The organism is Bradyrhizobium sp. AUGA SZCCT0105, from assembly GCF_018129565.1.
GTDB lineage: Bacteria > Pseudomonadota > Alphaproteobacteria > Rhizobiales > Xanthobacteraceae > Bradyrhizobium.
The window spans coordinates 1,937,060-1,988,462 of the sequence record NZ_JAFCMK010000001.1; the positions used below are offsets into that span (position 1 = coordinate 1,937,060).

The window sequence follows — 51,403 nt, forward strand, 5'->3', positions numbered from 1 at the left end:
GCGCCCGCGCTCGCCGGTTCGGGCAATGTCGTGTTGAGTGATCCGTTCAACATCACGATCAACAAGCCGACGACATCAGGCGTCAGCGTCGTGCGGACCGGGACGGGCGATCTCGAAATTCTGGCCGGCGGCAATTACGATCAACAGACACCGTTTGGCGTTTACACGGCCGGCACCGCCATCTTGGGGACCGGTACCGCAGCGAACGAGCCTTACAATGTCGGCCGAGGCACGTTGTCCGACGGCACGGTGCTTGGTTCAGCAAACGCAGCCTATCAGGCGACGCTCGGCGCGGAGCGGATGTATTACCCCGAACATGGCGGCGATTTCCTGCTTGTCGCGCAAGGCGACGTCAAGGGAACACTGTCGAAGCGCACGACCGAGATCGGGTCCTGGCTGTGGCGTCAGGGTGGCTCGGAGATCGGCCAGCGAACCGCCTGGGGCGTCAATTTCGGTAGCTATACGTTTGATCCGGCGCTCAACAACGGCACGCTGGCCTTGAATCTCTCCGCTTTCTCCGGGCTCGGCACGCTCGGTGGCGGCAATGTCACGGTGCAAGCCGGGGGCACGATGGGTGACGCAGGCCGGGGCGTCGTCATCGCCGTTGGCGGCAGCGGCCGTGTGATGGCCGACGGCAGCCTTGTGCAGACCGGTGGCGGCACGCTGTCGGTGAAGGCCGGCGAGATCGGCACCGGCGGCAATCAGTTCGTCGATCTGCGTGGACGGATGGATATCGCCACGGGAGACTTCGGCAGCCTCACCGCGTCAAACGTTCGGGTCGATGGCGGGTCGGATCCACGGCCGATCAACCCGCTGATACCCTATTCCATGACCACGCTGAGTGGTGGCGATTTCGCGCCGGGCGACAGTGCGATCGATATCCGCGCGCGTGGCGACCTGGCGGTGGGAACCATTCTCGATCCGGGGCGCGTCGGCACCACCGGTCTCACCGCCGCCGGCAATGGCGATGAGGGAGCGAGCTGGTTCACGCTGTGGACCGGGGGGACCACCGCACTCAACATGATGGCCGCCGGTGGTTCGCTCTCGCCGGGTAGCGGCTCGGCCATCTCGCGCTTCCTGCCCTCGATCGTGCGGGCGGTCGCCGCGAACGGAAACATCTACGGCCTTGGCGGGGGAATGCTGCTGCCGTCACCGAACGGTGCGTTCGAGGTTCTCGCGCAAGGATCGATCTTCGGCAACACACTCGAGACCGGTCTCCTGACGACGCCGACGTCGGCTCTGGCAACGCCGTTCAGGCCCGGCTGGGCGAGCTTGACGAATGGACTGAGTATCACTGCGTCCAACTACTGGGGCGACTACAATGCGCTAAGCGATCAAATCAACGGCGCGCAAACCGTTTATTCTTACGACACCGGCGGACAGCCCTTCGTCTTCGATGCGAACACGGTGAAGGACAGGGCCGTGCCGGCCCAAAGCGATCCGTCGCGCATCTATGCAGTGAACGGCGATATCACGAGCGTCACCTATGGCCGGATTCTGACAACAAGCCGGTTCGTCGCTGGCGCGAGCGTCTATAGCGTGACTTATCAGGCAGCAAGGCCGCTGCAGATGCTTGCGGGTGGTGACATCGTCGATACGATGGGCCTGATCCTGCACAGCGATCAGAACGATGTGTCGACGATCGCGGCCGGCGGCAGCATCATCTATGCAGGCTGGCGGGGACTCCAGTCCGCGGCGAAGGGAGGCTGGGCGATTGCCGGCCCGGGCACGCTCGAAATCACGGCCGCTGGGAATATCTACCAGGGGTCAACGGCGACGGTCGAAAGCATCGGAGCGCTTGCCGCCGGCGACAACCGGCCCGGCGCTGGTGTCGTCATGCAGGCCGGCGTCGGTGCGGGCGAGATCGGCATCGGACAGGTGGACTGGTCCGGCTTTGCCAAGCTCTATCTTGATCCACACAATCTTGCGGGCGCGGGGCCGATCGCCGACCAGCCCGGCAAGGTGGCCAAGACCTATGGAGACGAGCTCTACGATTGGCTGAAGCAACGCACCGGTTACAGTGGGGCCAAGGCCGATGCGCTCGGCTACTTCCTCACGCTGCCGGATGCGCAGCAGCGCGTCTTCCTGCGCCAGGTTTACTACGCCGAGCTGACCGCGGGTGGGCGCGAGTACAACGAAGTCGGCGGCCCGCGCGCCGGCTCCTATTTGCGCGGGCGGGAGGCGATCGCCGCGCTGTTCCCGAATGATGCCGCCTATCGTGGCGACATCACGATGTTCACCGCGACGACCGGTACGCCGGGCAAGCCGAATTACGCCATTCAAAGCGGCTTTGTTCACACCGATTTCGGTGGCGACATCCAGTTCCTGACACCGGGCGGTGGCGTCACGATCGGCACCGAAGGCCTGCTGCCGGGCGCCGATGCGGGCCTCATCACGCAAGGCGCGGGCAACATCCAGATCTATTCGCAGAACAGCGTGCTGATGGGCCTGTCGCGCATCATGACCACGTTCGGCGGCAATATCGTCATCTGGTCGGCGGAGGGCGACATCAATGCCGGCCGCGGCGCCAAGACCACGGTGATCTATACGCCGCCCAAACGCACCTACGACAACTACGGCAACATCACGATATCGCCTGTGACGCCGTCCAGCGGCGCCGGTATCGCAACATTGCAACCGATCCCGGAGGTGACGCGTGGAACCGTCGATCTGATCGCGCCGCTCGGCACCGTCGATGCGGGCGAGGCTGGAATCCGCGCGTCGAGCTTCGTCAACATCGCGGCATTGCATATCGTCAACGCCGCCAACATTCAGGCGCAGGGTGGTGTGATCGGTGTGCCGCAGGTGCAGGCGCCCAACATGGGCGCCTTGAGCGAAGCCTCGAACACGGCGGGCGCCGCTGCCAAGCAGGCGGCCGTGCCGCCGCCGCAGACAAACGAGCAGCCTTCCGTCATCATCGTCGAAGTGCTCGGCTATGGCGGTGGCGACGGTGGCGAAGAGCAAAAGCGGCGCAGCAACGACAAGCAAAGCCAATACGATCCGAACAGCGCCTTCCAATTGATCGGCGATGGCCAATTGACCGCGGAGCAGTTGAAGAAGCTGACGCCGGATGAGCGCCGTCAGGTCGCGAACTAGAGCGTTTTCGAGCGAAGTGGGTACCGGTTCGCGTGAAGAAAACGCGTCAAGACAAGAATCCAGCCTGCGCGGCGGCCGCTGCGACTTGGCTTGAGCGATGCTGGTCTAGCCCGCCGCGCGGGGCAGGGAGCCGTTTGCCGTGATCTCGGCCGAGAGCTCCTCGATCGTCTTGCGCTGCTCCATGGCGGCGCGCCGGATCAGCGCAAAGGCGGCCGGCTCGGCGAGTGCGTGCGTGTGCATGACCTGGAGGACGGCGGCGAGCACGACGCGGCGGGATCGAAGACGCTGTTCGAGTTTGAGCACCTGCTGCTTCAACTCGTTGGTGCGCTCGCTTCGCTCGAAGGCGAGGACCAGTGCGGCATAGATGCCGGCCGAGCGCAGCGGCTTGACCAGGAACGAGGCCGGATCGAGGTCGAGCACCAGCTTCAGGCGGCTCGGCGTCTCGGTGCCGAGCAGGGCGATGACCGGGCTCCGTCCAAGCACCGTGCGCTGTGCCGGCGAGGTGAGCGGCAGGAATTCGTCGTCGATCAGCGTCACGTCCGGCCGGCAGTCGATTTTGGCGCCGCCATCCCATGTGACGATGTCGATCCCGAGACGCTCGAACTGGCGCCTGACGATGGTGGCGTCACGCTCGTCCTTGATGGCGACGAGCGCCTTGCGCCCGCGCAGCGAAAATGACGACGGCTTGCTCATTTCACAACCCGCAAATGCGGCGCATTCGGCAACGTTCCATCCCTTGCGGGGCCGGCGGCGATGTCGAGCTGCGTCAGATAGGGATCCGGTTTAACCGGAGCTTCAGCTTCCCAGAAGATGTCAAACTGTCCGTCGGCGTTGGAGACGGCGAGCCGCGGCGTCAAGACGCAGTGGTTGTTGCTGCCGTCGATCCAGACCGGGCCTTGCGGCGAATTGTAGCGGTGGCCGGCCGCGGCGCGCCGCACCTCACCGATATCGGACGTGCCGGCGCGTTGTAGCGCGCGGGCCAGCAGATAGACCGCGACATAGGCGGATTGCCCGTCCACCGACGGGCTGCTGTGCTCGCCGTGACGTGCCTTCCAGCGCGCGACGAAGGCCTGGTTCTCGGGCAGGCGAATGCTTTCGAAATAGGCCGACGATGTGATGCAGCCGGCCGATGCGGGACCTGCGATCTTGAGCTCGGGCTCACACAGGCTGCAGCTCAGCATCGGGATGTCGAGACCCGCCGCGGTGGTCGCGGCATGAAACGCACGGATGAAATCATAACTCGAACTGCCGACCAGCGTGTTGAAGACAACCGGCGGCCGGCGCCGCACGATCTCGTCGACGATATGCGTGACCGCGCTCTCACCGAGTTCGAGCAGGCGTTCCGCGAGAATCCGTCCCCGCGCCGCCGTCACCAGCTCGCGGGTGACGCGATTGGTTTCCCAGGTCCAGACATAGTTGGAGCCGACGCAGAAGATCTCGCGCGACAGATTGTCGAGCACGTAGCGCACCAGCGGCAGCACGTTGTGATTGGGCGAGGCGCCGACATAGATGACGTTGTCGGAGCATTCGAACCCCTCGTAGCGTGCCGGATACCAGAGCAGGCGGTCGGTGCGCTCGACGATCGGGAGCACCTGTTTGCGGGAGGCCGAGGTGTAGCAGCCGATGATGTGCTCGACCCCGACATTGCGAATGAGATCGTCGCAGACCGTATGATATTCCGAAATGACGCCGCGGGGATCGCGGACATGCGCCGATATTGCGAAGTCGAACTCGTCCTGCTCGTTGATCTCGTCGACCGCCATCATGGCGCTCTTCAGGATCTCGCGCCCCATGGCCTGATAGGGCCCGTGCTGCGAGCAGATAATGCCAACGGGAATGGACGGCTTTGTCATCGACGACTTTCAGTGCAACTCATGCAGGAAACCATCTTCGCAGAGGCCAGTGCAAGTGGTCATGCCGATTTGCTGCGCAGCACCTCGCGAAATTTGTGCAGCCAGCCTCGTTGACAACGCGCTGCACATCTCCTTAGAATTTTCTCCTACAGGGCTTCCTGTCGAACCTTGCGTGCGTCGATTTGGCCGATGACGTCCCGATCGCCGCGCAGAGTGCTCCGTTCGATCCCGGACCCACGCGATAGTTCATAGCCGCGGCATTTGGGCCATTCGTCACCTTCGTTTGGAGGGGCGGGTGGCTTTTTGCTTTTGCCGCCAAACAAATTGGCGACACATCCGTGTCGCCAGGCCGGAGGCGCGTGCGCGGTGATGGGCAGTGCCTGCGCTTGCGTCGTGCCAAGTGCGGGGATGAGAAACGATGCCGACGACGGATATTCACTATCTCGGGCTCATTGAGGTCGGGCAGCAAATCCAGGCCAGGAAACTCTCGCCGGTCGAGGTGACCAAGGCGATGCTCGGGCGGATCGAGCAGCTCGACGACCAGCTCAAGAGCTACGCCCATGTGATGGACGACGCAGCGCTCGCCCAAGCCGCGGCAGCCGAAAAGGAGATCGCGTCCGGCAAGATCAAGGGGCCGCTGCACGGCGTGCCGATCGCAGTCAAGGATTTGTGCTGGGTCAAGGGCGCGCCGGCCGCGCACGGCATGACCATTCATCGCGACTTCCGTCCGAGTGAGGATGCCACTGTGGTCGCGCGGCTGAAGGATGCCGGCGCTGTCATCCTCGGCAAGCTGCAGCAGACCGAGGGTGCCTATGCCGATCATCACCCGAAGATCGATCCGCCGAAGAATCCGTGGAATGCCGATCTGTGGTCCGGCGCATCGTCGAGCGGTTCCGGCGTCGCCACCGCGGCGGGGCTTTGCTTCGGTTCGCTTGGAACCGACACGGGCGGGTCGATCCGCTTTCCCTCAGCCGCCAACGGCATCACCGGGCTGAAGCCGACCTGGGGCCGCGTCAGCCGTTACGGTGCTTTCGAGCTCGCCGCAACTCTGGATCACATCGGTCCGATGACGCGCAGCGCGGCCGATTGCGGCGCGATCCTCGCCGTGATCGCAGGCCAGGATCCGAAGGACACCACGTCCGTGCCGCTATCCGTGCCGGACTATCTCGCTGGCTTGTCCGGAGACTTGCGCGGCGTGACGATCGGGGTCGATCGGCGCTGGACCAGCGAGGGCACCGACGAGGCTGCCGGCAAGGTGCTCAGCGAAGGTCTGCGGGTTGCCGCTGATCTCGGCGCGAAGATCAAGGAGATTACGTTCCCAGATCCGAAGGCGGTCATCGAAGACTGGTTCCCGCTGTGCGGCATTGAAGTCGCCGTCGCGCACGAAGAAACCTATCCGGCGCGCAAGGAGGAATACGGTCCGGCGCTTGCCGGCCTGCTCGATCTCGGCCGGACGCAGTCCGGCATGGACTATCAGAAGATCGTGCTGCGGCGCGAGGCGTTTCGCGGCGCCGTGCGGCTGCTGTTCGAGACGGTCGATCTCATCGCGGTCCCGGCCCAGGCGTTCGCTGCGCCGACATTGGCCAAGATGGCGGCACTCGGTGAGGACCCGTCGCTGATCACGGGGCTGCTGCGCTTCACCTGTCCGTTCGACATGACCGGCAGCCCGACCGTGACGCTTCCCGGCGGCTTTGCGCCGAACGGCGGTCCGGTCGCCTTCCAGTTTGTCGGCCGTCATTTCGACGAGGCAAGTCTCGTCCGTGTGGGCGATGCCTTCCAGCGCGTCACCGACTGGCACAAGCGCCATCCCGCGATTTGAGTTGAGGAGCGTTCGCATGACCGAAGACTGGTTGAAGAGTTCCATCATGGCCAAGCGGGCCGTCGCCAAGGGCGCGACGGGCACGACCCATAGTTTGACGATCGAGCAACAGGGCCGCTTCCATTACGTCTATGGACCCTATGCCGAGCCGACCCTGTTGATCGATCCGGGCGGGGTGGTCGTCGTCGAGACCGAGGACGCCTTCGGCGGCGTGCTCACCAGCGAGACCGACAGCCCCACGGCGAAGCTGAACTTCCCCTACCTGAACCCGCAATGCGGGCCGATCGCGGTCAAGGGCGCCAGGAAGGGCGATTGCCTCGCTGTCTATATTCGCGACGTCGAGACCCGCGGCGCGCAGCCGGCCGGAACGACCTGCATCATTCCGGAGTTCGGCGGCCTGGTCGGAACGGCATCCACGGCGCTGCTCAATCCGCCGCTGCCGGAGCGCGTCAAGAAGCTGCATGTCGATCGCAACGGCGTGCGCTGGAACGACAAGATCACGCTGCCGTATGAGCCGTTCATCGGCACGATCGGCGTGTCGCCCGAGATCGAGGCGATCTCCTCGCTGCAGCCCGACTATCACGGCGGCAACATGGACCTGCCCGACGTCGCGCCTGGCTCGATCATCTATTTTCCGGTGCATACCGAAGGCGGGCTGCTCTATGTCGGCGACTGCCACGCCACGCAGGGCGACGGCGAGCTCTCGGGCGTCGCGCTCGAGCAGCGCGCCACCGTGACGCTGCAGATCGATCTGATCAAGAACTGGAGCTTCGCCTGGCCGCGGCTCGAGACGCGCGACTTCATCATGACGATCGGCAGCGCGCGGCCGCTCGAGGACGCGGCACGGATTGCCTATCGCGAGCTCGTGCGCTGGATGAGCGCGGACTACGGCTTCGACGAGATCGACGCCTACATGCTGCTCAGCCAGGCCGGCCGCATGCGGCTCGGCAACATGGTCGACCCCAAATACACGATGGGGGCGTCGATCCTGAAGAATTACCTCAAGGCGTGACTTCCACATCTTTCAACGACAAGGAACATCGCGATGAATTCGGGGCGTATAGTCGGAATGGCTTTGCTTGGTGCCGTGCTCGGGACGGCTGTCATTGGTGCTGCCCAGGCGGCCGACCCGCCATTGAAGGTCGGCTTGCTGGAGGACGTCTCCGGCGATCTGGCATTCATGGGCTTGCCGAAGCTGCATGGATCGCAGCTGGCGGTCGAGGAGATCAACAAGAGCGGCGGCATTCTCGGCCGCCAGATCGAGCTGATTCACCTTGATCCCCAAGGTGACAATGCCCGCTACCAGGAGTTCGGCCGCCGCCTGCTCAACCGCGACAAGGTCGACGTGCTGATCGGCGGCATCACCTCTGCCTCACGCGAGGCATTGCGTCCGATCGTCGATCGCACCACCACGCCGTATTTCTACACGAACCAGTATGAAGGCGGCGTCTGCGATGCCTCCATGGTCAGCATGGGTGCGGTGCCGGAGCAGCAGTTCTCGACGCTGATCCCCTGGATGGTCCAGAAGTTCGGCAAGAAGGTCTACGTCATCGCAGCAGACTATAATTTCGGCCAGATCTCCGCGGAGTGGAACCGCAAGATCATGAAGGACCTCGGCGGCGAGGTCGTGGGCGAGGAGTTCATCCCGCTCGGCGTATCGCAATTCGCGCAGACGATCCAGAACATCCAGAAGGCGAAGCCGGATTGGCTGCTGACGATCAATGTCGGTGCCGCGCAGGACTCGTTCTTCGAGCAGGCGGCCGCCGCCAACCTCAATTTGCCGATGGGGTCCTCGATCAAGGTCATGCTCGGCTTCGAGCACAAGCGGTTCAAGCCGCCGGCGCTCAACAACATGCATGCGACCGCCAACTGGTTCGAGGAGATCGACACGCCCGAAGCCAACGACTTCAAGAAGCGCTGGCACGCCAAGTTCCCCGACGAGCTCTACATCAACGACATGGGCTACAATGCCTATAACGCGCTTTACATGTACAAGGCGTTGGTCGAGAAGGCGAAGTCGACCAAGCTCGATGACATGCGCAAGGTGATTGCGACCGGTGATGCCTGCATCGACGCCCCCGAGGGCAAGGTCTGCATCGATCCGAAGAGCCAGCATACGTCGCACCGCATGCGCCTGATCTCGGTCGGGCCCAAGCACGAGGTGACCGTCGAGAAGGACTACGGGACGATCCAGCCTTACTGGCTCGGCGAGATCGGCTGCGACCTCACCAAGAAGAACGACAAGGACCAGTACACGCCGAGTCATCTTCCCAACAAATCGTGATGCAAGCGGGCACGAATCTTGCTCGTGTTTTGCATTACGGCCTTGAAGCGAACCGGCGCCGCAATGATGCGGCGCCGTGATCACGGAGAGTGGAATGTCGGCTGAACTCTTCTCGCTATTCTATCAATTCGCCGACGTCTTCGCGTTCCTGATCCTGTCGGCGGCGGGCCTTGCCATCGTGTTCGGCATGATGGGCGTGATCAACATGGCGCATGGCGAGTTCATCATGTGCGGGGCCTATGTGACGGTCGGGCTCGTGAATCTCGGCGTGCCGCTCCCGATCGCCCAGATCCTGGCCGCCCTGACCGCGGGCATCATCGGCATGATCGTCGAGTACCTCGTCGTGCGGCGCTTCTACAAGCGTCCGCTGGATTCCCTGCTTGCCACCTGGGGCCTCAGCCTGATCGTGACGCAGTCGATGCTGCTGATCGTAGGCTCCGCGGTGCGCGGCATCGGCACGCCGGAAGGAAGTTTTGCGATCGGCGGCTACACGTTCTCGACCTATCGCCTCGTGCTGTTCGGCTCTGCGGTGGCGGTGCTGGCCGGGCTCTACATCATCTTCATGAAGACGCGCTTTGGCGTGATCGCGCGCGCCACGATGCAGAATGCGGCAATGGCGAAGGCGCTCGGCGCGCGCACGGGGCGCATCTATTCCATCAGCTTCGGGATCGGCACGGCGCTCGCAGGGCTCTGCGGCGCGCTCTACGCGCCGACCATGACGCTGATCCCGACCATGGGCGCGACTTTCGTGGTCGAGAGCTTTGTCACTGTCGTGATCGGCGGTGCCAATGTCCTGCTCGGAACCGCGCCGGCCGCGGTGTTCCTGGCGATGATCAGGATGGCGCTGAATGCCAGCTATGGGCAAATCATCGGGCAGATCGGCATGCTGTTTGCTGTCATCCTGATCATACGGGTGCTGCCTGAAGGGCTATCCAGCGTGCTGGTTCGTCGTGGGCGCTAGACGGGAATTTCTGATGTTGAAGCTGCTCGACGGTCCGCAGACGCTCGGACGCGGAAAGATCTTCTGGTCCTGCTTTGTTGCCGTGCTGGCGGGCGCGTTGATCTATCCGCTGTTCGCCGACTCCTATGATGTCGGCAACTTTGCCTACTTCCTGATCTGGATATTCATGGCGCTCGGCCTCTGCCTGATGTGGGGCTACGGCGGCATGCTGTCGTTCGGCCAGACCTTCTTCTTCGGCATCGCAGGCTACGGCTATGGCGTGCTCGCCATCAACATGGGCGGAGGAACGGCCACGATTGCAGCACTCGTGCTCTCCGTTGTCATCGCGATGATGGCGGCAGGGGTCCTCGGCTATTTCATGATCTGGGGTGGGATTAGCGGGATCTTCTTCGGCATCGTGACGCTGTCGGCAACGCTGGTGCTGGCCTTCTTCCTCGGGCAGACGGCAGGACCGGAATGGCATATCGGTCCGGCCCGGCTCAACGGCTTCAACGGCATGAAGGGAATGGATCCGCTCACGGTCGGGAGCTTCGATATCGAGGGATCGGCGCTCTATTACCTCATGATCGCACTGATCGTGATCGTCTACGTCGCGCTGCGCATGCTGGTGAACTCGAGCGTCGGCAATGTGATCGTGGCGACGCGGGAAAATCCGCAGCGCGCCGAGATGCTCGGCTACGACGTCCGCAAGTATCAGCTCCTGACGTTCGTGATCGGCAGCGGCCTCGCGGGCCTCAGCGGCGGGCTGTACACGTCCTGGGGGCAGTTCATCACGCCGTCCAGCATCGGCCTGCCAGCGGCCGCGATGCCGATCGTGTGGGTGGCGTTCTCCGGACGCAATGATCTGACCGCGACCCTGGTCGGATCGTTCCTGCTGCTGTTCGGCTTCCAGACCATCACGGTCTACAGCCAGCAGGCAGCGCTGGTGCTGATGGGTGTCCTCCTGCTCGCCACCGTGATGCTGGCGCCGCAGGGCTTTGTCCTTGGCATCGGCAAGCTTGTTGTCGACTGGTGGACCAGGCGTCGGCGGCGCGACGAGGCCCCCGCGCTGGCGGATGCCGGCCGCCTGCAATCGGATGAGACCTGAACCATGGCGCTGGTCGATGTAAAAGGCGTCTCCAAGCGCTTCGGCGGATTGACCGCCGTCTCCGAGGTCGACCTGACGGTCAATGCCGGCGAAGTTCACTGTCTGATCGGGCCCAACGGGGCCGGGAAGAGCACGCTGTTCAAGCTGATCGTCGGCCTCTATCCACCGACCACCGGCAGCATCTTCTTCGACACCGTCGATATCACCGCGGAGCGACCCTACGCGCGGGTGCAGCGCGGCATGAGCATCAAGATGCAGGCGCCGAGCGTGTTCAAGGAGTTGCCGGTGCGGCAGAACATCCAGATCGCGCTGCAGGAGCGGCTTTCGGGCGCGGAATGCCGGGCTGAGGAGGAACGGCTGCTGGCGCTGCTCAATCTGGCTGATGATAGCGGCAAGCTCGCCGGTGCGCTGTCGCATGGCCAGCAGCAATGGCTGGAGATCGGGATGGCGCTGGCGTTGCAGCCGCAGCTTCTGCTGCTGGACGAGCCGACCGCCGGCATGTCGCCGGAAGAGACCTACAAGACCGGCGAACTGATCAAGTCGTTCAACGCCGAGGGCATGACGGTTCTGGTCGTCGAGCACGACATGGCGTTCGTGCGTCAGGTCGCCCAGCGCGTCACCGTTCTGCATCTTGGCAAGATCTTCGCGCGCGGCAGTCTCGAGGCCATTCTGGAGGACGAGAAGGTCGCGGAAATCTACTTGGGTAAGACCCATGCCCACTGATCGCATTCTGGACGTATCGGGACTTTGGGCGGGCTACGGCGCGACGCCGATCCTGCAGGGCGTCAGCATGCAGGTCTCGCGCGGCGAGATCGTCGGCGTGATCGGCCGCAATGGCGTCGGCAAGTCGACCCTGATGCGCTGCCTGATCGGCCTGCTGCAGACCTGGCGCGGTACCATCACCTTCATGGATCAGGATGTCACGCAGCTCGAGGCCGATGCGCGGGCGCGCGCCGGCTTCGGCTACATCCCGCAGGGCCGCGACGTGTTTCCGCAAATGAGCGTCGAGGAGAACCTGCAGGTCGGCGAGCTGATCGGCGGGCCCGACGGAAAGAAGCTGCCGGAGCTGGTCTATACGTATTTTCCGCGCTTGAAGGAGCGCCGGCGGCAGATCGCAGGCACCATGTCGGGCGGCGAGCAGCAGCAGCTCGCGATCGGCCGCGCGCTGATCGGCAATCCGTCGCTGATGATCCTCGACGAGCCGTCCGAGGGCATCCAGCCATCGATCGTGCAGCACATCTGCGAGGCGCTGCAATCGTTCCGCGCCGAGCTCGGCACCACGATCATCTTCGTCGAGCAGAATCTCGACACCATCCTGGCGATCGCCCAGCGTTGCTACATCATGGAAAAGGGCAAGATCACGCGATCGCTGGCCGGCGAGGAGGTCAACGCGGACAATGTTCGCGCGCAGCTGCTGCTTTGATCGGCTACGCCATGTGGTGAGAAAGTGCGGGTTCAACAATCGATAACAACGGAGGGAATGGATATGGATCTGGGACTCAAGGGCGCAAAGGTTCTCGTGACAGGCAGCACCAAGGGAATCGGCCGCGCGATCGCCGACACATTCGCGGCCGAGGGTGCCAATGTCGGCATCTGCGCGCGCAACCAGGCGGATGTCGACGCTGCGGTGACCGCGATCAAGGCCAAGGGCGTTGCGGCGTTCGGCGGTGCGGTCGACGTCTCGAATGGGCCGGCGCTGAAGGCCTGGGTTGCCGACATGGCGTCGAAGCTCGGCGGCATCGACGTTGTCGTCGCCAATGTCAGCGCGCTGTCGATCGGGCAGGATGAGGAGAGCTGGGAGAAGGAATTCTCCACCGACATGATGGGGACGGTGCGGCTCGTCAACGCCGCGATGCCGTATCTCGAGAAGAGCGCAGCGGCGGCGATCGTCACCATCTCCAGCGTTTCGGGGCGCGAGGTCGATTTTGCCAGCGGTCCTTACGGTACGTTCAAGGCTGCGATCATCCACTACACGCAGGGGCTGGCCTACCAGCTCGCGGCGAAGGGCATCCGCGCCAATTCGGTGTCGCCGGGCAACACCTATTTCGAGGGCGGCGTCTGGAACATGATCAAGGACGGCAATCCCGAACTGTACAAGACCGCGTTGGCGCTCAACCCGACCGGCCGGATGGGCACGCCGCAGGAGATGGCAAACGCCGCGGTGTTCCTGGCGAGCAAGGCGGCGAGCTTCATCACGGGGACCAATCTCGTCGTGGACGGCGCGTTGACGCGCGGTGTTCAGTTCTAGCCGGGGCGACAACGACATGTCAGCGGATCCATTGCATTACAAGTCGATCACCGAGATCTCCGGGCTCATTCGCCGCGGCGAGGCGAAGCCCTCGGAGATCACGGAGGCGATCCTCGGCCGGATCGCGAAACTCGACGGGCAGTTTCATGGCTATGCGCTCGTCCTTGCGGAGCGGGCCATGGCGCAGGCGAAGCAGCGCGATGCGGAGATTGCGAAGGGCATCTGGCGCGGCCCGCTGCATGGCGTTCCGATCGGGCTGAAGGACCTCTGCTACACGACGTTTGCGCCGACCGCAGGCGGCACGACGATCCATGCGAAGTTCGTGCCGTCCTTCAATGCCACGATCGTGGATCGGCTCGAACTCGCCGGTGCGGTGACGCTCGGCAAGCTCAAGATGACGGAGGGCGCCTATACCAGCCACCATCCGGCCGAACAGGCCCCGCTCAATCCGTGGAATGTGAACTACTGGGTCGGCTCGTCGTCGAGCGGGTCGGGCGTCGCGACATCGGCAGGGCTCTGCTACGGCTCGATCGGCAGCGACACCGGCGGCTCGATCAGGTTTCCATCGGCGACCTGCGGCTTGACCGGCATCAAGCCGACCTGGGGCCGCGTCAGCCGGCACGGCGTCTTCCCGCTGGCGGACTCGCTCGACCACGTCGGACCGATGTGCCGCGGCGCTGCCGACGCCGCGGCAATGCTCGGCGTCATCGCCGGCGCGGATGCCAACGATCCGACCGCCTTGCGCGCGCCGGTGCCGAACTATCTGGCCGGCGCAGGCGATGGCATCCGGGGCGTGCGGATCGGCGTCGATCGCAGATACACCCAGGAGGGGATCGATCGGCAGGTCGTCGCCGCTCTGGTGCAGGCCGAGCGCACGCTCGCCGATCTCGGCGCCGATATCCGCGAGGTGCATTTCCCGCCCTATCAGAAGCTCGTCAGCCAGTGGATTACGATGTGTTCGGTGGAAACGGCGGAGGCGCATCTGGATACGTACCCGTCGCGGAAGTCGGAATATGGACCGGACCTCGCGCAGCTGATCGAGCAGGGCAGGGGGACGAGCGGCGTCGACATTGCGGCGATCCATCACGAGCGCCTGAAGTTCGCAGGCAGCCTCGCTGCGATGTTCGAGGATATCGATCTCTTGCTGATCCCGACGATGCCGGTGCCGATCCCGACGCTGACGAAGATGAGCGAATACGGCGCCGATCCCAACGTCCTCCTGAACATCCTGCGCTTCACGGCGGTGTTCGACTTCTCGGGCAGCCCAACCATCACGCTGCCGATGGGCATGGCGTCGGACCAGATGCCGCTCAGCATGCAGCTGGTCGGCCCGCATCTGTCCGAAGACGTGCTGGTCCGCGCCGGCGCTGCGTTCCAATCGGTGACGGACTGGCATACGCGGCGGCCGCCGATCGAATGATGCTGCGTCAATGGCGGTCGCGCTTTATCAGGCCTTGCCGGCAAGCCGGGCCGCGATCGCGCGATAGCCGCGCATCCACATGTGATCGAGATCGAGGTCCATCGGCAGCGGCTGCGAGGAGACGCGCGCGATCACGGTCTCGTTGGCCGGGTCGATGTAGATCCATTGGCCATGGATGCCGACCGCGGCGAACGGGGGTTCGTTGCGATCAATCGTGTACCACTTGTTGCGGTAGTTGCCGTTCGGAAACACCTTGGTCAGGTCGCCACGCGACCAGGCCTCGGCATTGCCGTTCTGCCTGATGTCGTCGACCCACCAGCCAGGGACCACCTGCCGTCCGTTGCTGATGCCGTGGTTGCGCATCATCTCGCCGAAGCGGGCGAGATCGCGCAGTGTCGCGCAGATGCCGCCGGCGACGCGCGCCGCGCCGCGCGAGTCGACGGCGATGTAGGCATCGTGCTCGGCGCCCATCGGCTGCCACAGATAGTGCGCGAGGATCTTCGCGTAGGATATGCCGCAGGCGCGCTCATAGACCCAGCCGAGCACGTCGGTGTTGGTCGAGACGTAGTGGAAGATTTGCCCGTGCGGCGTACCGTTCGGCCGCAGGGTGCGCAGATAATCGCGTAGGTTGGTCGGCGGCACGGTCGGGTCGGGTGGCTCCCAGCCGGTCGAGCGCCGGTAGTTCATGACGTCGCCGTCGCGCGCCATATAGTCCTCGTCGAAGCGGATGCCGACGCTCATGTCGAGCAGGTGCCGCACCGTGCAGCTGCCGCCATAGACCGATCCCTCCATCTCCGGGATGTAGCGCGTCACCGGCGCGTCGGGATCGAGCTTGCCGCGATCCGCCAGGATCCCGCCGAGCGTTCCGGCGACCGACTTGCTGACCGAGAAAATCAGATGCGGAGTGTCCGGCGTCAGGCCGTGGGCATACCATTCGAAAGCGACCTGTCCGCGGTGCGACACGACGATGCCGTCGGTGTGGCTTGCGCGCAGGGCCTGGCCGACGCCGACCGTCTCACCGCGCGGGTCAGCGAAGCTGACGTCGTCGAGATAGCGCGGCGCAAAGGACAGCGGCGCCGGCGTCGAGGCGCACGCGATGTTGGCGGTGGGCAACAGCTCGCGGACATTGCGGAATGCCCACTCGCTGAAGGGATGCTGGCGCCAGTTGGCGAGCGTGACTTGTTCGTCGGCCGCCGACGGGAAGGCGGACATGATGCGACGCGAATTCATTGTTGATCCAATTATGATACCGGGGACGTGCAGAAGTTCCGTATCGGTCGCGCCGCTTGCAATCAACCAGATGGTGGAGGGGGGCATCGGGTTACTCCGGCGTAACCGTTTCCGGGATGTGCGCTTGGCCCGCAATTTGCTTGACTACGCGCCGCGTCTGTCTCAGCGTGCCGGCGATGCGACGCGCAGACGTTCGCCATCGGGAAACATCGGGAGGTAGGTCATGATCGCGCTTCTGGGCCGACCGGATCCGGCAACCACGCAGGCCATCCAGTTCGCGCGCGGGATTCTCGAAGGGTCGGCGACCGCGTTCTACGAGGTCGACGGCAATCTGACCCTCAACCGCTTCGTGCTCAGCAGCAACGTTCCGCCGAGCTTCCACGACCAGTATCTTGCCGGCATGAACCGGCTCGATCCGTTGCATCCGCGCTCCGCGAGCAACCGGCCGATCGCCCGGCTGAGCATCGCGCTCGACCAATGCGCGTCCCAGGAGGCGGCGACCTACCGCGCGTTCGCCGGCCAATGCGGCGTCGCCGACATGATCGAGTTCTTCTTCCGCCGCAACGACCGGATCGTGGCCGGAATGAGCGTGCTCTGGGCGCCGGGCTGCACGATTCCCGACGGCAGCATGCATATCGCCGAGAAGATCCATGACTACCTCGAGTTCAACCTGACCAGCCGCCTGTCCCCGAATCCCGACGAGCCGGCACGCTACGGACTGACCTCGCGCGAGATGGAAGTGGTCGAACTGCTGTGCTGCGGCCGCACCAACCGCGAGATCGGCGAGTGCCTGAGCATCGGTCTTGCGACGGTGAAGACTCACCTGATCCATATCTTCGAGAAGCTCGGCGTCGAGACCCGCTCCGCCGTCGTCGCGCTGATGTCGCGGCCGCATTGAGGGCGTGAGCTGTCGATTGCGAGCACGGCTCTTGCCCCACCGTCGTCCCGGCGAAGGCCGGGGACCCATACTCCGCAGCAGATGTTGTTGACGGGACTCGTTGTTCCAGCATTGCGCAACAATTTGCATTTGTGGTTATGGGTCCCGGCCTTCGCCGGGACGACAGCGAAAATGTTGCGCGGCCTGTGAGTCATACAACCGCATTCTCGCGACATGAATCGCCCGAGCTTTGCTCTTCGTTCCGCCCTCTCTCTTGAAGAGGGCGCAGGGAAAGCCGGGTGCCGATCGCACCCATGGGCCCCGAGCAAAAGGTAGAAAGCTCGGGGGTAGGACCACAGGTGTAACCGGAGACTCCGGCTTTCCCTGCGCGATGGGTTACGGCTTACTTCGTGCTCTCCCCGGCGAGACTGGGCTTGTTTGTCACCGTCTTCACAAGACGCGTGAGCGTTTTGTGAAAAGACACCTGCCGCTAGGGCGTCAGGACCACACGACTTCACCGTCCGCTTCGCGCGCATTCGTCGACTGCGCGATCAGCGTCCACCGCATCTCACCGCAACACCCGTGACGATGCGCAGCGCCCCTCGATCGGGTGAGACGCGCAGACCATACACTGAGTTGCCGTTCCGATAAACCGAATTATTTTGATGGCGAGGGGTTGACACGTCTTTGCTGAGTTGCCCGTCGGGCTAATTTGTCGCATCCCGAATGGGGCGGGACCGTCGCTCCGTGGGCCGAAGCGGCGATCCCTGATCGCGCGATGTGCATGGTCGGGGTGTGGGGCTGACGTCGGCCAATCCGCACGACTGAGGACATAGTAAAATCGACAGTTGCGCGCGACAATTGCCATTCTGAACTAGCTCTGAGTAACAGATCTCGCGGTGAGCGGACTCAGCAGCGCAAAAGTAGTAGCGCGCCGCAGCAATTGCGGTTCCTGGTGGATGAAATTCAGGGGAGAGGCGTAACGTCGTTGCTGGAGGCTGGCCGCTACAGTCTCCGAAGCCGCCGTGAGCCCCAGCTCACCCCCTGGGCTGGGGCTCGCCGGAGCGCACATTCGAAGCGCAGCGACGCGCACGCCGATCACAGGCGCGAGCTGATTTTCGTTGTCGCAGGCTTCGTCGCTGCCTTTGACTTTGCTCGCGTTTTCACGCCATGCCTGGAAGATGCCGCAATTCGGGTGTGTCGCTTGCCGATCAGCCTGGCGTGGCTCGATGTTGAACGATGAGCTACGTATTCCGGACCGTCGATTGGTCCGAGATGCGCTGGGTCTCCATTCAAATATGGACGTCCGACTCCGAACTGCTTTTCGTGTTCGTCGATCCATTTCCATAATCGCTTGGTCTCGATTACGCGCTCGTCCTTGCTCCCGCCGTTCATGCTGATGATGTCTGCGGCGAGCCCGTGACCATAGCCTCCTCGCGAACTGCCACCGTGATAGGACTTGTCATTCGCGGCCTTCAGCCCGCTCGCGATTGATTGTCGATAGTCATCTCGGAATCCGCTTGTGATCCCAGGTGCCAGTCCGGCCTGTTCTGCTGCATGGAGCAAATAAAACAGCTTTCCCTTGAAGGCTCGATCCATCCCTCCGATCACATAATCCATCAGAGGCATGCCGGCTTTATCTGCTGCTCTGGGGTCCTTCCATCCGAAGTCATTTTCGACCCGCTTGGGGATGCTGCGAGTGACGGTGATCTGTTTTCCCTTCCGCTTGATCGTTACGTCCGTTTTCTCGTAGACGACGATCCAGTCGGTCTTCGGCGCTCGCGTGTAAAGTACTCCAAGGAACCGGTCGATGCATGCCTCGGCAACAAAGCACTCGTCCAGGACCAAGACTGTATCGACATTGTCAGGAGCGGCCTTGAGCGGGTCGACAACGTTGGCCGTCTGAGATGCTTGCTCGGATTGCTTCTCGGTTTCCGTCGTAGGCAGAGCCTCGGGGCTCGCTCGGTCCGCACCTGGCGGCGCGCTCCGAGCATCGGCTTGAGCCGACGGTTCGGATGCTGTCACCTGTGGGCCCGACTCTTCCGTGGGCGACGCCGCGTGCACATCGCGAACGACGACACCGCATGACAGTGTGATCAGAGGCGCGGCAATGCGTAACCAACCAGCTCCGCAACCGAACTGATTTCGCCTGGTGCCATGAACCTCTTTGCGAGATGACATCCGCATTGGAAATCAAACATGAGCCAAATTGATCATGACAGCGTGCCATCGCGCTCTGAGCTTGGCAACCAGTTAACCACCGCAGAATTAGCCGGCGAACACGCAACTACGCAGATAGGCCAAAGCACTCTTCACGCACAGGTTTTGACAGGTTTTGCTGCCTTGCCGTCGGATCAATTCGCCGCGTCCGGAAAGCGTCCGGCGAGACAAACCTCGCCTGTATTCACCGATCCACCGTTAGGTGGATTGCCGCTCGCCGCGCAGCCGGCCGAGACTCCGCCAGGGACCGGTGTCGTTTTCGACAATGTTGGCGAGCGGCTGCCGCTCACAGCATTTGAGGATCCGACATGCGTGATTTTATGGCCATCGGCCGCTCGGTGGCGGTTGCGGAGCGTGGCATGGCCGCAACCTCGCACCCGCAGGCGACGCTTGCCGCGGTCGAGATGTTGAAGGCCGGTGGCAACGCGGTCGATGCAGCCGTGGCCGCGGTGGCGGTGCAGGGCGTCGTCGAGCCGCAGATGACCGGGATCGGCGGCGACTGCTTTGCGCTGTATTCGCCCAAGGCCGGCGAGCCGATCGCGCTGAACGGCTCCGGCTGCACGCCCGCCGGCACCGATACTGAAAAATATGCCGGCAGCGGCGCGCGCGACATTCCGCCGACCGCGCCTGAGGCTGTGACCGTGCCCGGCGCCGTCGACGCGTGGTGCAGGCTGGTCGCCGATCACGGCAGCAGGTCGCTGGAGGAGATCTTCCGGCCGGCGATTGCGGCGGCCGAGCAGGGCTTTTGCGTGACACCGCGCGTTGCGGAAGACTGGCGCCGCTTCCGGGCGCGGATCGAGATCGACGCCAATGCCGCGGCGCAGTTCCTTCCCGGCGGCAAGGCGCCTGAGGTCGGCGACATCCGCACGCAGCCTGCGCTTGGCCGGACCCTGCGCCGGATCGCGCAGCACGGGCGCGAGGGGTTCTACGCAGGCGAGGCCGCCGACGAGATGGTCGGCATCTTGCGCGGGCTCGGCGGCGCCCACAGCACCGAGGATTTCGCAGCGCAGACCTCGGACTACGTGCAGCCGATCTCGGCACTCTACCATGACCACGACGTGATCGAGTGTCCGCCGAACGGGCAGGGCCTGGCGGCGCTGATGATCCTGCGGACACTTGCCGGCTTCGATGTCGGCGCGCTGGCGCAGGCCGATCGGATCCATCTGCTCGCCGAAGCGACCAAGGCCGCCTACCGCGCGCGCGACGCCTTCTTCTGCGATCCCGCCGCCGGCAAGGTCGATCCGACCGCATTCCTTGCCGACGATTATATCGGGAGGATCCGCAGCAAGATCGACATGAACCGCGCGTCCGCGCCCGCGGCCTGGGATGATATCGAGCATCGCGACACCGTCTATGTCACGGTGGTCGACCGCGACCTCAACGCCGTCTCGCTGATCAACTCGCTGTTCTATCCGTTCGGCAGCGGCATCTATGCGCCGAAGTCCGGCGTCCTGCTGCACAACCGCGGCTGGAGTTTTCGCGCCCGGCCCGGACATCTCAATTCGCTCGGGCCACGCAAGCGCCCGATGCACACCATCATTCCGGGCCTGCTGCGCAAGGACGGCAAGACCGTATTGTCGTTTGGCGTAATGGGCGGGCACTACCAGGCCGCCGGCCATGCCAATCTGCTGTCGAACGTCTTCGATCTGAAGATGGACATCCAGGCGGCCGCCGAGGCACCGCGCTCGTTTGCCTTCGACGGCGCGCTGTCGCTGGAGACGACGATATCGCCAGCGATCCGCGACGACCTTCGCGCCCGCGGCCACGATGCCCGCTTCTCCGAGGAGCCGATCGGCGGCTGCCAGGCGATCCGCATCGACCATGCGCGCGGCGTTCTGCTCGGCGCCTCCGACCATCGCAAGGACGGACTGGCGCTGGGCTACTGAAGTGCGATGGGACCGCGTCGAATGATGGCCGCAACGGGACTGCGCTCCCTCGCCCCGTTCTTACGGGGAGAGGGTTGGGGTGAGGGGCTGTCTCCGCGTATCCGGCAATAGCTGCGTTTGCGGAGGCCCCCGCATCTACGATGCGTTCCGACCTCTTCCCGCAAGCGGGGCGAGGTGAAGTAGGCCGCGCCGCGCGATTTGAAATGAAGTCACCTGCTCTGGGTGCTGCGCCGGCCCGCATTGCAGCACGCGCCGGAGCATCCACCGGACGGTGGATTGTTCCAAATGCCGACATGTCGAACGTTTGGCCGATCTTGCCGGCGCCCTGCGCGGCTTCGCCGCTGTGCACCGCGAAAGGCTGATCGCTCCGGACTTTCCCAATCGAGAAGTTGCTCCGTATGAACAGGACATTCGCCGACACGGTCTTCCGCAACGGCCGGATCTACACGTCGAACCGGGTGCAGCCTTGGGCGGCGTGCGCGGCGGTCAAGGCCGGCCGGTTCATCGCCGTGGGCGAGGAGCGCGACGTCGCGTCGCTCATCGGCGAGGGGACCAAGACCGTCGATCTCGGTGGACGGATGGCGATGCCGGGGATCGTCGACATCCACAATCACATCATGATGGGCGGGCAGGCCGATCTCTACGAGCTGCGCTTCTCCAACGCCGACAGCGTTCCACGGATCGCCGAGACCTTGCACAAGGCTGCCTCAGTGGCTGCGCCCGGAGCCTGGATCGTCGGCGGGCAGTTCGGCAACAATCTCCTGAACGAGATGAACACCGCGGAGTCCTGCGCACTGCTGGATGCGGCGTGCCTCGGACATCCGGTCGTGCTGCGCGACGACACCTATCACAATCGCTGGGCGAGCTCGGCGGCGCTGCGGCTGGCCGGCGTGCAGGCCGATACCCCCGATCCGACCGACGGCGAGATCGGTCGCGACCTCAAGAGCGGGACGCTGACCGGGATCATGATCGAGGCCGCCTCCGGCCTGGTTGAGCGGGCACTCGCGGCCTCCGGTCACTACACGGCCGAGATGGACCGCGCGGCGGTGGCGCGTTCGATCTCGGTGCTGAACGCCTACGGCGTCACCGCCTTCATCGACGCCGCCAGCATGCAGCCGATCATGGCGGCGCTGAAGGGGCTCGACGACCGCGGCGAGCTGACCGCCTGGGCGGTCTGCGCGATGCCGGTGGTCGAGCCGGGCTTCATGTTCGGCAAGGCCGGCGAGGAGCTGTTTGCGCTGCGCGAGCAGCATCGCGGCGCGCATGTGAAGCCGGACTATGTGAAGGTGTTCCTTGACGGCGTGCCGGGTGCCAAGACCGCGGCGTTCCACGAGCCATATGTGGCCGACCCCGTGCGCGGCTGCTGCTTCCGCGGATCGACCATGCTGACCGTGCCCGACCTGATCCGCTGGCTCGGGCGCTGCGAGAAGCTCGGCCTTGCCGCGAAGATCCATTGCGCGGGCGATGCCGCGGTGACGCAGGCACTCGACGCGATCGATGTCGTGCGCAGCTTCAACGGCCCAACCCACCTGGTCCATCAGATCGCGCATGCGAGCTACATCGCGCCCGACGACATCAAGCGCTTCGCCGAACTCGGGGTCGCGGCGGATCTGTCGCCGATCATCTGGTATCCGACCGTCTTCCTCGAGGCGCACAAGGCCGCGATGGGCGAGGAGCGCGCGCAACGCTTCTGGCCGAACAAGGACCTGAAAGAAGCCGGCGCACTGATGGCCGGCGGCTCGGACTGGCCGGTGATCCCGATCCCCGATCCCTGGCAGGGCATCGAAGGCATGGTGACCCGGCAGAATCCCACCGGGGATTTTCCCGGCAAGTCGTTGTGGGCCGAGCAGGCGCTCGATCTCGCCACCGTGATCGACATCTACACCATCGACGCTGCGCGCGCGGCCGGCCTCGGCCAGTCGATCGGCTCGATCGAAGTGGGTAAATCGGCCGATCTGATCGTGCTCGACCAGATGATCTTCGACATCCCGTCGGACCAGCTTGCCGACACGCGGGTCGAGATGACCTTCTTCGAAGGCCGCAAGGTTTACGAGCGGGGCGCGTGATGGGCACGGCGGATCAGATCCCGGTCACGGTGCTCACCGGCTTCCTCGGCAGCGGCAAGACCACGGTGCTGAACCATCTGCTGCGCCAGCCCGAGCTCAATGGCGTCGTCGCCATCATCAACGAGTTCGGCGAGGTGGCGCTGGATCATCTGCTGGTCGAGAGCAGCGAGGATCGTCTCGCGCTGCTCGACAATGGCTGCATCTGCTGCTCGGTGCGCGAGGATCTGATCGAGACGCTGGCCGATCTCGCCGCCCGCCGCGCCACTGGGGCGATCCCGCCGTTCCACCGCGTGCTGGTCGAGACCACGGGTCTCGCCGATCCCGTGCCGGTGCTGCACACGCTGATGACGGCGCCCGATGTCCTCAGTCGTTACCGGATCGACGGTGTGGTCGCGACCGTCGATGCCGTCAACGGCGCACATACCCTCGAGGCGCATGACGAGGCCGTCAGGCAGATCGCGGTCGCCGACCGGCTGCTGGTGACCAAGACCGACCTGGCTAGCGAAGATGTACTCGCGCGGCTCGATGCGCGGCTCGCTGCGATCAATCCGGTCGCGACGCGCTCACATGTGCGGAACGGGATGGTCGATCCGGCGAAGGTGCTCGATGCCGGACTGTTCGATCCAGCGGCCCGCTCCGCCGATGTGGTGCGCTGGTTCGATCTGGCGGCGCAGGCGGCGAATGCGCCGCACGACCATGCGGATCACGATTGCGACGGCGAGGCGTGTGGTCATCACAGCCACCATGCGCATGACACTGATGTATCATCCTACAGCCTGATCATCGACGAGCCGATCCAGCGCGACGCCTTTGCGCGCTGGCTCGATTATGTCGCAGCGCTCAAGGGCGAGGACCTGCTGCGCTTCAAGGCGATCGTGCATGTTGCCGAGCAGCCCGATGCGCCGGTCGTGGTGCATGGCGTGCAGCACGTGTTCCATCCGCCGATCACGTTGCATGGCTGGCCGTCGGCGGACCGGCGCTCGCGGCTGGTCTTCATCGTGCGCAGCATCCCGCGCCAGATCATCGAGAACACCCTGTGCAAGTTCGCAGCAGTGAGCCGTGCGGCGATCCAGCGATCGGCAGCCTAGGCAAGATTCACTTCAGACAATTGTTGAGGGGAGAGGGACATGACTGAGAATTCAAAGACGACATCATCCGCCGGCCTGCTCGACCGGCGCACGCTGCTGAAGGCGGCCGGTGCCACCGGCCTCGCATCGGCGATGAACGTGCCGCTGGTCAACGTCGCACGGGCCGCCGGCAACACCATCAAGATCGGCTGGGTCGGATGCCTGTCCGGCGTCCGCGCGCAGTTCGCCGAGCCCGATCCCTGGATCCACGAGCGCATCAAGGCGCGGCTGAAGGACGGCCTGAAGATCGGCGGCAAGACCTATCAGGTCGAGCTGGTGTTCAAGGACAATCAATCCGACCCGAACCGTTCGTCGGTGATCGCGAGCGAGCTGGTGCTGCGCGAGAAATGCGACCTGATCCTGATCGAGGACGGCGACGCACAGCCTCCGGTGCAGGAGCTCGCCGACGCCCGCGGCATTCCCACGATCTCGACCCAGGTGCCGTGGCAGGGCTGGATGTTCCCGCGCAAGTCGACGCCGGACAAGGGCTTCCCCTACAGCTACCATTTCTTCTGGGGCGCCGACGACGTCGCCAGGAACTTCCTCGGCATGTGGCAGTCGGTCGAGACCAACAAGAAGGTCGGCACACTTTATATCGACAACCCGCCGGGCCAGGCGTTCTCCGATCCGAAGCTCGGGCTGCCGGCCGGCATCTCGGGCGCCGGCTATCAGGAATTCTCGGCCGGCAAGTTCCAGATCGCGACCGACGACTTCACCAACCAGATCGCCGCGTTCAAGAACAACGGCGTCGACATCGTCTCCGGCTTCACCTTCAGCAATCACTGGGTGACGCTGTGGAACCAGGCGGCGCAGGCCGGCTTCAAGCCGCAGATTTGCACCGTGGCGGCGGCCTTCCTGTTCCCGGCCGCGGTGAATGCGCTCGGCGATCGCGGCGACGGCATGTCGACCGAGGTGTGGTGGACGCCGGCCTATCCGTTCAAGTCCTCGCTGACCGGACAGAGCGCCGCCGAACTCGCCGCGGAGTGGGAGAAGACCACCGGCAAGCAATGGACCCAGCCGATCGGCTATGCTCACGCGCTGTGGGAGGTCGGGCTCGCCGCGCTGCAGAACAGCGATCCCAAGGACAAGAACTCGCTGCGCGATGCGATCGCCGGCCTCGACATGGAGACGGTGGTCGGCCGCGTGAAGTTCAAGGACAGCCCGATCAAGAACGTCGCGGTGACCTCGCTGTCGGGCGGGCAATGGCGCAAGACCAAGGGCGGCAAGTCGAAATACGAACTCCTGATCGTGCACAACGGGACGGCGCCGTTCATCCCGAAGCAGGCCGATCTCCAGCTGCTCTCCAAGCTGGCTTGAGATGGAACCGCTTCTGCGCGTCAGCGGGCTGTCGAAGCGTTTCGGCGAGATCGTGGTCGCCGACAACGTCAACTTCGAGCTGGCGCGCGGCGAATGCCTCGGCGTGATCGGCCCGAACGGCGCCGGCAAGAGCTCGCTGTTGAACCTGATCGTCGGCCTGCTCACGGCCGACGGCGGCTCGATCATGCTCGACGACAAGGAGATATCGGGCCTGCCGCCGCATCGCCGGGCGCGGATGGGGCTCGGGCGCGCGTTCCAGATCCCGCAGCCGTTCCCGCATCTGTCAGTCTACGAGAACGCGCTGGTCGCCGCGTCCTACGGCGCGGGGCTCTATGGCGAGGCGGCGTCCGATTGGACGATGGAGGTGTTGCAGCGCACCGGGCTCGACGCCAAGGCGGACAAGCTCGCGGGCGCCTTGCCGCTGATCGATCGCAAGCGGCTGGAATTCGCCAAGGCGCTGGCCTCGAAGCCCAAACTGATCCTGCTCGACGAGATCGCGGCCGGGCTGACCGAGCCCGAGGTCGAGCGTCTCGTTGCCATCATCAAGTCGGTGAAGGCAGATCACGCCATGATCTGGATCGAGCACATTCCGCACGCTTTGCGCGCGGTCTCGGATCGGATCCTGGTGCTCGATTTCGGCCGCAAGGTGCTGGAGGGGCCGCCGGCCGAGGTGATGGACAGCGCCGTGGTGCGCGAGATCTACATGGGATTGAAGGCCGATGGCGTTGCTTGATGTGAACGGCTTGCAGATCTTCTACGGCGATCTGCAAGCCGTGTTCGACATGAATTTCACCGTCGCGGACGGCGAGGCGGTGGCGCTGGTCGGTGCCAACGGCGCCGGCAAGTCGACCTTCCTGAAGGCGCTGGTCGGGCTCAACGAGGAGCGGCGAGGGGCGGTGCATTTCGACGGCATCGACATCTCGCAGATGCCGGCCGAGCAGGTGTCGCGGCTCGGGCTCATCATGGTGCCCGAGGGGCGCTTGCTGTTCGATTCACTGACCATCGAGGAAAACCTGCTGATGGGCAGCGTCAACCGTCGCAAGGGCAGCTGGACGCTGCGGCGGGTGTTCGACCTGTTCCCGATTCTGGAAGAGCGACGGCGGATGTTTCCGGGCCAGCTCTCCGGCGGCCAGCAGCAGATGGCGGCGATCGGCCGCGCACTGATGTCGAACCCGCGGCTGTTGCTGTGCGACGAGATCTCGCTCGGGCTCGCGCCCGTCGTGGTCGAGCAGATCTATCGCTCCTTTGCCGACATTCGCCGCGAGGGCACCGCCGTCGTGCTGGTCGAGCAGGACGTCAAGCGCGCGCTCGCAACCTCCGAACGAATCTACTGTCTGTTGAAGGGGCGGGTGTCGCTGACCGGCCCGGCGCAAGGGTTGCAGCCGGAGCAGTTGACACACGCCTATTTCGGTAACTAGCCAGGATTGGCACGATATGATCTGGGTTGAGACATTGATCAACGGGGCCCTGCTGGGCGGGCTCTATGGCCTGCTCGGCATCGGGCTCGCTCTGGTGTTCGGCGTGATGCGCGTCGTCAACATCGCACACGGCGAATTCATGGTGCTGAGCGCGTTCTGCGCCGTGCTGCTTTCCAACCTGTTTCCGCAGGTCTCGCCGCTCTTGATGCTGATCCCGGTGATCGCGCTGTCGTTTGCGGTCGGCTGGCTCTATCAGGCGGCTATCGTCAACCGGGTCGTGACGTCGCCCGATCCGCTCTCGCCATTGCTGCTCACCTTCGGCGTCTCCGTGATCCTGCGTAACGTCATGGTCGAGATATTCGGTGCCGACGTGCGCAGCCTCCAGGTCGGCGAGCTGTCGCGTGCCAGCCTCGAGATCGCCGGCCTCAACATCGGCATCATGCCGCTGCTCACGCTGGTGCTGGCCGCACTGCTGTTCATGGCGCTGCAGCTCGTGCTGCGCCATACCGAGTTCGGCCGGATCGTGCGCGCCACCGCCGACCGCCGCGACATCGTCCGGCTGTCCGGGGTCAAGCCGGATCGGGTCTACAACTATGTCATGGGCCTGTCGCTCGCGCTCGGCGCGCTCGGCGGCGTGCTGCTCGCGGTGCGGTCGAGCTTCACGCCGTTCTCGGGCGCCGAGCGGCTGCTGATCGCCTTCGAGGTCGTGGTGCTCGGCGGGCTCGCCTCGTTCTGGGGCGCGCTGCTCGGGGGCATCGCGCTCGGCATGGCGCAATTGATCGGGTTGAAGATCGATCCGAACGCGGGGCTGCTCTACGCGCACCTCCTATTCTTCATCATGCTGTTGATCCGCCCGTCGGGTCTCGTGTCGAGCAGGGTATGACGCAGATGCCGACACGGACAATTCTTATGGCCTGCGCCATCGTGCTGGTCGCGATCATCGCCGGCGCACCCTTCGTGCTGAATGAGGGCATCCTGCGGCTCGCGACCGAATGCCTGCTGCTGCTCACGATGGCGCAGATGTGGAACCTGCTGGCGGGCTACGCCGGGCTGGTGTCGCTCGGCCATCAGGTCTTCATCGCCTTCGGCGCCTATGCGCTGTTCCTGACGTCCGGCTGGCTCGAGGTGACCCCGATCTGGGTGCTGCCGGTGGCGCCGCTGGTGGCCGCGGCCGTCGCGGCGATCATCGCCTTTCCGCTGTTTCGTTTGCGCGACGCTTATTTCTCGATTGCGATGTGGGTGTTCGCCGAGATCATCGGTGCCTTCACGATGAAATCGCAGGCCGTCGGCGGCACCTCGGGCGTGCCGCTCGCCACCAGCAAGCTGATCGATTTCGACTGGTTCGAGCCGACCATGTTCTGGCTCGCGGGCGGCCTGACGCTGATCACGATCGCGGCGCTGTACAAGATGATGACCTCAAGCTTCGGGCTCGGGTTGATGAGCGTGCGCGACAATGATCTCGCCGCGATGAGCGTCGGTGTCGACGTACGCCATAATCGTTTCATCGCCTTCGTGCTCTCCGCGGCGGGATGCGGGCTTGCGGGTGCGTTGAGCTTCATGGGCAATCTGTTCATCGCGCCGCTGGCGGCCTTCGACGTCAACTGGTCCGTCTACATGATGTTCATCGTGATCATCGGCGGTATCGGAACGCTGGAGGGCCCGATTCTCGGCGTCACCATCTTCTTCGGCCTGCGCGAGCTGATGACCGGGCCGCTCGGACTATCCGGCGGCTGGTATCTGGTCGGGCTCGGCATCATTGCGGTCGTTGTGATGATTGTGGCGCCGCGCGGCATCTGGCCGGCCTTGCGCGATCGGCTCGGCGTGCGGCTGCTCGACGTCCACCGTGCCGCGCCACGGCCGGCCGCGGCCACCATCCTGCCGGGCGCGTCGGAACGGGTTACCGGATGAGGCGGGCCTTCACGCCGTCATCATTGCTTGTATTCTGACAGTTCTGGTTTTGAGTGGAGGGCGTGATGGCTCTGGTATTCCGGGGATGCGGATCGGCATTGGCCGGCCTGGTTGCGATGACGATGGCGGCGCTGCTGCCGGCGCAGGCCGAGCGCAGGATGTGGCCGCAGGCGGCCGCCACGCACCCGATGGATGGGCTGACAACGGACGAAATCCGTTCGGTCTCCGAAATCCTCCGCGGCGCCGGCAAGCTCGACGATGCGGCGCGGGTCGTCTCCATGACGGTCGACGAGGATCCCAAGGACGAGGTGCGGGCGTGGAAGCCCGGACAACCCTTCGCGCGGCGGGCGAATGCGACGCTGCTGAGCGGCGGACATCTCTACGAGGCGCATATCGATCTCGCCGCGCGCAGCCTGCTTGGCTGGGATGAGATCAGGGATCATGAGGCCGCGCTAACCATCGACGAGCTGATGTCGGCTGGTGATCTGCCGAAGCAGGACCCGCGCTGGATCGCCGCGATGGCCAAGCGCGGTATCACCGACTTCCGCAACGTCATGTGCCTGCCGCTGACGGTGGGGCCGGTGAGCGACCCGGCCCTGAAGGGCCGCCGCCTGCTCAACGTGCCCTGCGTCGACACGACCGGCGCCGCCAACAATCTCTGGGGCAAGCCGATCGAGAACCTGGTCGCCCAGGTCGATCTCAAGAGCAGGACGGTGCTGTCGGTGACCGATCTCGGCGTGCTGCCGCCGCCGGCGCAGACGCCCTCGCATGCCTACGCCGACTCCGGAAAATACCGCAAGCCGCCGAAGCCGATCGAGATCACCGCGCCCGAGGGCAGCAATGTGAAGGTGGAGGGCGGCCAGGTCCACTGGGACAATTGGTCGTTCCATGTCCGTCTCGAGCCGCGCGTCGGCGCGGTGCTGTCGTTGATCCGCTACGACGACCACGGCACGTTCCGCGACATCGCCTATCAGATTTCGGCGAGCGAGATGTTCGTGCCCTATATGGATCCGGCGCCGACCTGGTCGTTCCGCGCCTATATGGATATCGGCGAATACGGTTTTGGCGTGCTCTCCAGCGAATTGCAGCGCGGCATCGATTGCCCCGAAGGCGCGCATTTCCTCGATCTGACGATCTCGGACACCAAGGGCATGCCGGTCGTCTCCAAGGGCGCGGTCTGCATCTTCGAGCGCCCGACCGGCGATCCGATCTGGCGCCACAGCGAGCTCATCAACAACACCGCCGAGGTGCGGCCGAACAATGAGCTGGTGGTGCGGATGGCGCCGGTGGTCGGCAATTACGACTATCTGGTGGACTACGTGTTCGACCGCGCCGGCAACATCGACGTGCGGCTCGGCGCCTACGGCATCGATGCGACCAAGGGCGTGGCGAGCCGGACCTTGAGCGACCCGACGGCAAAGCAGGATACGGCCTACGGGACGCTGGTCGACGAGCGGCTGCTGGCCGTCAATCACGATCACTACATGACGTTCCGGATCGACATGGACGTCGACGGTACCTCGAACCGGCTGGTCGAGGATCGCTTCAGCGTCCGCCGGCTGGATGAGGGCCAGCGCAAGAGCCTCTGGCAGGTCGACACCAGGCCGGTCGCGAACGAAGGGCCGATCACGACGCCGCTGAGCGCGGCGCAGTTCAGGATCGAAAGTACCGGCAAGACCAACAGCCGCGGCTATCGCACCAGCTATCAGCTGACGCCCGGACATTCCGACGTCTCGTTGCTCGCCAAGGACGATCCGATCCAGCTCCGCGCCGGCTTCAGCGCCTACACGCTGTGGACCTCGGCCTACGCCAAGGACGAGAGATATGCCGCAGGCATGTACCCGAACGAGAATCCTGAGGTCGATGGCTTGCCGAAATGGACCGCCGCGAAACGGCCGATCGAGGATCGCGACCTCGTGCTGTGGTACACGGTCGGCTTCCGCCACGTACCGCGCGCCGAGGATTGGCCGGTCATGCCCGGCCTTTGGCATGGCTTCCGGCTCCGTCCGTTCAACTTCTTCGATCGCAATCCCGCGCTCGACGTGCCGCCGATGGTGAATGCCAGGGACACTAAATGAGTGGTGGCGTGCATCGCACGGGAGCAGTTGTCGGCGCGCTGCTGGCGTTGTTGGCGGCGCAGCCGGTCGCGTGGGGTGCGGCGGCCGAAAGCGGGGCCGACGATGCGTCCTTGCTCTATCTGAGCAGCGGCGACTGGCAGCGCCAATCCGCGCCGCGCAAGGTCGCACTCGCGGCCGACTTCATGCGGATCTTCTGCACCGACCAGAGAATGTCGGCGGCATCGCTCGCCGATTGCCTCGACCGCGACAAGGGGGATGGCACGCTGTTCGAGCGCGCCATGGCCTGTGTCAGTGCGCTGTCAGCCGGCCGCTGAGAGGCCGGCGTCGATCCCTTCGGCGATCGCCTTCACATCCAATGCGGTGAGGATCAGGGGCGGGGACAGAATGAGGTTGTTGCCCGAGACGCGCAGCATCACGCCGGCCTCGTAGGCGGCATCGGCCACCTTCGCCATGGTCTTCTTGTCGGCGGGCTTCTTGCTGTCGCGATCGGCGACGAGCTCGAGCGCGGCCATCAGGCCCTTACCCCTGACGTCGCCGACCAGCGGATGCTTCGCCTCGAGCGCGGCCAGCGCCTGCGCAAGGTCCTTGCCGCGCGCGGCGGCATTCTCGTCGAGCTTAAGGCGGCGGGTCTCGGCGAGCGCCGCAATACCAGCGGCGCAGCCGACCGGATGGCCCGAATACGTGTAGCCATGGCCGATCGAACCGAACGTGGTCGTGTCAGTCTCGAAGGTTTCCGCGACCTGCTCGCCGATCAGCGTCGCGCCGAGCGGGAAATAGCCCGAGGTGATCGCCTTGGCCATCGTCATCATGTCAGGCTTCACGCCCCACAGACGCGAACCCGACCACGCACCGGTGCGTCCGAAACCGGTGACCACCTCGTCCGCGATCATCAGGATGCCGTGTCGGTCGCAGATCTCGCGCGCCAGCTTCATGAAGCTGTCCGGCGGCACGATCACGCCGCCGGCCCCTAACACCGGCTCCATGATGAAGGCCGCGATGGTATCGGCGCCCTGGAACGAGATCTCCTCCTCCATCGCCGCCGCGCAAAGCTGGGCGAGTTTGGCGGGATCGGTCTCGTTGAAGGGATTGCGATAGGTCGACGGCGCCGGGATATGGAATACGCCGGGCAGCATCGGCTCATAGTTGCGGCGGAAATTGGCGTTGCCGTTGACCGACGCGCCGCCGAAATGGGTGCCGTGATAGCCCTTCTTCAGTGCCAGGAACTTGGTGCGGTCGGCCTGGCTCTTGATCTTCCAGTATTGCCGCGCAAGCCGCAGCGCGGTCTCGACCGAGTCCGATCCGCCCGACGTGAAGAAGGCGCGAACCATGCCTTCCGGCTTGAACCATTCGGTGAGCTCGTAGGCGAGCTCGATCGAGGGACCGCTCGAGGTGCCGCGGAAGCCGGAATAATACGGCAGCGCGCTGAGCTGGTCTGCGATCGCCTGCTTGATCGGATCGCAGCTGTAGCCGAGGTTGACGTTCCACAGGCCGCCGACCGCATCGATCACGGTGTTGCCGTCGATGTCGGTGACGTGGACGCCTTCGCCCTTCATCACGATCCGCGGCGGCTGCGCCCGCATCTCGGCAGGATGGGCCATCGGGTGCCAGATCGGCTTGGCGTTGTTCTCAACCAGGAAGTTTCTGTCGCGCATGATCGCTCTCTGTCCCGCTGGAGCCTTTCCGTTCTTGATGGAATCGGAACGAGGCTCCAGATTCTAGTTTTGACGCGTTTTCTTCATGCGAACCGGTACCCACTTCGCTCGAAAACGCTTTAGTCGAATTGCAACCCGAAATGCCGCAGCGCCTCGCTGTAGGACGCCGCTGGGCTGCGCACGTCAAACAGCACCGTGCGCATGTTGCACGCGGCGGCGCCCACGATGTTGCGACGCTGGTCGTCGACGAAGACGCAATCTTCTGCTTCCAGCGCCAGTTCGTCCAGCACGCTTTGATAGGCGCGAGGATCGGGTTTCAGGATCCCGGTATGGGTCGCGTCGACGATGATGTCGAAGCGCTTGAGGATGGAGAGGCGGGTGCGGAACTCCGCACCATAGAACAAGTCGAGCTCGTTTGAGAGGATCGCAAGCCGGAACCCGGCGTCGGCGGCGAGAGCGATCGCGCGCACCGCCTCGGGGCGGATCACGGTGTCGGGATCGGCGCCGCGCGCGCGCTTCACGAAGGTTTTCATGTCGCGCCAGTCCTCGCCGACCATGCGTCCGACCTCGCGGCTGCGGGTCAGCCAGTAGTCGCGTTCGGAAATCTCGCCGCGCTGCATTGCAGCCCAAAGCGGATCGCTATCGGGAGCGAATGGTCCGAGCCATTTCAGCGTGCACGGTGCGAGCCCGAGCGCGCGCTCGGTCAGGTCATGGGTCTCGAACAGGGTCTTCGAGATGACGCCGCCGAAGTCGAGCACCAGCGCCTGGGCGAGCGGCCTCGTCATGCGGCAGCCGTCGCGCGGCCGGGGCGGACAATACCGGCTGCGACCCACCGGTCGAAGATGCCGAGCACGGTTTCATTGAACGCCGCGCTGTTGATGTGATCCTTGATCTCGTGCAGCTCGACCGGCGGCCGGACCGCCGACCGCATCGCGTCGACGAAGGCGGCGAGGGCGTCGGGGTCGTGCAAAGCCTCGCCTTCGCGGTCCCATTGCTGGATACCGCCGGCGGGCAGCACGAAGGCGACGGGCGCGCTGGCGCCGGCCAGCTTCTCCGCAATCGCGTGTGCGATCCGGCGGCGATCGGTGGCTCCCGAAGTCGCCGACGCGAGCAGCCGGTTGTGGGCGTGGAACGGCCGATCCGACAGTTCGTTCGGAATCCCAAGCCATGCCGGGAAGTCGACCATGTCGACCGCCCCGGGGGCGACGATTTGCGGAATGCCGGCTCTGCCCGCATTCTCCAGCCGGTCGGTGCCAGAATTGACCACCGAGCCGGTGAGCTGATTGGCGACCTCCTGCAGGCTGAGGTCCAGCACCGCGGCAAAGCCGCCCTGGGCTGCGATCGACTCCATGGCACGGCCACCCATGCCTGTGGTGTGGAAGACGACCACTTCATAGCCGCGCTGCTCGAGCTGCGGCTTGAGCTCAACCATGTAGCGCAGGCAGCTCTTGCCGAGCGAGGTGATCGCAACAACCGGCCGGTCCTGGCTCGGCTTGATTGCGCTCTTTGCCGCGCCGACGATCGCGCCGCAGGCTTGCGACAGCACGGCGGTGCAGGTGCCGTTGAGCCCATAGAGGCCGCCGGCCCACAGGATCATCATCAGATCGGCAGCGACGCGCTCGGGCGGGATCAGATGCGAGAAGGCGACGGTCGAGACGATCAACTTCGGCAGGCCGAGCGGCAGCGCCTGCGCGACGTCGAGCGCGAGGTCGGTTCCCATCGTGCCGCCGATCGCGATCACGCCGTCGATAGCATCGCGCGCCGCAAGCTCGCGCGCCAGATTTGCAGCGCCAACGGCCATGAGGGACATCGCGGAGTTTTCGTCGCCGCTCGATGCAATCGCCGCGATCGTGGTCTGCGCAGCGGAGGCCACCGCGTGCTTGTCATGTGCGGGTTGATACGGCGGATCGCCGAGCACGCTGATGTCCATCATGATCGTGCTGCCGCCGGCGCGCGCGATGCACGCGCTCATGAACAGCAGTTCGTCGGCCTTGGTGTCTCCAGTGCCGATCAGAAGAATACGGGGCTGCGTGATCTCGGGCATGACCTTCGGCTCGCCGGCGGCGTGAGGGATGTGGACAAGGTGGTTTGCACCCAGCGGGCAGGGCGTTCGGCCATCGTGCGATCACGCTATGAGGGCGCTGGCCGCGGCGACATCCACCTATCGGTTGATTGCTGCCAAAGCCTTGATTTGGCGAGGATTGCGCCATGCCAGCGGTCTCCGGTCGGGAGCCGCTTTTGTCACCGTCACAATGATCCCGCATGCAGCAAGCCCAGATCGATCTGTTACGCTCGGCCGCCATTCCGGCCCAGCAGCTCTTCATCGGCGGCCGGCCGGCGCAGACGGTTGGCGGGGCACGGCTCGATGTGGTGTCGCCGATCGACGGCCGGGTGCTGACGACCATTGCAGACGGCGATGCGGCCGATGTCGACCTTGCGGTGAAGCGGGCGCGGCAGGCCTTCGAGCAGGGAAGCTGGTCGCGCGCGGCACCTGCGCAGCGCAAGAAAGTGCTGCTGCGGTTCGCCGATCTGATCGAGCAGCACGCGCTCGAGATCGCGGTGCTCGGTGTGCGCGACAACGGCACCGAGATCGGCATGGCCTACAAGGCCGAACCGCTGTCGGCGGCCGGCACCGTCAGGTACTACGCCGAGGCGATCGACAAGGTGTATGGCGAGATCGCGCCGACCTCAGGTGACGTGCTCGGGCTCGTGCATCGCGAACCGCTCGGCGTCGTCGGCGTGATCGTGCCGTGGAATTTCCCGCTGATGATCGGGGCGTGGAAGATCGGTCCGGCGCTCGCCGCGGGAAATTCGGTCGTGGTCAAGCCGCCGGAGCTGGCGTCGCTCACGCTGCTGCGGCTTGCCGAGCTTGCGACCGAGGCAGGCCTGCCGGACGGCGTGCTCAACGTCGTCACCGGCCGCGGCGCATCGGCCGGCGAGGCGCTCGCGCTGCATATGGATGTCGATGTGCTCGCCTTCACCGGCTCGGGCGCGGTCGGCCGGCGGCTGCTGGAATGCTCGGCGCGGTCGAACCTGAAGCGGGTTCATCTCGAGCTGGGCGGCAAGTCGCCCAATATCGTCTTCGCGGATGTGCCCGACATCAAGCATGCGGCCAAGGTGTCCGCGAATGGCATCTTCAGGAATTCGGGCCAGGTCTGCGTGGCGGGCTCGCGGCTGCTGGTGCAGTCCGCGATCTATGACCGCTTCATGGATGCGCTGCTTGACGCCACCGCAAAGCTCAGGGTCGGTGATCCCCTCGATCTGACGTCGGATATCGGCGCCATCTCGAGCCAGGTGCAGTTGCGGAAGAACCTGAATGCGGTTGCCCGCGCGGAAGCGCAAGGTGCGAAGCGGCTGATCGGCGGAGAGCAGATCCGCGTCGAGAGCGGCGGCAACTTCATGGCGCCCGCGATCCTCACCGAGGTGACGCCATCGATGGAGGTCTGGCGCGAGGAGGTGTTCGGCCCGGTGTTGGCGGTCACGCGGTTCGACGGCGAGGAGGATGCCACAGCCCTCGCCAACGCGACGCCCTATGGACTTGCATCGGCGGTGTGGACCGGAAGTCTGTCGACGGCGCATCGCATGGTGCGCGCCATCAGGGCCGGCGTCGTGCACGTCAACGCCTATGGCGGCGCCGATATTACGGTGCCGCTCGGCGGCTTCAGGCAATCCGGCTTCGGACGCGACAAGTCGCTCCATGCCCTCGACGCCTATACCGACCTCAAGACCGCCTGGATCGCGCTATGACATCAGCTACTACTGAGCGCGCAGGCGTTCTGAACCGCTTGCTCGATGCCGAGCAGGAACGTTTCCGGGCGCTGCATCCGCGCTCGGCGGCGGCCTGGCAGCACGGCAGGCAGCACTACCTCTATGGCGGCCCGTCGCACTGGATGCGGCGCTGGGCCGGCGGCTTTCCGATCTATGCCGATGAGGCGCACGGCGCGCATATCCGGGACATCGACGGCCGCGACTATATCGATTTCTGCCTCGGTGACACCGGCGGCATGTGTGGCCACGCGCCGGAGGCGGTGACGGAAGCCGCGCTGCATCAGCTCAAGCGTGGCGCGACCATGATGCTGCCGACGGAGGACAGCCTCTGGGTCGGCGCCGAGTTGTCGCGTCGCTTCGGCCCGAAATACTGGACGCTGATGACGTCGGCGACCGACGCCAACCGCGCCGCGATCCGCATCTCGCGCATGATCACCGGCCGGCGCAAGGTGCTGGTGTTCTCCGGCTGCTACCACGGCGGCGTCGAGGAGGCGCATGTAGAGATCCGCGACGGCTGCGTCGGCCTGCGCAACATGATCCATCCCAACGGCATCGATCATGATGCCGTGAGCCGGGTGGTCGAATTCAACGATGTCGTGGCACTCGAGGCGGCACTGGCGCAGGGCGATGTCGCCTGCGTGCTGACCGAGCCGCTGATGACGAATTTCGGCATGATCCCGGTCGACCCTGGTTTCCACCAGGCGTTGCGCGACCTGACCCGCCGCGCCGGTACCGTGCTCATCATCGACGAGACCCATACGCTGTCGTGCGGGCCGGGCGGCTACACGGAAAGTCACGGGCTCGAGCCCGACATCTTCGTCGCCGGCAAGGCCATCGCGGGCGGTATCCCCGCTGGCGTATTCGGTCTCAGCCAGGACATCGCCGAGCGGCTCTGGAAGCTCGTCCCCCACGTCAATCCGCGCGAGCGGCAGTCCGCACATCTTGGTTTCGGCGGCACGCTCGCCGGCAATGCGCTGACGGTCGCCACCATGCGCGCGGTGCTGGAGAAGGTCCTGACCTCAGCGAATTACGAGCGGATGATCGGAACCGCGACCTGGCTCGCGCAGGAGGCGCGCCGGCTGATCGAGGCGGCCGGGCTGCCCTGGCACGTCACCCAGATCGGCGCGCGTGCCGAGATCATGTTCATGCCACGACCGCCGCGCAGCGGTGCCGACGTCATTGCCGGCCGGCAACCCGATCTCGAGACCTTGCTGCATGCGTTCTACATGAACGAGGGCATTCTGGTGACGCCGTTCCACACCATGCTGCTGATGTGTCCGGCGACCTCGGGGCGGGACGTGGACAAGCACACAACGGTGTTGGCGCAGTTCATCGATCTGCTGCGCGGCGCGGGAGCAATCTGATGCAGGCGCTTCCGTTCAATCTCGACGGCCGGGTCGCCATCATCACCGGCGGCGGCCGCGGGATCGGTGCGGCCATTGTCGGGCGCCTTGCGCAGGCGGGTGCCACCGTGGTGATCGCCAACCGGACGCTCGATGTGGCCGAGGCACTGGCGCAAGAACTCGCTGACGACGGACGAGCCGCGCATTGCGTGCCGTTTGACAGGCTCGATCGCAGCAGCTTGCGTGCGATGATTGACGATGTCGCCGCCAAGTTCGGCCGGCTCGATATCGTCGTGCACAATGCCGGCGGTTGTCCGTGGGCCTCGCTTGACGAGCTCGACGAAGCCAAGCTTGACGAGACGCTGGCGCTGAACCTCAACGCCGGCATCTGGCTCGCACAGGCTGCAATTCCGCATATGCGCGCCAACCGGTTCGGACGCATTCTCGTGACATCCTCGGTCTCGGCGCGCGTCGCGATAGGCGGCGGCGCGCATTACTCGGCGGCGAAGGCCGGTGTGAACGCGTTCATCCGCGGCGCCGCCTTCGAGCTTGCGCGCGACGGCATCACGGTCAACGGCGTCGAAGCCGGCTTCATCGAGAAGCCGGGCCGCGGCACCATGAGCGCGCCGGAGACCAAGGCGAAACTCGAGCGCTTCATCCCGATGGGGCACATGGGGAGCGCGGACGACATCGCCTGCGCGATGCTCTATCTCGCCTCCACTGAGGCCAAATATGTCACCGGGCAGACCATCGTCGTCGACGGCGGCTCGACGCTGCCGGAGACCGGATTTGCCGTCGAACGGCAGTGGGGGCTCTAGATGAGCATGATCCTTTCGGAAGACCGGTTTCCATTTTTCCGGATCATGCCCTGATGCCGCGGCTGGACGGAAAGACCGCGCTGGTGACAGGCGCAGCCACGGGGATCGGCCGGGCCACGGCTTCACTGCTCGCATTGAGCGGCGCGCGCGTCGTGCTGTTCGGCCTCGGTGAGGCTGAGTTGCAAGCAGCCGCGGCGGAGTGCGGCGGGCAGGCGGTCCATGGCGACGTCACGCGTCCGGACGACATTGCCAACGCCGTCGCCGCCTGCGGCGCGTGGCTCGATATCGTCGTCAACGCCGCCGGCCTGATCGTGCCGGATCGGCCCGCCAGCATCTCCGACGAGGTCTGGGCCAGGACGCTCGATGTCAACCTCACGGGGACCATGCGGGTCTGCCGGGCATCCCTGCCGCTGCTCCAGCAGCGTGGCGGCGCGATCGTCAACATCGCCTCGGTTGCCGCGTTCAATGCCAGCCCGGACAGCGCAAGCTACGCCGCCAGCAAGGCGGCCGTCGTCGCCTATACGCGTTCGCTGGCCTACGCCCACGGCGCCGACGGCATTCGCGCCAACGCCGTGGCGCCCGGCTGGGTGCGGACGCCGATGAGCGCCTATGAAATGCAGCTGCTCGCGGACCAGAATGGCACCACGCCCGACGCCGAGTTTCGCGGCGTCGAACGGCGGATCGCACTCGGACGGATGGCCGAGCCCGCCGAGATCGCGGCATGCTGCCTGTTCCTCGCTTCCGACGAGGCGTCCTTCGTGACCGGAGCGGTGCTGGTCGCCGACGGCGGCGGCCGCTCGCCGACGCAAAACCGCGCCGTGTAGGGCCTCGTTTCGAAGCAATCGGAACGTGGCACGAGAAGCGGCCGCGGCAATGACGACTGACTTGTTCAAACGCCCTGAATCGTGCCGCGCTCGCCTCTCCAGCCGATCTCCGCCGGCGACGTGGGCAGGCGGCCGCAACGTCACTCCGGCGCGATCGGGTGCGCTGGACGCTCGATCGATGACCTGAGGCTCTCGAGTTCAACGAAGGCATCGGCGTGTCTGCGAAGCTCATCGGCGATCATCGGAGGCTTCGTTCGGATGCTGGAAACGACGGTGACACGCACGCCCATCCGCCTGACAGCGTCGACAACGGCTCGCAGGTCACCATCGCCGGAGAACACGAACGCATGGTCGATGCGGTGCGCGATCTCCATTGCGTCGACCGCGAGGTCGATGCCGATGCTGCGCTTCATTCGCCGCCGTCCCTCGCCGTCGTCGTGCTGCTTGGCGGCCTTTCTCCTCACTGCATATCCGTTGTAATCGAGCCAATCCACCAGCGGCCGAAGGCTGCTGAATTCGTCGTCGTCCCTCACGACCGTGTAGAAATAAGCACGGACGATTTGCCCATGCTTGCCGAACTCCGAGAGCAATCGCCGGAAGTCGACTTCAAAGCCGAGGTTCTTGACCGTCGTGTGCAGATTCGCACCATCGATGAAAAGTGCAATACGATCGGTCATCTGAAGCCCCATGACGCCGGATCAGTCGCCTTCTTGCTTTTCGTTCTAAGAATTTCTTGAGCGCATCGCGGCGCCACCTAATGTCTTCGCTTAAATCACTCATCCTAAGGCAAGGACTCGGTCGGGAAAAAGCACAAATTGAGCGACGCGATCACCAGGCTGATCGTGCGCTTATTGATAAAGGTGCCTAGCCACGCGGAGTCCGAGTGCAGACGGACCAGTGCACGTTGAACAGTGATGCTGGCCGGCCCCCCGACGTACACACACGTTCAGCTAACAAGAGAATTGCCCGCTATGGCGCTTTGATGGCATCGGTTGCAATGACCGGGTGTACTTATCTCCAATTCGGATGTCCGTCGGCCCTCGGAACAACAACCCTCGCTTCGTCGGCGAAAGCGTCCGTAGGCAACAATGCGGCGCAGCGGTCGTAACGGGTCGTCGCGCACAGGGTTACGTGACCAACGAAATTACATCGAAAATTCAATCCAGAGTACCGCCGCGTTTTGCTGCTGGCGCGTTATTTCGAGATACTACTTTTTTGCAATGCGGGCTTTGTCGATACCAACTGGCCACATGAAAGCGAATGAATTTGCTGCCCTTAACTGTGCATGGCTTGCTCGTACCAGCGAGCGCTTGCGGACCTCTCTAGCGCTCGCCGATAGCGAGCGGGTCGTGGTCGACCAATCGCCCAATGTTGAGGATCAGTGGGATTTCTTGCTACCTGTGGATACGACATCTTCGACGACGCAGATCTCTTATCAGCTGAGACCCTGGTTTCGTCAGGCGCTGTGACGCTGCCCCCGCAAAACGCCGATGAATCGACTTTGACCGATCGCTCAGTTTGGCCACGCGGTGGGCGGAAGCCAGCATTGACATCCCGACATTGGGGCCGGCCGGCAGCTCCACGGGCAGGGTGTTGGCCGGACTTTCGGGATGCTTGCTCGGCCGCCGGGTGGCGCGACTTGGTCGAAGCGAGCGCGATGTCTCGTCGTTCTCCCGCTCTGCTTCCTGCTGTTGCGGGGGTAGCCCGCCCGACCATCGACAAGGAGGCGCAGCCGAGCGCGGTCAACCTGGCGCCAGTCAGCCCGAACGGCGCGCTCGCGGATTGCCGCAGTGCCTTTCCGGATCAGATCGCACAGGCGTAGGCGAGGGCGTCCTGCGTGATCAAGGCGACGGAGCTCGTACGGCCGCAGTTGCCGTTTCCCGGATTGCTCGATCGGGAGAATGCCCTGCGCAAGGTACTGGCCGGGCAGGTCTAGGCCAGGACAATGTCCCCGCTCGAGCGAAACGTGCAGATCCAGAAGCTTCATTCGCAGCTCCTCGATGAAGAGCGCAGCAGGCAATCGGCAGCGCCGGCCGACGCGAGCAGGCCGTCGCTGGCGGTCGCGCAGTGGCGACAATCGAACCCGGAGAGTTGCGGGCGGCTCGGAGGGGATTCTGCGATCTGCTTCTGACACGGCGCGAAGTCCCGATGGCCCTCGCTTCGTAGACCGAGCGGTCGATCGCCATCAACATTGTGCGATTGAGGAGCGCCCCAAACGGCAGGGCTGGGCGTTCACATTCTTCGACCCTCAATCAGGTCAACCCAATCTTGTATCGAGAATTGCCAATCGAACTTTCTTGCGGCCTCTTGGATCGAGTGGCACTTCTCGACGTAGGCTGAGGGGTTCTCTTTGTAGAACTTCAGGGTCGCAGCGGTGAAAGACACAAACCTGTCGGCTTGAACGGGTGCAAGGATGCCCCCGCCCTGACAGGCTTTCTGCGGGAAATGACCGACTGGCGTTCCGATGACCAGGCGGCCTGCCGCTGCTCCCTCCATGACCGGTAACTGTGCAGCTTCGCTGATCGAGCTTGTTATAATGGCGCCGACAGACCGGTAGAACTCCGGCATGTCATGAAATGATGTTTGCTTCGCTGTCGAGCCGGCGACTTTGAACGGTAGCCCGGCGGCAGCCGCGGCCGATTGAGCGAGCGCTCCTCTCTTCCATTCGACACCGTAAGTCTTTGTCGCCATGGAAGTTGCATAGCCGACCGCGTCCAAATGCTGAGCTATTGGGGAGTAGAATGTACCGTAGTCGATGCCGAGAGAGGCGACCATGGGTGGCCTGGAAATGCCACTCATCATGGAAGCGCAATAAACATAGTCGCTGACAACGGCATAGTTGGAGAATTTTTCAAAAGCCTCGATGCCCTTCCGTTCGATGAGCATGCGGATGTCGAATTCGTGGTGAGACACCGCAATGATCCGCTCGTACGGCACCTTGTAGGTATCAACCAGGACACTGACCCCGTCCAGGGCAGTTATGAAACAGTCATAGTACGACTGAAGGGCGTCGAGATGTTGCGCGTGGTTCTGCTGCCAATTAAGAATGTCTACGATGTAGCCCTTCTTGTACAAATTCTTGCTCAGGTCGTAGTAGACCCGTCCATGTGACCAGGCCGGATAGCCAAAGGCCAATAGCTTTGCCCTCAGTGGTCTCACACCGGTCCGAGCCCGGATCGCGGGATGAACGATGTACTCCTGAATGTCTCTAACCGCGTATCCTTCAGACCTGTAGTCCGTCTCGGGATATCCGCCGTGTGCCAGGTCCGCGGAGATCAGAAACAACTCCCAAGTGCTGCAGGTCTTGGCAAAGCCGAAGTTGCCGTCGGGATAGGCAGAGAGAAAGGCGTTGCCCAGCTTCAGGCAGAACAGCCCGCGCTCCAGAGCGATCAGTTCCAGCGGTGCAGCTGCGCTGCTCTCGTCCAGGATCGGCTTCAGCCCGTCTCGACCAAACCCAAAGTCTTCCGCCTTCCCGGCGCCCGGCGTATAGCGCGCGCGACATTGATGGCTTGTCGACTGCTGGGGCACCAATAGGACCAGATTGTCAGGCACATGATCGATTGGACCGTGCCGAAGCGTTCTCGTCGCCGGGTCGAGATAGACGATTGTGCCAAACGACGTGAATAATCCGGCCTGCAAGCAATCGGGACTCACGATGGCGACCCCGCCATTATTTCGCTTCGTCTCTTTACAAAGAACTCCAGATTATTGATCAGCCGCTGATTGTGAGGGTCCAGTTCGAGGGCGGCACGTCCCCATGCGACGGCCTGGTCCATCGCGTTGAGATGCCAGGCGGCAATCGCGCCAAGATCGTGCAGTCGAAACCCCCAGCTATGCTCATCATCGAGATAGCTCCCGGTCCGGCGGGTCTTTCCGATGCCGTTTGCACAGGCCCAGAAGAGATTATGCCAATCTGCCTGGCTATGAAGATGTTCGGCCAAATCCAACCAGATCTCGCGCCGGTGTGGGGCTTCCAGTCGCGCTCTTTCGAGCCAGTTGATCTTCCTGGCCGGGTCAGTCCGTGCGAGGTAGCGCATCGCCTCCGCCCGTTCCTCGCTCCACGTACTTGTTGGCAGCTCCAAATACCGTGAAAGCAGTGCAGTCGCCTCATCGCTTCTGTTCGCCCACATATAGTCCCGGCCGAGCCAGAAGCAGATCTGCGAATCGTCGGGATCCTCTCGATGAGCGACTTCCATCAGCGGCAGATATTGCTGCCGGGTATCTTTCGAATGATCCTGCACCTCGCACATCACGATATCGAGGCACTCCGTGGTGACTTCTGCTCCGGAGTATGAGAGAGCTTCATGGACCGGACGCTTGAACCGATATCCCCAACGATGATGAAAATTCTTCGTCGGCCAGCCGCGCAAGATCGCTGGATCGCCGGGATGTGCCCGGTAGACCGTGCGGCAGAACAGGGCCGTCGTATCGGCTGACCACGCAGCCTCGAGCCTCTCCCGCCATCCCGGCTCGAGATAGCGATCCATATCCATGGAACAGCAGACATCGACATCGGATGGAATGAGCGCCATTGCAGCGTTCCGCGCGACATCAAAACGCCAGGGACGGACCGAAATCGTGTGAACGATGACGCCTGCACGTTGCAAACGCTCTACCGTGTCGTCACTGCTACCCGTGTCCGCCACAATCCGATAGTCGGCATCCAAGGCAGAGTGCGCCCAGCGCTCGGCATGCGCGGCCTCGTTCAATGCAATCGTGTAGACTGCGACTTTCAATCGGGCTCCTCAGCGAACGCCAAAGTGAAGCGGGCTTTTCTGGTCGTCGGTTCAACGTGCACTTATCAAGCCGGATCCACCCCGCTTGCGGATGGCAACCAGCCCTCCCATCAACTTGGCCCTGGCCAACTCATAATGACTTTCGAAAAAGAGAATATCCACGAACTGGTGGGCGATGCGGGCCACGCCAAAAGGATCCAGCGAGCGGGCTTCGTTGTGCTGCTTTATCTCGCGCAGCAGAGTCTTCGTGAGCGTAATCTTGGCCGGGTCCTCACCGGGCGGCTGCCAGTCCAGATCCTCGATGAAGTACCATCCACCATCGGCCAACAGGGGAAAGAGTTCGACCAACGATTGCTGTTCGTCGAGCGAGGCATGGCTGCCGTCATCGATGATGACGTCAAACGAGCCTGGTTCGAGCCGCGCAGCCAGATCACGCAGCTGTCCCCGGTCCGACTGATCGCAAACATGCGACGTGAACCCACTGTTGTTGAGTGCTGAGAAGTCGGTGAGATCGACGCCGGTAACATGGCAGAATGGAAAATAGCTTTGCCAAAGCGCGACCGACGGTACGTCGCTTTGATTTCCTTCCGCAAGCCCTCTGCAAAGGCCGATCTCCATGAGCCGTCGCAACGAAAATCGTCTGCTTGACAGCAAGCGCTGGTAGATCCGCGCATAGCTGTGCCGGTTGCCGGTGTGGCGGTTCTTGTCGGTATTGAACTGGTCTGCCAGATCCGCGAATGTGGGTGGGCCATCCTCGGATTTCGTGAGCATCGCGATCAAAGAGTTGGGATCCTCCGAACGGGTCTGATTGCGGGCTGTCCATAGATGCAGCCCGAACACGCGGTTATCGTTGAGGTAGTTGGCGAGCTCGCTGGCCGGCCGCTGAAAGGCATTAACCTCGGTCCAATCGATCGAGTTGAAGAGGACTGGACTGAAGACGCTCGCACGCAATTCCTGGCCTTCGGATGATGCGATATAGTCGGACAGCAGTTTGGGCCCGATGTCGCCAAACATGATCGGTTCTTTACTGTACAAGCAGTCGACCGAACGCTCGTACAGGGTACGCAAGTGGCGGCTGAATGGCTTGGCATAGATCACATTGCCGCAAACGAAGTGCCGGCGATGTCCGCCGCGCCATTGCAGGTTGAAGAAGTAGTCGCCGACGAACGGGAATGGCTTTAGCAGTATAACGTCGGAGTCCATCCAAAGACCGCCATGCTCGTAAAGCAGGGCGTATCGGAATATGTCGCTGAAGAATCGCACTTCCGACCGAGCAGCCGCTCGATCGAACAGCGCCTTGGGCACAACATCCGACGCGTTCCGAATGTCGATCCCTCGCGCCGCAAGGAACGCGAACTTATCAGGCGAATAAGTCCAGATGCGAACCGCATGCCCGACGGCGCGCATTGACGATGTCGCGGCCATCAGCGTTCGGTGCTGATCCGACATTGGCTCGTAGAACAGATTGATTTGCGGCAACGGCCCGGATTCGTCTCCGAGCAGGGGGGCAATCCGGTCATCGAAGGCTTTAGTCGAGCTGAGACGTCCTTCGGTGGAATCAGCGAGGCGGAGGAATGGGGCGAGGCTCTCGAAGAAAGTTTCGGTTGATTGTGCCTCTGCGGCGTCATTCGTCGCGACCGGGAGCGGGGCAATCAGGTAATTCTGGATCCCGTCATAGCGTTGGTATTGTCCGACGGTATGGTATCCGTATTGAGCACACCAGTTTTCGAAGGCAGCGCCCGCGGAATCCCATATCTCGATGAAGATGGTCGGACGCCAACGTTTGATCGTTTCGCGCAGTCCATCGAGTATCTCGAACTCCATTCCCTCAGCGTCGAGCTTGATGAGTTCTATCGGTTCATCAAGCAGTACGGAGTCGCCGGGAATTGCATCGGCCTCGCCGAGCGGATCGGCGAAGAAGCGGGTGTGGCCGAGATTGTCAGGGTCGGGCGTTTCCTTGCGGAATCTGCCGCATCTCGCACCGAGCGCGGTGCCGAGATTGCTCATGTCTATGTTTCGGCAGCCATTCATGCTGCAGTTTATCTTGAGAATCGATACGGCGACATCATTGGGCTCGAAGACGATGATCTTTGGAGCGTTCGTGAACTTCGACATGTATATCGCGTGATTGCCGACGTTTGCTCCAATGTCGACGAATGCCCCGGTTCCTCGGTAGTGACTCGCAATGAGTCCAAGCTCCTCGCTCTCGTAGAACTGTCCTTGCTGGTGAAACTTCATCACCGCGTCTGACGGGTTGGTCACGAAGAATCGGACCGGCTGCCCCTTTACAACGGACTCGACGACGGAGCCGAGCGGGAGGGATGGGCGGCGCCCGGTCCGGCCGTCCCAAATCTCGTTGGTGCGCTCCAGCATGCGACGGACGTCGTAAGCCTCGATCGTGGCGATCCACGATTCAGAGTCCGCAACGCTGTAGGATACAAGCAGCCGCTGCTGATCCGGATGCCAGGCTAGCCCGGCCGCAAATTCCACGCCCTTTCGATTGAAATAGAACGGGCGGCTGACTGCCACCATCCGGTTCGAATTGTTGAACCAGACGAACCGGTGGTAGTAGAAGCGTCTTCGTTCGGCCGGGCGCCACTGCACCTCGTGGATGACAGCAAGCCAACCGTCGTCGAATGGAACCAGTTGCGTGCCGCCGCGAAAGCGCGTCGCTGAAATGCGGGGAGGGTGCTCCTGAAGCGTTTTGCCTTCGGCGTTTACGACGCGGGTCGGGTCGCAAAGATACAGAAAGTTTAGGTCGCCATCCGCGACCTGAGGCATCCAGTTCTTTTCATCTCGTTTTGGGCCTTCGGGCTCAAGCTTTCGCCATTCAACCAGACGATAGTGCCTGCTCTCGTCCTGCTGCAGCCGTGCCAGCACCTGTTCGCACCAGCCCTCGGGCGTGAGCTCTCGCACGCAGGCGATGCTCCATAGGGCGTCGCGCCAGGCGAACAATCGCATGTCTTCGAAGCCTTGAACCCCCGGAAAGGCAGGTGGCGGCATGTCGCTGGGAGGCAGAATTTCGGTGCTGGAACGGACCGAGAGATCGTCGCCAAGATGAAGAAGGAAGTTGCGCGTCTTGATCGGTTCGCCATCGGAGGTCCGATACTCGAGCCCGTCTTCCGTCATGGCGTAATTGACCGCCCTCTGAGCGACAAGAATCTGGTCCCCCAATCGCGTCACCGACGGATTGAGCGGGACATAGCCGTCGGGCGCGGAAAAGTCGATCCGCTTCGGCGCGAACGAGGGCAGGACGACGTTCGCTGGCTGTACATAGAAATGCAGGTTTGACCACGCCAGTTCGCGCGGCCCGTCGGCAACGTCCCGGTTGAGCGCGAGATAGTTGCACGCTGCAAAGCCGCGGTTCCTTCGCTCCATGTCGCCGGCGTAGTTCGCTGCGATCGAATACTCCTCAAGCAGTCCGGTTTTGTAGACATGGTCCTCCACAAACAGGATGTCCGACCTGGGATATCCGATTGTCAGCCCGAACTCCGCGAACAGCGCCGCCGTGTGGTTCTGCCCTCTTTCCCGGTGAAACCTCGAGAGGTCGTAAAGCGGCTCCGCCCGCTGTGACCGTTCATTGAACGCCTGGAGAGCTTTGCTGACAAATCCGGCGTCGTCACCCATGCCGCGCAGGCAGCGCGCCTGTTGCAGGCGCGCCATCCAGGCTTCTTCGTCCCAGCCGCCCATGTCGGCGCGCCTGGCATATGCATCTGCGGCCTCAGTGAGACGGCCGGCGTCGCGAAGGGATTGCGCGAGGTAGAACCAGTAACGGGTATTCCTTGGGTCGCTCTCGAGCGCCGCCTTCAGGAGACGGATGTCGCGCTCGAATTTGTCGACGCGATTGGATCCGCTGGCATGGTCGATATACGACACACCGCTGAGCTCTTCCACGCCGCCCGGCACGTCGAGGTATTCGTGAGTGACGCCGTGGTAGCGTGCGTCGGCGTCACGCCGAACCAGGCGTGTGTTGGAGTAGCTGAGGCCGCCTGATGTCATCTGCCGCAGGCGATAGCCAGGGCCGGTCAGCTTCCCGCGGAAATCCGCGTCCTCGACGACCAGCTCCATGTCTGCGTCGTCGAACAGGAGATAGTCGTAATCAAGCGGCGATGCGTAGGCATGATCGAGCGCCGCGTTGCGAGCCTGTTCGAAATTGTGAAACGGGAAACTGTGCAACTCGCCGGGAATCTTTCGTTCGGCGAAGAAGCGCTTGATGAAATCCTGCGTGCCGTCGGTCGAACCCGTATCCCCGATCACCCAGCAACTGATATGAGCCGCGACAGAACTAAGACAGCGCTCCAGATTTGCGGTCTCGTTCTTGACGATCATATTGAGGCAAAGGCGCTTGGCGTCTGACACTGCGCAAACTCTATGATTTGTGGCAATCCCGGCGTCAGACCGGAGAAATGTGCCGCTCCGATCGAGACGGATCAGCGATCTTCATCCGCGTCCTCGATATCTTTACATTAATCCAAATTCGCTGAATAAGGAGAGCAAAGGTCCTTTACGGTGAATCGCGCCGGCCGGCGAGGCGGTCCCGTATTCTTGCGGAGTGCGATCGCGCACGCGTTAATTAAAAATCCCTTGCGGCCTCTGTTCTAATCAGCTTTAAAAGAGTGCTTTCTGGGAGGCTCGCCTTTCGGGGTAGTTTTTTTATTTCGATAGTTTTGAATTCTTATTGAGATTGAGACCACCGCAGTTGCCGGTGCTTCTTGGACGCATGTGTTTTTCACACTGACGATTTCACTCCAGCACTTGGGGCTGGGGAGATCGCAGGCAGCGTATTGAGTATCGTATGTCAGATGATTGCGTAAGTAAGCCGAAGGTCTCCCCGAAGCAAGGGCCAGTGAGGCCGCCGATCACGGCGGCCGGCATCGAGTCATACGCCGGCGTGCTCTCAGCGATGGGCTTCCACGAAATTCTGGTGACCGGGAACTTGCCGCGCGGGCCGACCACCCAGAACGTCACGTATTTCATCGTCGACCGCAATACGAAGGCGATCGTATCGCAGCTCACGCTTCCCGATGCATCGAACCAGTTCAACGGCGTCGAGATCCGTCTCAAGGTTGCGCGCCTGTCCAGCGCTTATGACATCGGAATTTTTCAATCGAACGGTGAATTCAAGCCGGCAGAATTTCTTTCAGTTCGAAGTGATTTAGAGACTCCACCGTCGGGTGGAGCAAGCGGACGCGCCGCCTGAGCTTTTTTGCCAGGCGGCCTTTTTTATTGATTTCCGGGCCGAGCGCTCAAGCGCGCGGCCCAACAATTGTTTTTGGCGAAAGGACCTGGCCGATGCGCGGCAAGTCTGAATTTCTTTTTGTCGATTCATTTGTTCCGGATCTCGGCACGCTGCTGCAGAATCTGCGGCCCGAAGTCCAGGCTTTCGTGCTCGATCATCGCCGGTCTGCGGCGCAGCAGATGGCCGAAGCGCTCGAGGGGATCGAAGGCCTCGATGCGGTTCACATCGTTGCGCATGGCGCGCCTGGGCGGGTTTGCTTTAGCAGTGGTGAGTGGACGGTTGAAACGGTTGCGCGCGACGCGCCCGAACTTGCAGCGCTCGGTCGTGCGCTATCCACCGATGGCGATCTGAGGCTTTGGAGTTGCGAGACAGGGGCGGGACCTGTCGGCGCAGCATTCGTGCAGGCACTTTCGGACGCGAGCGACAGCTATGTTTCGGCTGCGTCCGGGTTGGTGGGTGCCGCGGCGTTCGGTGGTCGATGGGACTTGCCGGTGTCGTCAAGTGCCGAACTCGCGCCGCCTCTCACTGAAGCCGGAGCGGCGGTTTATGCGGGCCTGTTGAGCCTTGAGGTCACGCTCACCGGTTCGCTCGACACAACAGCCAATATTTCAAGCAGTTTTGCCGTTCAGTACTATGTCACGACTTCGACTGGGATAATCGTAGCCAGCTTTTCGTTACCCTCGAACAACGCAAGCCCGTTTACATCTGTTCAATTGATCATCGACGTTCCTTCGAGTGGAACGTACACGATCACCGCAATTCGTCCGGACAGCAGTAACAACAACCAGTCGGGTAATACCGTTATTGCCGCGGGGTCCTTTACCGTTCCCGCCTCAGGCGCCGGGACGGTAAGCGGCGCAGACACGACGAACAACGACGGCGTGTTTCAGCTAACGGCAGCTTCATCGGCGAGCAATACTGGTCCGACGGGTGCCACGGGCGCGACAGGCTCAACCGGCGCCACGGGTGCGACCGGCGCCACCGGCGCGACGGGTGCGACAGGATCAACCGGCGCCACGGGTGCGACCGGCGCCACCGGCACGACGGGTGCAACAGGATCAACCGGCGCCACAGGTGCGACCGGCGCCACGGGCACGACGGGCGCAACAGGATCAACCGGCGCCACAGGTGCGACCGGAGCCACCGGCGCGACGGGCGCGACAGGATCAACCGGCGCCACGGGTGCGACCGGAGCCACCGGCGCGACGGGCGCGACAGGATCAACCGGCGCCACGGGTGCGGCAGGCTCAACCGGTGCAACGGGTGATACCGGCGCAACCGGCGCGATAGGATCAACTGGCGCTACGGGCGCGACCGGAGCCACGGGCGCGACTGGCGCAACCGGAGCCACAGGTGCAACCGGAGCAACCGGCGCAACGGGTGACACCGGCGCAACCGGAGCTACAGGATCGACCGGTGCCACAGGCGCAACGGGTGATACCGGCGCAACCGGTGCGACAGGATCGACTGGAGCCACGGGCGCGACTGGTGACACCGGCGCAACCGGCGCCACAGGTGCGACTGGCGCCACGGGTGCAACGGGTGACACCGGCGCAACCGGAGCCACGGGATCGACGGGAGCCACGGGAGCAACGGGTGACACCGGCGCCACAGGAGCCACAGGATCGACCGGCGCCACGGGTGCGACGGGTGATACCGGCGCAACCGGAGCCACGGGTTCGACGGGAGCCACGGGCGACACCGGCGCCACCGGATCGACCGGCGCCACGGGCGCGACGGGTGACACCGGCGCAACCGGAGCCACAGGATCGACCGGTGCCACAGGTGCGACGGGCGACACCGGCGCAACCGGAGCTACAGGTTCGACCGGCGCAACGGGCGCAACGGGTGATACCGGCGCAACCGGTGCGACAGGATCGACTGGAGCCACGGGCGCGACGGGTGACACCGGCGCAACCGGCGCCACAGGTGCGACTGGCGCCACGGGTGCAACGGGTGACACCGGCGCAACCGGAGCCACGGGTTCGACGGGAGCCACGGGCGCGACGGGCGACACCGGCGCCACCGGATCGACCGGCGCCACGGGCGCGACGGGTGACACCGGCGCAACCGGAGCCACAGGATCGACCGGTGCCACAGGTGCGACGGGCGACACCGGCGCAACCGG

General features: G+C 63.8%; 38 protein-coding genes (1 of these 38 only partly in view). 27 read left to right on the plus strand and 11 right to left on the minus strand.

Annotated elements, in window-relative coordinates:
• Window positions 1–3,096, plus strand: the 3' portion of a protein-coding gene (locus JQ573_RS08720; protein WP_212310844.1) for a filamentous haemagglutinin family protein. 8,781 nt of this gene lie to the left of the window's left edge; 3,096 of the gene's 11,877 nt are visible here — the last part of the coding sequence; the start codon falls outside the window, past its left edge; the stop codon is at window positions 3,094–3,096.
• 105 nt (window positions 3,097–3,201) lie between these two features.
• Here JQ573_RS08720 and JQ573_RS08725 read toward each other — a convergent pair whose 3' ends face one another.
• Both JQ573_RS08725 and JQ573_RS08730 read right to left on the minus strand, forming a co-directional pair.
• Window positions 3,202–3,789: an ANTAR domain-containing response regulator gene (locus JQ573_RS08725; RefSeq protein WP_212310843.1), complete on the minus strand. Its 588-nt coding sequence runs from the start codon at window positions 3,787–3,789 to the stop codon at window positions 3,202–3,204.
• Complete coding sequence (locus tag JQ573_RS08730; RefSeq protein WP_212310842.1) at window positions 3,786–4,949, minus strand: transporter substrate-binding domain-containing protein; 1,164 nt, start codon at window positions 4,947–4,949, stop codon at window positions 3,786–3,788. Before JQ573_RS08730 ends, JQ573_RS08725 begins: the two co-directional genes overlap by 4 nt.
• Before the next feature lie 418 nt (window positions 4,950–5,367).
• Here JQ573_RS08730 and JQ573_RS08735 point away from each other — a divergent pair, with 418 nt between their 5' ends.
• The 9 genes from JQ573_RS08735 to JQ573_RS08775 all read left to right on the plus strand — a co-directional run bounded on the left by JQ573_RS08735 (window position 5,368) and on the right by JQ573_RS08775 (window position 14,768).
• Window positions 5,368–6,768 (plus strand): amidase, encoded by a 1,401-nt coding sequence (locus JQ573_RS08735; RefSeq protein ID WP_212310841.1) that lies wholly within the window; start codon window positions 5,368–5,370, stop codon window positions 6,766–6,768.
• A gap of 16 nt (window positions 6,769–6,784) precedes the next feature.
• On the plus strand, window positions 6,785–7,780 hold the full coding sequence (locus JQ573_RS08740; RefSeq protein ID WP_212310840.1) for an acetamidase/formamidase family protein: 996 nt from the start codon (window positions 6,785–6,787) through the stop codon (window positions 7,778–7,780).
• Between the two features lie 57 nt (window positions 7,781–7,837).
• A complete protein-coding gene (locus tag JQ573_RS08745) occupies window positions 7,838–9,052 on the plus strand; it encodes an urea ABC transporter substrate-binding protein (protein ID WP_212310839.1) in 1,215 nt (404 codons plus the stop codon).
• Between the two features lie 94 nt (window positions 9,053–9,146).
• Window positions 9,147–10,013, plus strand: a complete 867-nt coding sequence (locus JQ573_RS08750; protein ID WP_212310838.1) for an ABC transporter permease subunit — start codon at window positions 9,147–9,149, stop codon at window positions 10,011–10,013.
• A gap of 13 nt (window positions 10,014–10,026) precedes the next feature.
• Window positions 10,027–11,100, plus strand: a complete 1,074-nt coding sequence (locus JQ573_RS08755) for a branched-chain amino acid ABC transporter permease (protein WP_212310837.1) — start codon at window positions 10,027–10,029, stop codon at window positions 11,098–11,100.
• Window positions 11,101–11,103: 3 nt separating this feature from the next.
• Window positions 11,104–11,823, plus strand: coding sequence for an ABC transporter ATP-binding protein (locus JQ573_RS08760; protein WP_212310836.1), 720 nt, complete (start codon window positions 11,104–11,106; stop codon window positions 11,821–11,823).
• Window positions 11,813–12,523 (plus strand): ABC transporter ATP-binding protein, encoded by a 711-nt coding sequence (locus JQ573_RS08765; RefSeq protein ID WP_212310835.1) that lies wholly within the window; start codon window positions 11,813–11,815, stop codon window positions 12,521–12,523. The genes JQ573_RS08760 and JQ573_RS08765 overlap by 11 nt, the downstream gene beginning before the upstream one ends.
• Window positions 12,524–12,586: 63 nt before the next feature.
• The gene (locus JQ573_RS08770; RefSeq protein ID WP_212310834.1) at window positions 12,587–13,348 is read left to right on the plus strand and encodes an SDR family NAD(P)-dependent oxidoreductase; all 762 of its coding nucleotides are present in this window, start codon (window positions 12,587–12,589) and stop codon (window positions 13,346–13,348) included.
• Window positions 13,349–13,364: 16 nt separating this feature from the next.
• Complete coding sequence (locus tag JQ573_RS08775) at window positions 13,365–14,768, plus strand: amidase (RefSeq protein ID WP_212310833.1); 1,404 nt, start codon at window positions 13,365–13,367, stop codon at window positions 14,766–14,768.
• Window positions 14,769–14,795: 27 nt separating this feature from the next.
• On the opposite strand, the gene JQ573_RS08780 is transcribed toward JQ573_RS08775, so the two are convergent.
• Window positions 14,796–15,998 (minus strand): serine hydrolase, encoded by a 1,203-nt coding sequence (locus JQ573_RS08780; protein WP_212310832.1) that lies wholly within the window; start codon window positions 15,996–15,998, stop codon window positions 14,796–14,798.
• 223 nt (window positions 15,999–16,221) lie between these two features.
• On the opposite strand from JQ573_RS08780, the gene JQ573_RS08785 reads away from it, so the two are divergent.
• Window positions 16,222–16,896: a LuxR C-terminal-related transcriptional regulator gene (locus JQ573_RS08785; RefSeq protein WP_212310831.1), complete on the plus strand. Its 675-nt coding sequence runs from the start codon at window positions 16,222–16,224 to the stop codon at window positions 16,894–16,896.
• Between the two features lie 1,077 nt (window positions 16,897–17,973).
• Here JQ573_RS08785 and JQ573_RS40745 read toward each other — a convergent pair.
• Window positions 17,974–18,900 carry a D-alanyl-D-alanine carboxypeptidase family protein gene (locus tag JQ573_RS40745; protein WP_312011389.1) on the minus strand — a complete coding sequence of 309 codons (927 nt, stop codon included), beginning with the start codon at window positions 18,898–18,900 and terminating at the stop codon, window positions 17,974–17,976.
• A 503-nt stretch (window positions 18,901–19,403) separates the two neighbouring features.
• Here JQ573_RS40745 and JQ573_RS08795 point away from each other — a divergent pair.
• From JQ573_RS08795 to JQ573_RS08840, 10 genes are all read left to right on the plus strand, one after another.
• Window positions 19,404–20,981, plus strand: coding sequence for a gamma-glutamyltransferase family protein (locus tag JQ573_RS08795; protein ID WP_212310829.1), 1,578 nt, complete (start codon window positions 19,404–19,406; stop codon window positions 20,979–20,981).
• Window positions 20,982–21,379: 398 nt separating this feature from the next.
• Window positions 21,380–23,047 (plus strand): amidohydrolase, encoded by a 1,668-nt coding sequence (locus tag JQ573_RS08800; protein ID WP_212310828.1) that lies wholly within the window; start codon window positions 21,380–21,382, stop codon window positions 23,045–23,047.
• Window positions 23,047–24,135, plus strand: coding sequence for a GTP-binding protein (locus JQ573_RS08805; protein WP_212310827.1), 1,089 nt, complete (start codon window positions 23,047–23,049; stop codon window positions 24,133–24,135). The genes JQ573_RS08800 and JQ573_RS08805 overlap by 1 nt, the downstream gene beginning before the upstream one ends.
• Before the next feature lie 39 nt (window positions 24,136–24,174).
• The gene (locus JQ573_RS08810) at window positions 24,175–25,491 is read left to right on the plus strand and encodes an ABC transporter substrate-binding protein (protein WP_249131268.1); all 1,317 of its coding nucleotides are present in this window, start codon (window positions 24,175–24,177) and stop codon (window positions 25,489–25,491) included.
• A gap of 1 nt (window position 25,492) precedes the next feature.
• Window positions 25,493–26,224 (plus strand): ABC transporter ATP-binding protein, encoded by a 732-nt coding sequence (locus tag JQ573_RS08815; protein WP_212310826.1) that lies wholly within the window; start codon window positions 25,493–25,495, stop codon window positions 26,222–26,224.
• Window positions 26,211–26,909, plus strand: coding sequence for an ABC transporter ATP-binding protein (locus tag JQ573_RS08820; RefSeq protein ID WP_173642024.1), 699 nt, complete (start codon window positions 26,211–26,213; stop codon window positions 26,907–26,909). Before JQ573_RS08815 ends, JQ573_RS08820 begins: the two co-directional genes overlap by 14 nt.
• Before the next feature lie 16 nt (window positions 26,910–26,925).
• Window positions 26,926–27,792: a branched-chain amino acid ABC transporter permease gene (locus tag JQ573_RS08825; protein WP_212310825.1), complete on the plus strand. Its 867-nt coding sequence runs from the start codon at window positions 26,926–26,928 to the stop codon at window positions 27,790–27,792.
• 26 nt (window positions 27,793–27,818) lie between these two features.
• Entirely contained in the window at window positions 27,819–28,817 is a 999-nt protein-coding gene (locus JQ573_RS08830) for a branched-chain amino acid ABC transporter permease (RefSeq protein ID WP_249131269.1), read from the plus strand.
• A 65-nt stretch (window positions 28,818–28,882) separates the two neighbouring features.
• Complete coding sequence (locus tag JQ573_RS08835) at window positions 28,883–30,895, plus strand: tyramine oxidase (protein WP_212310823.1); 2,013 nt, start codon at window positions 28,883–28,885, stop codon at window positions 30,893–30,895.
• Entirely contained in the window at window positions 30,892–31,209 is a 318-nt protein-coding gene (locus tag JQ573_RS08840; RefSeq protein WP_212310822.1) for a hypothetical protein, read from the plus strand. The genes JQ573_RS08835 and JQ573_RS08840 overlap by 4 nt, the downstream gene beginning before the upstream one ends.
• Here the strand turns inward: JQ573_RS08840 and JQ573_RS08845 are convergent.
• From JQ573_RS08845 to JQ573_RS08855, 3 genes are all read right to left on the minus strand, one after another.
• The gene (locus tag JQ573_RS08845; protein ID WP_212310821.1) at window positions 31,195–32,547 is read right to left on the minus strand and encodes an aminotransferase class III-fold pyridoxal phosphate-dependent enzyme; all 1,353 of its coding nucleotides are present in this window, start codon (window positions 32,545–32,547) and stop codon (window positions 31,195–31,197) included. The genes JQ573_RS08840 and JQ573_RS08845 overlap by 15 nt on opposite strands.
• A gap of 119 nt (window positions 32,548–32,666) precedes the next feature.
• Window positions 32,667–33,332, minus strand: a complete 666-nt coding sequence (locus JQ573_RS08850; protein WP_212310820.1) for an HAD family hydrolase — start codon at window positions 33,330–33,332, stop codon at window positions 32,667–32,669.
• Window positions 33,329–34,591 (minus strand): Tm-1-like ATP-binding domain-containing protein, encoded by a 1,263-nt coding sequence (locus tag JQ573_RS08855; protein WP_212310819.1) that lies wholly within the window; start codon window positions 34,589–34,591, stop codon window positions 33,329–33,331. The genes JQ573_RS08850 and JQ573_RS08855 overlap by 4 nt, the downstream gene beginning before the upstream one ends.
• Window positions 34,592–34,809: 218 nt before the next feature.
• Between JQ573_RS08855 and JQ573_RS08860 the strand changes: the two genes are divergently transcribed.
• Genes JQ573_RS08860 through JQ573_RS08875 form a run of 4 tightly spaced genes read left to right on the plus strand, consistent with a single transcriptional unit; the run spans window position 34,810 to window position 39,300 of the window.
• Window positions 34,810–36,294, plus strand: a complete 1,485-nt coding sequence (locus JQ573_RS08860) for an aldehyde dehydrogenase (protein WP_212310818.1) — start codon at window positions 34,810–34,812, stop codon at window positions 36,292–36,294.
• Complete coding sequence (locus tag JQ573_RS08865; RefSeq protein ID WP_212310817.1) at window positions 36,291–37,679, plus strand: transaminase; 1,389 nt, start codon at window positions 36,291–36,293, stop codon at window positions 37,677–37,679. Before JQ573_RS08860 ends, JQ573_RS08865 begins: the two co-directional genes overlap by 4 nt.
• The gene (locus tag JQ573_RS08870) at window positions 37,679–38,476 is read left to right on the plus strand and encodes an SDR family oxidoreductase (RefSeq protein ID WP_212310816.1); all 798 of its coding nucleotides are present in this window, start codon (window positions 37,679–37,681) and stop codon (window positions 38,474–38,476) included. The genes JQ573_RS08865 and JQ573_RS08870 overlap by 1 nt, the downstream gene beginning before the upstream one ends.
• Before the next feature lie 53 nt (window positions 38,477–38,529).
• The gene (locus tag JQ573_RS08875; RefSeq protein ID WP_212310815.1) at window positions 38,530–39,300 is read left to right on the plus strand and encodes an SDR family NAD(P)-dependent oxidoreductase; all 771 of its coding nucleotides are present in this window, start codon (window positions 38,530–38,532) and stop codon (window positions 39,298–39,300) included.
• Window positions 39,301–39,440: 140 nt separating this feature from the next.
• On the opposite strand, the gene JQ573_RS08880 is transcribed toward JQ573_RS08875, so the two are convergent.
• The 4 genes from JQ573_RS08880 to JQ573_RS40750 all read right to left on the minus strand — a co-directional run bounded on the left by JQ573_RS08880 (window position 39,441) and on the right by JQ573_RS40750 (window position 48,395).
• Complete coding sequence (locus tag JQ573_RS08880; RefSeq protein WP_249131270.1) at window positions 39,441–39,989, minus strand: NYN domain-containing protein; 549 nt, start codon at window positions 39,987–39,989, stop codon at window positions 39,441–39,443.
• Window positions 39,990–41,532: 1,543 nt separating this feature from the next.
• Complete coding sequence (locus tag JQ573_RS08885) at window positions 41,533–42,939, minus strand: hypothetical protein (RefSeq protein WP_212310814.1); 1,407 nt, start codon at window positions 42,937–42,939, stop codon at window positions 41,533–41,535.
• Window positions 42,940–42,950: 11 nt separating this feature from the next.
• Window positions 42,951–44,036, minus strand: coding sequence for a glycosyltransferase (locus JQ573_RS08890; RefSeq protein ID WP_212310813.1), 1,086 nt, complete (start codon window positions 44,034–44,036; stop codon window positions 42,951–42,953).
• 51 nt (window positions 44,037–44,087) lie between these two features.
• The gene (locus JQ573_RS40750; protein ID WP_212310812.1) at window positions 44,088–48,395 is read right to left on the minus strand and encodes an FkbM family methyltransferase; all 4,308 of its coding nucleotides are present in this window, start codon (window positions 48,393–48,395) and stop codon (window positions 44,088–44,090) included.
• 487 nt (window positions 48,396–48,882) lie between these two features.
• Here JQ573_RS40750 and JQ573_RS08900 point away from each other — a divergent pair, with 487 nt between their 5' ends.
• Both JQ573_RS08900 and JQ573_RS08905 read left to right on the plus strand, forming a co-directional pair.
• Window positions 48,883–49,236, plus strand: a complete 354-nt coding sequence (locus tag JQ573_RS08900; RefSeq protein ID WP_212310811.1) for a hypothetical protein — start codon at window positions 48,883–48,885, stop codon at window positions 49,234–49,236.
• Between the two features lie 26 nt (window positions 49,237–49,262).
• Window positions 49,263–51,403 (plus strand): DUF4347 domain-containing protein (locus JQ573_RS08905; RefSeq protein WP_249131271.1); only part of this gene is annotated, 2,141 nt, incomplete at its 3' end.

What these genes read in the sequence shown, in the direction of transcription:
- JQ573_RS08725 (WP_212310843.1), bottom strand. Translation starts at nt 3,789, where the DNA reads ATGAGCAAGCCGTCGTCATTTTCGCTGCGCGGGCGCAAGGCGCTCGTC.
- JQ573_RS08730 (WP_212310842.1), bottom strand. Translation starts at nt 4,949, where the DNA reads ATGACAAAGCCGTCCATTCCCGTTGGCATTATCTGCTCGCAGCACGGG.
- JQ573_RS08735 (WP_212310841.1), top strand. Translation starts at nt 5,368, where the DNA reads ATGCCGACGACGGATATTCACTATCTCGGGCTCATTGAGGTCGGGCAG.
- JQ573_RS08740 (WP_212310840.1), top strand. Translation starts at nt 6,785, where the DNA reads ATGACCGAAGACTGGTTGAAGAGTTCCATCATGGCCAAGCGGGCCGTC.
- JQ573_RS08745 (WP_212310839.1), top strand. Translation starts at nt 7,838, where the DNA reads ATGGCTTTGCTTGGTGCCGTGCTCGGGACGGCTGTCATTGGTGCTGCC.
- JQ573_RS08750 (WP_212310838.1), top strand. Translation starts at nt 9,147, where the DNA reads ATGTCGGCTGAACTCTTCTCGCTATTCTATCAATTCGCCGACGTCTTC.
- JQ573_RS08755 (WP_212310837.1), top strand. Translation starts at nt 10,027, where the DNA reads ATGTTGAAGCTGCTCGACGGTCCGCAGACGCTCGGACGCGGAAAGATC.
- JQ573_RS08760 (WP_212310836.1), top strand. Translation starts at nt 11,104, where the DNA reads ATGGCGCTGGTCGATGTAAAAGGCGTCTCCAAGCGCTTCGGCGGATTG.
- JQ573_RS08765 (WP_212310835.1), top strand. Translation starts at nt 11,813, where the DNA reads ATGCCCACTGATCGCATTCTGGACGTATCGGGACTTTGGGCGGGCTAC.
- JQ573_RS08770 (WP_212310834.1), top strand. Translation starts at nt 12,587, where the DNA reads ATGGATCTGGGACTCAAGGGCGCAAAGGTTCTCGTGACAGGCAGCACC.
- JQ573_RS08775 (WP_212310833.1), top strand. Translation starts at nt 13,365, where the DNA reads ATGTCAGCGGATCCATTGCATTACAAGTCGATCACCGAGATCTCCGGG.
- JQ573_RS08780 (WP_212310832.1), bottom strand. Translation starts at nt 15,998, where the DNA reads ATGAATTCGCGTCGCATCATGTCCGCCTTCCCGTCGGCGGCCGACGAA.
- JQ573_RS08785 (WP_212310831.1), top strand. Translation starts at nt 16,222, where the DNA reads ATGATCGCGCTTCTGGGCCGACCGGATCCGGCAACCACGCAGGCCATC.
- JQ573_RS08795 (WP_212310829.1), top strand. Translation starts at nt 19,404, where the DNA reads ATGCGTGATTTTATGGCCATCGGCCGCTCGGTGGCGGTTGCGGAGCGT.
- JQ573_RS08800 (WP_212310828.1), top strand. Translation starts at nt 21,380, where the DNA reads ATGAACAGGACATTCGCCGACACGGTCTTCCGCAACGGCCGGATCTAC.
- JQ573_RS08805 (WP_212310827.1), top strand. Translation starts at nt 23,047, where the DNA reads ATGGGCACGGCGGATCAGATCCCGGTCACGGTGCTCACCGGCTTCCTC.
- JQ573_RS08810 (WP_249131268.1), top strand. Translation starts at nt 24,175, where the DNA reads ATGACTGAGAATTCAAAGACGACATCATCCGCCGGCCTGCTCGACCGG.
- JQ573_RS08815 (WP_212310826.1), top strand. Translation starts at nt 25,493, where the DNA reads ATGGAACCGCTTCTGCGCGTCAGCGGGCTGTCGAAGCGTTTCGGCGAG.
- JQ573_RS08820 (WP_173642024.1), top strand. Translation starts at nt 26,211, where the DNA reads ATGGCGTTGCTTGATGTGAACGGCTTGCAGATCTTCTACGGCGATCTG.
- JQ573_RS08825 (WP_212310825.1), top strand. Translation starts at nt 26,926, where the DNA reads ATGATCTGGGTTGAGACATTGATCAACGGGGCCCTGCTGGGCGGGCTC.
- JQ573_RS08830 (WP_249131269.1), top strand. Translation starts at nt 27,819, where the DNA reads ATGGCCTGCGCCATCGTGCTGGTCGCGATCATCGCCGGCGCACCCTTC.
- JQ573_RS08835 (WP_212310823.1), top strand. Translation starts at nt 28,883, where the DNA reads ATGGCTCTGGTATTCCGGGGATGCGGATCGGCATTGGCCGGCCTGGTT.
- JQ573_RS08840 (WP_212310822.1), top strand. Translation starts at nt 30,892, where the DNA reads ATGAGTGGTGGCGTGCATCGCACGGGAGCAGTTGTCGGCGCGCTGCTG.
- JQ573_RS08845 (WP_212310821.1), bottom strand. Translation starts at nt 32,547, where the DNA reads ATGCGCGACAGAAACTTCCTGGTTGAGAACAACGCCAAGCCGATCTGG.
- JQ573_RS08850 (WP_212310820.1), bottom strand. Translation starts at nt 33,332, where the DNA reads ATGACGAGGCCGCTCGCCCAGGCGCTGGTGCTCGACTTCGGCGGCGTC.
- JQ573_RS08855 (WP_212310819.1), bottom strand. Translation starts at nt 34,591, where the DNA reads ATGCCCGAGATCACGCAGCCCCGTATTCTTCTGATCGGCACTGGAGAC.
- JQ573_RS08860 (WP_212310818.1), top strand. Translation starts at nt 34,810, where the DNA reads ATGCAGCAAGCCCAGATCGATCTGTTACGCTCGGCCGCCATTCCGGCC.
- JQ573_RS08865 (WP_212310817.1), top strand. Translation starts at nt 36,291, where the DNA reads ATGACATCAGCTACTACTGAGCGCGCAGGCGTTCTGAACCGCTTGCTC.
- JQ573_RS08870 (WP_212310816.1), top strand. Translation starts at nt 37,679, where the DNA reads ATGCAGGCGCTTCCGTTCAATCTCGACGGCCGGGTCGCCATCATCACC.
- JQ573_RS08875 (WP_212310815.1), top strand. Translation starts at nt 38,530, where the DNA reads ATGCCGCGGCTGGACGGAAAGACCGCGCTGGTGACAGGCGCAGCCACG.
- JQ573_RS08880 (WP_249131270.1), bottom strand. Translation starts at nt 39,989, where the DNA reads ATGGGGCTTCAGATGACCGATCGTATTGCACTTTTCATCGATGGTGCG.